55 protein-coding genes (2 of these 55 only partly in view) are annotated in these 56,341 nt (G+C 64.4%); 35 read left to right on the top strand and 20 right to left on the bottom strand.

The annotated features are described in order from the left end of the window. Nucleotides 1–1,292, top strand: partial view of a PHB depolymerase family esterase gene (locus tag MHX66_RS02240; RefSeq protein ID WP_239199186.1) — the 3' portion only. 163 nt of this gene lie to the left of the window's left edge; only the last 1,292 of its 1,455 coding nucleotides appear in the window; the start codon falls outside the window, past its left edge; the stop codon is at nucleotides 1,290–1,292. Between the two features lie 51 nt (nucleotides 1,293–1,343). Here MHX66_RS02240 and MHX66_RS02245 read toward each other — a convergent pair whose 3' ends face one another. Beyond that, nucleotides 1,344–2,552 (bottom strand): DUF4272 domain-containing protein, encoded by a 1,209-nt coding sequence (locus MHX66_RS02245; protein ID WP_239199189.1) that lies wholly within the window; start codon nucleotides 2,550–2,552, stop codon nucleotides 1,344–1,346. A 101-nt stretch (nucleotides 2,553–2,653) separates the two neighbouring features. Between MHX66_RS02245 and MHX66_RS02250 the strand changes: the two genes are divergently transcribed. Further along, on the top strand, nucleotides 2,654–4,447 hold the full coding sequence (locus MHX66_RS02250; RefSeq protein ID WP_239199192.1) for a S9 family peptidase: 1,794 nt from the start codon (nucleotides 2,654–2,656) through the stop codon (nucleotides 4,445–4,447). A gap of 160 nt (nucleotides 4,448–4,607) precedes the next feature. Further along, the gene (locus tag MHX66_RS02255; RefSeq protein ID WP_239199195.1) at nucleotides 4,608–5,885 is read left to right on the top strand and encodes an alpha-hydroxy acid oxidase; all 1,278 of its coding nucleotides are present in this window, start codon (nucleotides 4,608–4,610) and stop codon (nucleotides 5,883–5,885) included. 10 nt (nucleotides 5,886–5,895) lie between these two features. Here MHX66_RS02255 and MHX66_RS02260 read toward each other — a convergent pair whose 3' ends face one another. Further along, nucleotides 5,896–7,179, bottom strand: coding sequence for a trans-acting enoyl reductase family protein (locus MHX66_RS02260; protein ID WP_239199198.1), 1,284 nt, complete (start codon nucleotides 7,177–7,179; stop codon nucleotides 5,896–5,898). Nucleotides 7,180–7,209: 30 nt separating this feature from the next. Here MHX66_RS02260 and MHX66_RS02265 point away from each other — a divergent pair, with 30 nt between their 5' ends. The 4 genes from MHX66_RS02265 (at nucleotide 7,210) to MHX66_RS10590 (ending at nucleotide 9,747) form a co-directional block, all read left to right on the top strand. Continuing rightward, nucleotides 7,210–7,725: a tRNA (cytidine(34)-2'-O)-methyltransferase gene (locus MHX66_RS02265; protein ID WP_239199201.1), complete on the top strand. Its 516-nt coding sequence runs from the start codon at nucleotides 7,210–7,212 to the stop codon at nucleotides 7,723–7,725. A 108-nt stretch (nucleotides 7,726–7,833) separates the two neighbouring features. Beyond that, complete coding sequence (locus MHX66_RS02270) at nucleotides 7,834–8,463, top strand: hypothetical protein (RefSeq protein ID WP_239199204.1); 630 nt, start codon at nucleotides 7,834–7,836, stop codon at nucleotides 8,461–8,463. 74 nt (nucleotides 8,464–8,537) lie between these two features. Then, a complete protein-coding gene (locus MHX66_RS02275; protein WP_239199207.1) occupies nucleotides 8,538–9,395 on the top strand; it encodes a bifunctional methylenetetrahydrofolate dehydrogenase/methenyltetrahydrofolate cyclohydrolase in 858 nt (285 codons plus the stop codon). Further along, nucleotides 9,388–9,747: a DUF3017 domain-containing protein gene (locus MHX66_RS10590; RefSeq protein WP_239199210.1), complete on the top strand. Its 360-nt coding sequence runs from the start codon at nucleotides 9,388–9,390 to the stop codon at nucleotides 9,745–9,747. Before MHX66_RS02275 ends, MHX66_RS10590 begins: the two co-directional genes overlap by 8 nt. Here the strand turns inward: MHX66_RS10590 and MHX66_RS02285 are convergent. From MHX66_RS02285 to MHX66_RS02295, 3 genes are all read right to left on the bottom strand, one after another. After that, entirely contained in the window at nucleotides 9,744–10,931 is a 1,188-nt protein-coding gene (locus MHX66_RS02285) for a homoserine O-acetyltransferase (protein ID WP_239199213.1), read from the bottom strand. The two genes, MHX66_RS10590 and MHX66_RS02285, sit on opposite strands and share 4 nt — an antisense overlap. A 33-nt stretch (nucleotides 10,932–10,964) precedes the next feature. Further along, on the bottom strand, nucleotides 10,965–12,296 hold the full coding sequence (locus tag MHX66_RS02290; protein ID WP_239199216.1) for an O-acetylhomoserine/O-acetylserine sulfhydrylase: 1,332 nt from the start codon (nucleotides 12,294–12,296) through the stop codon (nucleotides 10,965–10,967). Nucleotides 12,297–13,283: 987 nt separating this feature from the next. Further along, nucleotides 13,284–15,512, bottom strand: a complete 2,229-nt coding sequence (locus MHX66_RS02295; protein WP_239199219.1) for an NADP-dependent isocitrate dehydrogenase — start codon at nucleotides 15,510–15,512, stop codon at nucleotides 13,284–13,286. A gap of 261 nt (nucleotides 15,513–15,773) precedes the next feature. Here MHX66_RS02295 and MHX66_RS02300 point away from each other — a divergent pair, with 261 nt between their 5' ends. The 13 genes from MHX66_RS02300 to MHX66_RS02360 all read left to right on the top strand — a co-directional run bounded on the left by MHX66_RS02300 (nucleotide 15,774) and on the right by MHX66_RS02360 (nucleotide 28,660). Next, nucleotides 15,774–17,018, top strand: coding sequence for an MFS transporter (locus MHX66_RS02300; RefSeq protein WP_239199222.1), 1,245 nt, complete (start codon nucleotides 15,774–15,776; stop codon nucleotides 17,016–17,018). A 59-nt stretch (nucleotides 17,019–17,077) separates the two neighbouring features. Beyond that, entirely contained in the window at nucleotides 17,078–18,088 is a 1,011-nt protein-coding gene (locus tag MHX66_RS02305) for an exodeoxyribonuclease III (RefSeq protein WP_239199225.1), read from the top strand. Next, nucleotides 18,082–18,939, top strand: coding sequence for a trimeric intracellular cation channel family protein (locus tag MHX66_RS02310; RefSeq protein ID WP_239199228.1), 858 nt, complete (start codon nucleotides 18,082–18,084; stop codon nucleotides 18,937–18,939). The genes MHX66_RS02305 and MHX66_RS02310 overlap by 7 nt, the downstream gene beginning before the upstream one ends. An 11-nt stretch (nucleotides 18,940–18,950) precedes the next feature. Then, nucleotides 18,951–19,982 carry a tryptophan--tRNA ligase gene (gene trpS, locus MHX66_RS02315; RefSeq protein ID WP_239199231.1) on the top strand — a complete coding sequence of 344 codons (1,032 nt, stop codon included), beginning with the start codon at nucleotides 18,951–18,953 and terminating at the stop codon, nucleotides 19,980–19,982. 115 nt (nucleotides 19,983–20,097) lie between these two features. Beyond that, nucleotides 20,098–21,180 carry a YhjD/YihY/BrkB family envelope integrity protein gene (locus MHX66_RS02320; protein WP_239199234.1) on the top strand — a complete coding sequence of 361 codons (1,083 nt, stop codon included), beginning with the start codon at nucleotides 20,098–20,100 and terminating at the stop codon, nucleotides 21,178–21,180. 47 nt (nucleotides 21,181–21,227) lie between these two features. Next, nucleotides 21,228–22,547 (top strand): adenosine deaminase, encoded by a 1,320-nt coding sequence (locus MHX66_RS02325; protein ID WP_239199236.1) that lies wholly within the window; start codon nucleotides 21,228–21,230, stop codon nucleotides 22,545–22,547. A gap of 63 nt (nucleotides 22,548–22,610) precedes the next feature. Next, complete coding sequence (locus MHX66_RS02330) at nucleotides 22,611–23,636, top strand: sugar ABC transporter substrate-binding protein (RefSeq protein ID WP_370646251.1); 1,026 nt, start codon at nucleotides 22,611–22,613, stop codon at nucleotides 23,634–23,636. After that, the gene (locus tag MHX66_RS02335; protein ID WP_035004401.1) at nucleotides 23,633–24,628 is read left to right on the top strand and encodes an ABC transporter permease; all 996 of its coding nucleotides are present in this window, start codon (nucleotides 23,633–23,635) and stop codon (nucleotides 24,626–24,628) included. The genes MHX66_RS02330 and MHX66_RS02335 overlap by 4 nt, the downstream gene beginning before the upstream one ends. Further along, the gene (locus MHX66_RS02340) at nucleotides 24,629–25,414 is read left to right on the top strand and encodes an ATP-binding cassette domain-containing protein (RefSeq protein WP_239199239.1); all 786 of its coding nucleotides are present in this window, start codon (nucleotides 24,629–24,631) and stop codon (nucleotides 25,412–25,414) included. 49 nt (nucleotides 25,415–25,463) lie between these two features. Beyond that, nucleotides 25,464–26,264 (top strand): hypothetical protein, encoded by an 801-nt coding sequence (locus MHX66_RS02345; protein ID WP_239199242.1) that lies wholly within the window; start codon nucleotides 25,464–25,466, stop codon nucleotides 26,262–26,264. A gap of 15 nt (nucleotides 26,265–26,279) precedes the next feature. Next, nucleotides 26,280–26,930, top strand: a complete 651-nt coding sequence (locus MHX66_RS02350) for a hypothetical protein (protein ID WP_239199245.1) — start codon at nucleotides 26,280–26,282, stop codon at nucleotides 26,928–26,930. Between the two features lie 92 nt (nucleotides 26,931–27,022). Further along, nucleotides 27,023–27,898 (top strand): hypothetical protein, encoded by an 876-nt coding sequence (locus tag MHX66_RS02355; protein WP_239199248.1) that lies wholly within the window; start codon nucleotides 27,023–27,025, stop codon nucleotides 27,896–27,898. 96 nt (nucleotides 27,899–27,994) lie between these two features. After that, a complete protein-coding gene (locus tag MHX66_RS02360; RefSeq protein WP_239199251.1) occupies nucleotides 27,995–28,660 on the top strand; it encodes a hypothetical protein in 666 nt (221 codons plus the stop codon). A gap of 3 nt (nucleotides 28,661–28,663) precedes the next feature. Here the strand turns inward: MHX66_RS02360 and MHX66_RS02365 are convergent, their stop codons facing one another. The 4 genes from MHX66_RS02365 to MHX66_RS02380 are packed head-to-tail and all read right to left on the bottom strand — an operon-like array spanning nucleotide 28,664 to nucleotide 31,402. Continuing rightward, nucleotides 28,664–29,926, bottom strand: a complete 1,263-nt coding sequence (locus tag MHX66_RS02365; protein ID WP_239199254.1) for a hypothetical protein — start codon at nucleotides 29,924–29,926, stop codon at nucleotides 28,664–28,666. Between the two features lie 40 nt (nucleotides 29,927–29,966). Then, nucleotides 29,967–30,137 (bottom strand): hypothetical protein, encoded by a 171-nt coding sequence (locus tag MHX66_RS02370; RefSeq protein ID WP_005291698.1) that lies wholly within the window; start codon nucleotides 30,135–30,137, stop codon nucleotides 29,967–29,969. A gap of 31 nt (nucleotides 30,138–30,168) precedes the next feature. Next, a complete protein-coding gene (locus tag MHX66_RS02375; protein ID WP_239199257.1) occupies nucleotides 30,169–31,089 on the bottom strand; it encodes a C40 family peptidase in 921 nt (306 codons plus the stop codon). A 1-nt stretch (nucleotide 31,090) separates the two neighbouring features. Then, on the bottom strand, nucleotides 31,091–31,402 hold the full coding sequence (locus MHX66_RS02380; RefSeq protein WP_239199260.1) for a hypothetical protein: 312 nt from the start codon (nucleotides 31,400–31,402) through the stop codon (nucleotides 31,091–31,093). A gap of 88 nt (nucleotides 31,403–31,490) precedes the next feature. Between MHX66_RS02380 and upp the strand changes: the two genes are divergently transcribed. Then, the gene (gene upp / locus MHX66_RS02385) at nucleotides 31,491–32,129 is read left to right on the top strand and encodes a uracil phosphoribosyltransferase (RefSeq protein WP_239199263.1); all 639 of its coding nucleotides are present in this window, start codon (nucleotides 31,491–31,493) and stop codon (nucleotides 32,127–32,129) included. Here the strand turns inward: upp and MHX66_RS02390 are convergent. Then, complete coding sequence (locus tag MHX66_RS02390; protein WP_239199265.1) at nucleotides 32,100–33,635, bottom strand: phospho-sugar mutase; 1,536 nt, start codon at nucleotides 33,633–33,635, stop codon at nucleotides 32,100–32,102. The genes upp and MHX66_RS02390 overlap by 30 nt on opposite strands. Continuing rightward, a complete protein-coding gene (locus MHX66_RS02395) occupies nucleotides 33,632–34,444 on the bottom strand; it encodes a purine-nucleoside phosphorylase (protein ID WP_239199268.1) in 813 nt (270 codons plus the stop codon). The genes MHX66_RS02390 and MHX66_RS02395 overlap by 4 nt, the downstream gene beginning before the upstream one ends. A gap of 57 nt (nucleotides 34,445–34,501) precedes the next feature. Between MHX66_RS02395 and MHX66_RS02400 the strand changes: the two genes are divergently transcribed. Further along, a complete protein-coding gene (locus MHX66_RS02400; protein ID WP_239199271.1) occupies nucleotides 34,502–35,734 on the top strand; it encodes an amidohydrolase in 1,233 nt (410 codons plus the stop codon). Here MHX66_RS02400 and MHX66_RS02405 read toward each other — a convergent pair. From MHX66_RS02405 to MHX66_RS02425, 5 genes are read right to left on the bottom strand one after another with little or no spacing between them, the layout of a single operon-like run. Further along, a complete protein-coding gene (locus MHX66_RS02405; RefSeq protein ID WP_239199274.1) occupies nucleotides 35,715–36,296 on the bottom strand; it encodes a DUF1707 domain-containing protein in 582 nt (193 codons plus the stop codon). The genes MHX66_RS02400 and MHX66_RS02405 overlap by 20 nt on opposite strands. A 24-nt stretch (nucleotides 36,297–36,320) precedes the next feature. After that, nucleotides 36,321–37,907, bottom strand: coding sequence for a glycerol kinase GlpK (gene glpK, locus MHX66_RS02410; RefSeq protein ID WP_239199277.1), 1,587 nt, complete (start codon nucleotides 37,905–37,907; stop codon nucleotides 36,321–36,323). Next, entirely contained in the window at nucleotides 37,908–38,486 is a 579-nt protein-coding gene (locus tag MHX66_RS02415) for a hypothetical protein (RefSeq protein ID WP_239199280.1), read from the bottom strand. 22 nt (nucleotides 38,487–38,508) lie between these two features. Then, entirely contained in the window at nucleotides 38,509–40,302 is a 1,794-nt protein-coding gene (locus tag MHX66_RS02420) for an acetyl/propionyl/methylcrotonyl-CoA carboxylase subunit alpha (RefSeq protein WP_239199283.1), read from the bottom strand. A gap of 56 nt (nucleotides 40,303–40,358) precedes the next feature. Beyond that, complete coding sequence (locus MHX66_RS02425) at nucleotides 40,359–41,225, bottom strand: sulfurtransferase (protein WP_239199286.1); 867 nt, start codon at nucleotides 41,223–41,225, stop codon at nucleotides 40,359–40,361. A gap of 152 nt (nucleotides 41,226–41,377) precedes the next feature. Between MHX66_RS02425 and MHX66_RS02430 the strand changes: the two genes are divergently transcribed. The 3 genes from MHX66_RS02430 (at nucleotide 41,378) to MHX66_RS02440 (ending at nucleotide 45,314) form a co-directional block, all read left to right on the top strand. After that, nucleotides 41,378–42,442, top strand: a complete 1,065-nt coding sequence (locus MHX66_RS02430) for a Cj0069 family protein (protein WP_239199289.1) — start codon at nucleotides 41,378–41,380, stop codon at nucleotides 42,440–42,442. A 123-nt stretch (nucleotides 42,443–42,565) separates the two neighbouring features. Next, nucleotides 42,566–44,062, top strand: a complete 1,497-nt coding sequence (prpD, locus tag MHX66_RS02435) for a 2-methylcitrate dehydratase PrpD (RefSeq protein WP_239199292.1) — start codon at nucleotides 42,566–42,568, stop codon at nucleotides 44,060–44,062. 19 nt (nucleotides 44,063–44,081) lie between these two features. Then, nucleotides 44,082–45,314, top strand: coding sequence for a bifunctional 2-methylcitrate synthase/citrate synthase (locus MHX66_RS02440; RefSeq protein ID WP_239199295.1), 1,233 nt, complete (start codon nucleotides 44,082–44,084; stop codon nucleotides 45,312–45,314). On the opposite strand, the gene MHX66_RS02445 is transcribed toward MHX66_RS02440, so the two are convergent. From MHX66_RS02445 to MHX66_RS02455, 3 genes are read right to left on the bottom strand one after another with little or no spacing between them, the layout of a single operon-like run. Beyond that, entirely contained in the window at nucleotides 45,315–45,899 is a 585-nt protein-coding gene (locus MHX66_RS02445; protein ID WP_239199298.1) for a nucleoside triphosphate pyrophosphatase, read from the bottom strand. Between the two features lie 3 nt (nucleotides 45,900–45,902). Further along, the gene (locus tag MHX66_RS02450; RefSeq protein ID WP_239199301.1) at nucleotides 45,903–46,097 is read right to left on the bottom strand and encodes an acyl-CoA carboxylase subunit epsilon; all 195 of its coding nucleotides are present in this window, start codon (nucleotides 46,095–46,097) and stop codon (nucleotides 45,903–45,905) included. Nucleotides 46,098–46,107: 10 nt separating this feature from the next. Then, complete coding sequence (locus tag MHX66_RS02455; protein ID WP_239199304.1) at nucleotides 46,108–47,472, bottom strand: acyl-CoA carboxylase subunit beta; 1,365 nt, start codon at nucleotides 47,470–47,472, stop codon at nucleotides 46,108–46,110. An 85-nt stretch (nucleotides 47,473–47,557) separates the two neighbouring features. Here MHX66_RS02455 and MHX66_RS02460 point away from each other — a divergent pair, with 85 nt between their 5' ends. From MHX66_RS02460 to purE, 4 genes are read left to right on the top strand one after another with little or no spacing between them, the layout of a single operon-like run. Further along, nucleotides 47,558–48,400, top strand: coding sequence for a biotin--[acetyl-CoA-carboxylase] ligase (locus MHX66_RS02460; RefSeq protein WP_239199307.1), 843 nt, complete (start codon nucleotides 47,558–47,560; stop codon nucleotides 48,398–48,400). Beyond that, complete coding sequence (locus tag MHX66_RS02465) at nucleotides 48,397–48,900, top strand: hypothetical protein (RefSeq protein WP_239199310.1); 504 nt, start codon at nucleotides 48,397–48,399, stop codon at nucleotides 48,898–48,900. Before MHX66_RS02460 ends, MHX66_RS02465 begins: the two co-directional genes overlap by 4 nt. Nucleotides 48,901–48,905: 5 nt before the next feature. Next, the gene (locus MHX66_RS02470; protein WP_370646252.1) at nucleotides 48,906–50,141 is read left to right on the top strand and encodes a 5-(carboxyamino)imidazole ribonucleotide synthase; all 1,236 of its coding nucleotides are present in this window, start codon (nucleotides 48,906–48,908) and stop codon (nucleotides 50,139–50,141) included. 3 nt (nucleotides 50,142–50,144) lie between these two features. Then, nucleotides 50,145–50,657: a 5-(carboxyamino)imidazole ribonucleotide mutase gene (purE, locus tag MHX66_RS02475; RefSeq protein ID WP_070487838.1), complete on the top strand. Its 513-nt coding sequence runs from the start codon at nucleotides 50,145–50,147 to the stop codon at nucleotides 50,655–50,657. Nucleotides 50,658–50,691: 34 nt separating this feature from the next. Here purE and MHX66_RS02480 read toward each other — a convergent pair whose 3' ends face one another. After that, the gene (locus MHX66_RS02480) at nucleotides 50,692–51,144 is read right to left on the bottom strand and encodes a hypothetical protein (RefSeq protein ID WP_239199313.1); all 453 of its coding nucleotides are present in this window, start codon (nucleotides 51,142–51,144) and stop codon (nucleotides 50,692–50,694) included. 41 nt (nucleotides 51,145–51,185) lie between these two features. On the opposite strand from MHX66_RS02480, the gene MHX66_RS02485 reads away from it, so the two are divergent. From MHX66_RS02485 to MHX66_RS02510, 6 genes are all read left to right on the top strand, one after another. Beyond that, a complete protein-coding gene (locus MHX66_RS02485) occupies nucleotides 51,186–51,968 on the top strand; it encodes an SDR family oxidoreductase (protein ID WP_239199316.1) in 783 nt (260 codons plus the stop codon). A gap of 15 nt (nucleotides 51,969–51,983) precedes the next feature. Continuing rightward, nucleotides 51,984–53,201 (top strand): sensor histidine kinase, encoded by a 1,218-nt coding sequence (locus MHX66_RS02490; RefSeq protein WP_239199319.1) that lies wholly within the window; start codon nucleotides 51,984–51,986, stop codon nucleotides 53,199–53,201. Then, nucleotides 53,202–53,885: a response regulator transcription factor gene (locus tag MHX66_RS02495; protein ID WP_034984810.1), complete on the top strand. Its 684-nt coding sequence runs from the start codon at nucleotides 53,202–53,204 to the stop codon at nucleotides 53,883–53,885. A 169-nt stretch (nucleotides 53,886–54,054) separates the two neighbouring features. Beyond that, entirely contained in the window at nucleotides 54,055–55,215 is a 1,161-nt protein-coding gene (locus tag MHX66_RS02500; protein WP_255717103.1) for an HNH endonuclease signature motif containing protein, read from the top strand. A 59-nt stretch (nucleotides 55,216–55,274) separates the two neighbouring features. Then, the gene (locus MHX66_RS02505) at nucleotides 55,275–56,210 is read left to right on the top strand and encodes an ABC transporter ATP-binding protein (RefSeq protein WP_239199325.1); all 936 of its coding nucleotides are present in this window, start codon (nucleotides 55,275–55,277) and stop codon (nucleotides 56,208–56,210) included. 35 nt (nucleotides 56,211–56,245) lie between these two features. Continuing rightward, nucleotides 56,246–56,341: the 5' portion of an ABC transporter permease gene (locus MHX66_RS02510; protein WP_239199328.1), read on the top strand. It continues 645 nt past the right edge of the window; 96 of the gene's 741 nt are visible here — the first part of the coding sequence; its start codon is at nucleotides 56,246–56,248; the stop codon falls past the right edge of the window.

A 56,341-nucleotide genomic window follows, 5' to 3' on the forward strand; every position in this document is an offset into this window, starting at 1 on the left:
ATCAACAAAGCTCCCAGGGGAAAAGCCCTCAGGGACAAAGCGCCGAAAACCGCGCGAAGGGCGGGCGGCACCGCGCGGACCGCCGCAACAATGGCTACGCGCCGGAGCGTCCCACCGGCAGCCGCCCCACGGAACAACAGTTCCGCCGCAGGCGCATCGCGGCAACCGTTTTCGCGGCGTTTCTGCTGCTCTGCGCAGCCGGAATGGGCGTGGCAATTCAGAAGATCACCCACGCCACCCGTGACGATCCGCAGGCGCATAACACAGTGAAGGAACCGGCGGATTTCGCCCCGACGGAAGCTGTGGCTATTCCGCCTGCGGGCCCCAACGTGCAGGTTTCTCCCGCGGTGGCGCGCATCCCGCAGCACTTCCACCCGATCCGTGACCTGCCGAAGGCGGGGCAGAACAAGACCCTTGAACTCAAATCCAGCAAGCGCGACCGCCGCTACATCATTAACGTCCCCCGCGGCGCGCAGCCCTACGACAAGAAGCAGCAGGAGGGTGCGAAGAATCAAAAGCCCCTCCCGCTGATCTTCGCGTTCCACGGCTACCGCGAGCAGGCCACCCAGATGGCGCGCTACACCGGTCTAGCAGGCAAAAAAGCGATTGTGGTGTACCCGCAGGGCATCGGCGATGCCTGGGAGGGCGCCCCGTACGCGCGGGTGAAGGCTGGCGAGGACGTCCGCTTCGTCCGCGATGTGATGGATGCGGTGTCTTCTACTTACCAGGTGGACGCGAACCGCATCTACGCGACGGGCATGTCCAACGGCGGGGGCTTCGTAGGCAAGCTGGCCTGCGAGATGCCAGACGAGTTCGCAGCCTTCGCGGCCGTTTCCGCGGCCTACTACTCGGACACGTGGCGCGCCTGTGCGGAGAAGGGCGCGGACCCGAAGAAGCCAGAAGACGTCCGCTTCAAGCGCGGTGAAACCACCCCGTACCTGGATATTCACGGCCGAAAGGATCAGACGATCCAATACGGTGGCGGCGAACGATACGAGGACGAGTACCTGGGGGCCTTCGAGTTCTCGCAGCTATATGCGAGCCGCGCACATTGTGTGGGCGCGCCGATTGCCACTCGCGTGACGGATGCCGTGCAGCGCGTCCAGTGGCCTAACTGCGGCCAACACATGGAGGTCATGCACCTGGCCATTGGCGATGCCGGCCACACGTGGATGGGCGAGCGCACGGGCGAGGCCGGTGCGGGAGCGGTGGATCGTTCGCGCGAGCGCCGCTCGAACGCGATGACCGCGTCGGGCGAAGTCGCCGCGTTCTTTGAAGCACATCACCGGTGACGCTAACCGCTGCGGTCGCGTACACGTAATGGGGGCAGCTTAGTGCGACCTTTAAGTGGAGAGATCTACGTCGTCGTACGCGATAACCGGATCGGTCAGCCAGGCGACGGCGCGGTGACGCTCGACCAGGGTGGAGTGATCCTGGGGCTGGAGGGTGCCGGGACCGGTCTGGCTGGGGGTATCGGACTGCAGTTCCACGGAAACCCAGCGCAAAGAGTAGATGTGCTCCGAAGCATCGCAGATTTCCGAAAGGCTGCGCAGCGGCAGGGCGGACGCATCGCGCCCTTCGCGATCCACGGCGCGCAGTGCATCCCGCAGGTCGGGAAGGTCCACGGGGGCGAACCCGAAGACGTCAATGTCGATCAGGCCGACGGCCCAGGCGAGGAATTCGGCGGCGGTGTAGGCCCAGGCCAGCTGGTACGCATCGTCCTGCAGCTCCTGGTTATAGGCCTGTGCTCCCTGTTCCTCCTGCGCTCTCTGTGCTCCTTGCGCAGCCTCTGCGGCGTCGAGGAAGGACCGCTCAATCGGGGTGAGGTGGTCGAAGGCCCGCCGCGATCCCGCGCGCAGCGAGTCGAAGTCCACGGGTTCGCCGTTCAGCACTGCCACCGCAACGGTCGCCACCACGGACAAGGTCACGGCCCGGTTGAAGACCTCCTCGGCGGGGCGCAGCAGCACCTCGGCTTCGCTACGCACCGGCGGCAGTGTCGTCGCCACCTGGAACCCCTTCCGCCACAGGTCCCCGCGCACGCGGCGCATCCGCTCCACGGAACCAGGGTGCTGAGGCACCGAGTTCGCCTGTGCTCCACTGGACTGGGAACTGCCAACTAGAGCGGGATCCAGCAGATCTGCGCCACCTGCATTGCGTACGGTTCCGTCGGTCAGGAAAAAGACCGCGTTGGCCTCACGCGCCCAGTCGGCGAACTCCCCTAGGTGGGAGAAGTCAAAGTCGTCGGCGCGTTCAAATACGTAGTGGCGCCGCACGCTGTGGACGTGCTGCATCACCGAGTGGATGTAGGAGTTAAAACTGCCGAAACGCTCCTCACCCTGCGTAGCAACGTAGCCCTCGAACCCTGCCAGGTGTTCCAGCAGGTCACGGGTTTGCTGCTCCTCGTCTTCGTTAGAGCCGTTGGCCGCCGTCTTGAGAAACGGCCGGTCCGGCGAGCCGAAGCACAACTCGCGGGATGCAATGGCGGGCTCGCCCGGTCCGCGGAAAGGCACGTCCGCGCGCACAGTGGAGTAAGCGTTTACGTAAATGCTCATGTCTTCACAGCATAGAGTTTCTTCGCTCCACCCGCACCAGTCTGTACCTAAAGGCGAAACTGTTAGGTCAGCCGGTAGGGCTTGGCTAGAATACTGGACTCATGCGCCATACGACCGCCCCCTCGCTAGCCCCCAACGGCACTGCCATCGCCTACATCGTCCGCGATGGCGGGTATCCCTACGCCGTCCAGGCAGCACTCACTGAGGATGGCGTGGGTAAGGAACGCCCCGTGCAGCTGCCCATCGAAGGCCCCGTCACGCGCGTGCTGCACTCCCCGGATGCACAATGGATCGCCTGTGAGGTTTCCCCTAAAGGCTCGGAAAAGCTCGAGACCTTCACAGTATCTACAGACCCTGAGGTCGAAGGGGCGTCACCGCTAAGAAACACCTTCGATGCCCGCACGCATCTGGTCGAATGGGACCGCGACAAGCTGGCGATGGACGCCGTGGCGGCCGACGGCATGACGGAAGCGCGTCTAGTCGACCCAAATACGTCGCGCTACCAGGTGATGGACCGCCGCCTCGACGCGCTGCTCGTCGCCTCGGAGGCCGGGTATAGCCTCATGCGCGTCGGCCCGCGCGGCAACCGCGAACTGCTGCTGGTCAACCCTCAAGGCCGCTGGATGCCATTGCTGCCGCCGGAGCCGGGAGCCACCACGGAGGACGGGCGGATCCTGCCGATCACTGACAGCCGACTGGTGATTCTCGTAGTCACCGATCACGGTGCGGATCGCCGTCGGCTCATGCGCCTGGTGGTGGACATCGAAGGCGAGCGTCCGGTGTGTATCGAGCGCGAGGAGCTGATCAGCAACCCCGAGGCGGACGTCGACGAGTTCGCCATCAGCGAGGACCTATCGACCGCCGCGGTGCTGTGGAACCAGGCGGGCATTTCCAACCTGGAGCTGCTGAGCCTCGGCGATGAGCAGCGCGTGCAAGTCCGCCGCACCGTCGAGCTGCCGGGCATGGTCGCAGCGGGCCTGTCCATCACGGACGATGGCCAGCTGCTGGCGCTGACTGTCGAAGGGCCGAACCTGCCGCCGACGGTGGAGGTACTGCGGCTGGAGGCCGGGCGTGTGGAGCCGCTGGATCCGGACCGCACCGACCGCCTGGACGAGCGCGCCCGGCAGGGCGACGTTCCGGAGCTGGTCTATTACACCGCCCGCGACGGCCTGGAGCTTTCCGGTTGGCTGTATCTGCCGGAGGACCCCGCGCCGGGGCACCCGGTGTACGTCCACCTGCACGGCGGCCCCGAGGGGCAGTCCCGGCCCGCCCACCACGACGTGCTTGCGGACATCGTCGCCGCTGGTTACACCGTGTTTACCCCCAATATTCGCGGCAGCAAGGGCAACGGCCGCGCCTTCATCCACGCCGACGACCGTTACGGTCGCTTCGCCGCGATCGACGACGTGGCGGATACTGTTTCTTTTCTTTGTGACGCCGACTTGTGCACCGCAGGGCGGGTATTCCTGGGAGGCCGCAGTTACGGCGGGTTCCTGGCTGTGCTGGCGGCCGCCCGCTACCCGGACATGTTCCTAGGCGTGGTGGATGCCTGCGGCATGACGAGCTTCGAGACCTACTACGAGTCGACCGAGCCGTGGCTGGCGAGCGCGGCCTCCCCGAAGTACGGGTACCCGATGCACGATGCCGAGCTGCTGTGGGAAATCTCCCCGCTGCACAAGTCGGAGCTGATCACCACCCCGGTGCTGTTTATCCACGGGGCTAACGACTCGAACGTGCCGTTGCAGGAATCCCAGCAGCTGCATGACGCGCTAGTGGAGCTGGGTCGCACCCCGCAGTTCCTGGAAGTGCCGGGGGAGGGCCACCAGTTTGTGAAGCCGAAGTCCCGACAACTGATCGGCGAGCGGATACTGGAGTTCTTCGCGGAGCTGAGCTAGCTGGTTAGCGGGAAAGGGGGTCGCAGCACACCCGCACGGCGAGATTCGGGGAAGCGTCCTATCGTGGAATTGTTGGCCCCCAAACGGCGACCTACAAAAACCACGCTAATTCGCGGAAAAGGAAGCCGCGAAGAAACTCTGTGAGGAGAGCGATTTTCCCATGGCACACCAGAAACGCCAGATCCCGAACCCCGTTGAGATTTTCGACCTGCTGAAGTTTAAAAAGCCCACCCTGGATTTCAAGGCCCGTCGTCTCAACGATGCGCAGACCATCTGGGACCTGCGGGCCATCGCTAAGCGCCGCACTCCGGCCGCTGCATTCGACTACACCGATGGCGCCGCCGACGAAGAAATCTCGATGAACCGCGCACGCCAGGCCTTCCGCGACGTGGAGTTCCACCCGTCGATCCTGAACGACGTATCCAATGTAGACACCACCGCAGAGATTTTCGGCGGGAAGTCCTCCCTGCCGTTCGGCATCGCGCCGACCGGCTTTACCCGCCTGATGCAGACCGAAGGCGAGCTCGCGGGCGCGAGCGCCGCGGGGGCTGCGGGCATTCCATTCTGCCTGTCCACCCTGGGCACCACCAGCATTGAGGATGTGCACAAGGCCAACCCGAACGGTCGCAACTGGTTCCAGCTATACGTGATGAAGGAGCGCGAGATCTCCTACGGCCTGGTGGAGCGCGCGGCCAAGGCCGGCTTCGATACCCTGCTGTTCACTGTGGATACGCCCGTCGCTGGCAACCGCTTGCGCGACGCCCGCAACGGCTTTTCCATCCCCCCGGAGATCTCCCTGGGAACCGTTGTCAACGCTATCCCGCGCCCCTGGTGGTGGTGGGACTTCCTGACCACCCCGCCGCTGGAGTTCGCTTCCCTGACCAGCACCGGCGGAACGGTTGGCGAGCTGTTGGACTCCGCTATGGATCCCTCCATCAAGTTTGAGGACCTGAAGACCATCCGCGAGATGTGGCCCGGCAAGCTGGTCGTCAAGGGCGTGCAGAATCTGCCGGATTCCAAGAAGCTGGCCGACCTGGGCGTCGATGGCATCATCCTCTCCAATCACGGCGGCCGCCAGCTGGATCGCGCACCGGTGCCTTTCCAGCTGCTGCCGGAGGTTGCCCGCGAGGTCGGCAACGACGTGGACGTGGCTATGGATACCGGCATCATGAATGGCGCGGACATCGTCGCTGCGATCGCCAAGGGCGCGAAGTTCACCTTGATCGGTCGCGCATACCTCTACGGCCTGATGGCCGGTGGCGAGGCCGGCGTGGCCCGCGCCATTGAGATCCTGGCCGGCGAGGTGCGCCGCACCATGCGCCTACTGCAGGTTTCCTCGCTGGACGAGCTCACCCCGGAGCACGTCACGCAGCTCAACACCCTGAACCTAAACCAGGTGAACGGCGTGCCCGAGGACGAGCAGAACCTGTTCAGCTAGTCATGTTCTGCTAGTCGCTGAACTTCATGCCCGCGTCGCTCAGGCGGCGCACGTAGGGCATCCCCAGGCCGGTGGCCGGAGTGAGCACTCCGCCGCCGGTTTTCCCTTGGTAGGTGGAGCCTGTCGGCAGTTCGGCGTCACAAAGAACAAGAGTGAGCGCAGCCTCGCTAAGCATCAGGGACGTGCCCTTATACCCCGGGTCGGCGTCCAGGCTGATGGTCTGCTGGTAGGTGGCTCCGCCTGTGCCCACACCGAAATGCGTGGTGTGGAAGAATCCGGCATCGCGTTCGGCCTCGGACGGCCCTTCGCCGGGCTCCGGCACCCAACGGGAGAGGAACGTGCGCAGCTTGTCCTGGTTCAGCGCCGCCACCGCAGTGCCCAGTACCGCGCCCATGGTCAAGGCGCGCATGCGACCCTTCAGCCCCTTGCCGGTGTACTGGTATTCGCTGTAACGCAGCTTATCGCCGTATTCGTAGCCGAGCAGCGCGTTCGAGCGGCGCACCACGCGCGTGTTGGAGCCCGCCATGATGAACGGCCCGGCCCAGACGTCCTCGTTGCTATTGCTGGCGCTTGCACCCCCGATGTCGCTTTCCCGCACCACGCCGAAGTCCGGCTGCTTGCCCAGATCCGGCTCTTTGGCGCGGTCGGGGGAGAGGGTGTACGGGTCGGCCAGCAGCCGCTTCTTCTCCTGGCTGCCTTTGGCAGCGGCGAATTGTTCGCGCATCGAGTCGACCGTGCCGCCGGAGAGCCCACCCTTCATCTTCACGATCATGGTGGCGGACTTGAGGGTGTCTTTATTTTTGGACGCCCTCTGTCCCAGCAGCAGCATTCCCAGGTCACTTGGAACGGAATCGAAGCCGCAGGCGTGGACGATGCGCGCCCCGCTGGCGGTGGCGCGGTCGTGGTAGGAATCAGCGGATTCGCGCATGAAGAGCGCCTCTCCGGCGAGGTCGACGTAGTGCGTTCCGTGGGTGGCGCATTCGCGGACCAGGGGGAAGCCGTGGCGGTAGTAGGGGCCGACGGTGGAGATGACCACGCGGGTGTTGCGGGCCAGCTTCTCCAGGGAGCGATTGTCGCTGGAATCGGCGATGACCAGCGGGAAATCCTTGGCCCGGGGGTGCTTGGCAGCCAGCTGCTCGCGCAGGGCCTCCAGCTTGGTCTGGTTCCGGCCAGCCAGGGCGATGCGCACGTCGGCGGGGGCGTTGGCGGCCAGGTAGCCGGCGGTTAGCGCGCCGACGAAACCGGTGGCACCCATCAGGGTGATGTCGAAGCTGCGGGAGGGGGAGTTGCTCATGGCTACATTTGTACCGGTTAGATTGGGGGAATGACGTCTGAAAACCAGTTTGCGGGTGTGAATCCTCCACTGCACGTAGTGTTCGACCGCCCGGAGATTCCCCCGAACACGGGCAATGCGATCCGCATGTGTGCGGGCACTGGGGCCTCACTGCACCTGGCGGGGCCGCTGGCCTTCAAGTTCGACGACAAGCATGTGCGCCGGGCGGGGCTGGATTATCACGAGCTGGCGGACGTGCATGTCCACGAGGGGATCGATGCGGCGCTGGCTCACGTGACTGATCCGGCACGCGGCTCGGGCCGGGTGTTCGCGTTTACCGCGCAGACGGGTACGTGGTTTACGGAGGTGGACTACCGGCCGGGCGACGTGCTGCTTTTCGGCCCGGAGCCGACTGGCCTGGCCGACGAGGTGTTGGCTGATCCGCGGGTGACGGCGAAGGTGCGCATCCCGATGCTGCCGGGGCGGCGGTCCATGAACCTATCGAATGCGGCGGCGGTGGCGGCCTACGAGGCGTGGCGCCAGTTGGGGTTCGCCGGCGGGGTTTAGGGTGCCAGCGGGGCATAGGCGGGAACATTTCTGCAGCCCAGCTCCTCCCATAACCATGTTCATCTTTTTGCTCAGCCAAAGCTCCCGTCTTCTGACAGGATCGGTGGAATGACGTACCCTCACTACGGCTCGCCTGCCCCCATGCCCGCCTACGGGTATGCCCCGCCGCCTCACACCGGCCAGGACTCTCGCTTCATGCCCCTGCTCATCGGCTGGCTCGCCGCATGCCTAATGCCGATCGTGTACTGCGTCTTGCGCTTCGTGTTCTATGGCAAGGACTGGGTGGGAATACTCCTTGTCGCCGGGGCGATCGGCCCGCTCTTCTTCGGCATCCAGTGCCTCCTCAACTTCGTTGCGCTCGCGATCCCGAAGTGGTGCAAAGATTCTCTCGCTATTTTCTGGGGCGGCATGCTCGTGTGGTGGGGCAGCGTGGCTGCGTTCGCTGTGGTTCCGGGGTGGGAGTTCCGTGAGGAGATCCGGGAGTACGGCGATAAAGCTTGGGTCTCTGGGGGACCTGACGGCCGGGATGTGATGACCACAGAAGATGGGCAGCGCTACCTCGAAATCCTCGATACCTGGCTGGATACCGAAACGACCCTGCAGCACACTCTCACTATCCCCACCCTGGTCGCGCTGGCCGGGATCGCCATCGTCGTCATCGGCGTGGTCGTGGCCGCCATGAACCCTGTTCGTCAGACTGTCGCATATGCGCCGCACTGGCCCGGCAGGCCCTACTAGTTTCTTGTACTGGTTGCTCTTTTAGCCATGACGCCACCTCGATCCCAGCGGGCCCGCGTGGAATAATGGGGCTCATGGCAGCTACTAAATTGGATGGAAAGCTCTACCGCGACGAGATCTTCGCCGACCTGGAACAGCGCGTCGCCGCGCTGAAGGAAAAGGGCGTGACTCCCGGCCTGGCCACCGTGCTGGTGGGCGACGACCCGGCCAGCCACTCCTATGTGCGCATGAAGCACAAGGATTGCGAGCAGATCGGCGTGAACTCCATCCGCAAGGACCTCCCGGCGGACGTCTCCCAGGAAGAGCTCAACGCGGTCATCGACGAGCTGAACGCCGACGACGCCTGCACCGGCTACATTGTGCAGCTGCCGCTGCCGAATCACCTGGATGAAAACGCTGTGCTGGAGCGCATCGACCCGGACAAGGACGCCGACGGCCTGCACCCGGTGAACCTGGGCAAGCTGGTGCTCAACGAGCCCGCCCCGCTGCCCTGCACCCCCAACGGTGCGATCCACCTGCTCCGCCGCTTCGACGTGGAGCTGAACGGTGCGAAGGTTGTAGTCATCGGCCGCGGAGTGACGGTCGGCCGCCCGATCGGCCTGATGCTCACCCGCCGCAGCGAGAACTCCACCGTCACCCTCTGCCACACCGGAACCAAGGACCTGGCGGCGGAGACGAAGGCCGCGGACGTGATCGTCGCCGCCGCCGGCGTGCCGCACATGATCACCGCGGACATGGTCAAGCCGGGCGCGGCGATCCTGGACGTGGGAGTCTCCCGCGGCGAGGACGGCAAGCTGAAGGGCGACGTTCACCCGGACGTGTGGGACGTCGCCGGCGCCGTCTCCCCGAACCCCGGGGGAGTAGGCCCGCTGACCCGCGCCTTCCTGGTGCGCAACGTCGTCGAGCGCGCGGAGAAGCTGCTGCGTGGCTAATCGCTCCCGCCCAGCTCGCATCGGCGACGCTCGCCAGCAGCTCCTCGATAACCCCCACGACCGGAACAACCCGCCCTCCCGGCTCTCCCGCTCCGTCCAATACGCACTGCTGGGGCTGTTCGGGCTGATGCTGCTGGCTGTGCTGGCGCTGTTGTTGGTGGACAGGTGGCGTCGAGCTAGCGTGATGCTGGGCAGCGCGATGATCTACCTGGCCGTGCTTCGCCTACTCCTGGATTCCCGGGTGCTGGGTGTGCTGGCGGTGCGTTCGCGCAAGTTCGATACCGCCTTTACCGCCGTCATCGGCGTGATCATTCTGTGGATCGCCGTGAGTGTTGACCCGCTGACCAGCTAATCCCGCGCAGTATCTTCGGCACCCTCGGTACCTTCGGCGATGATCTCCGCCTTCGCCAGGAACTTAGCCAACACCTGGCCCATCTGGCGCGATTCGATGAGGAACCCATCGTGGCCCGTGGGAGAGGTGATTTTCGACATGCCGATGAAGTCCCCCAAGTTGCGCGACAGGTGCTCCTGCTGGTGCAGCGGGTACAGAATGTCGGTATCCACACCCACTACCATCGTCGGCACCTCACACGAGCCCAGAGCGGCGTTCATGCCACCCCGGCCACGGCCGACGTCGTGCCTGTTTAGCGCGTCGGTGAGCACCACGTAGCTACCCGCGTCGAAGCGCGCAACCAGCTTCTCAGCCTGGCGATCCAGGTAACTCTCCACCGCGAAGCGCTGGTGCGGGTCGCGGTACGGCCCGTAGGGGTTTTCGCCGTTTTGCGGATCCACACCGAAACGCTCATCGACTTCCAGCTCGCCCCGGTACGTCAGGTGCGCGATGCGTCGGGCTTGGCCTAGCCCGTGCGAAGGAACCTCGCCTGTGCCGTAGTAGTCGCCACCGTGCCAGGCCGGATCCGCCTCGATGAAGCGGATCTGGCTGGACTGCAGGCCGATCTGCCACGCAGACGCACGCGCGCTCACCGCGATCGGCAGAGCCGCGTTGACCATCTCCGGGTACATGAGCGACCACTCCAGCACCCGCGCCCCGCCCATAGAGGCGCCAATCAAGGCATGGATCTTTGTGACGCCCACACGCTCCAACAACAACCGTTCCGCCGTAACCATGTCACGGATCGACAGGGCGGGGAATCGCGACCCCCATGCCTTGCCGTCGGGGTGCGGCGAACTCGGGCCGGTGGATCCCTGGCAGCCGCCCAGCACATTCGCGCAGAGCACCAGGTAGCGGGTGGTGTCGATCGGCTTGTTCGGACCCACCATGTCCGCCCACCAGTCGGCAGCATTGCCATCGCCGGTGAGGGCATGCTCGATCAGCACAATCGGCCGCTCCTCTGGGGACAGCCCCGGCTCGGGGCCAGCGGAGAACTCGGCATAGTCCGCGGCGCCATCCGGAGAGTCGTAGAACGCGAAGTAGCGGAGTTCGGCGTCAGAAATAGCTACACCCGCCTCCGTGACCACGTCGCCGATAGAGACCGTGCGCGACGCGCCAGAAGCGGGGAGGAACTCGGGGTTCATGGAATCAGCCTAAAGCCTAGAAACCAACCGGCCTTAAATGGCCGCGAAGCCGCGCTTCAGGTCGTCGATGATGTCGGTGATGTCCTCGATGCCCACAGACAGACGAACCGTAGCGTGGGAGACACCCGCGCGGGCCAGGCCATGCGCATCGGACTGCGAGTGGGTGGTGGTGGCTGGGTGCACCACCAGGGAACGCACATCGCCGACATTCGCCAGGTCAGAGTGCAGCTGTAGAGCATCGATGAAGGCCCAAGCCTTTTCCTTCGCCTCCTCCGAGGTTGGATCGTCGACCTTCAGATCGAAGCTCAAGACAGAGCCGGTGTATTCCAAGCCCAGCTCCTCCTTGACCTTGAACCACGGGGAGGTCGGCAGGCCCGCGTAGTTCACGGTGGCTACCTGCGGCTGCTCGGCCAGGAACTCCGCCACGGCCTTCGCGTTCTCGTTGTGCTTGGCGATGCGCAAGGTCAGGGTATCCAGGCCCTGGGCCACAACCCATGCGTTGAACGGGGAGAGGGTGGCGCCCGTGTCGCGGATAATGCCTGCGCGGAGCTTCATGCCGAAGGCAGCCGGGGCCAGGTCCACGTACTTCAGGCCGTGGTAGGCCGGGTCCGGGTTGACGAAGCCGGGGAAGACCGGCTGGCCGTCGCGCTCGACGGACCAGTCGAAGGAGCCGCCATCGACGATGATGCCGCCCAGTCCCGAGCCGTTGCCCGTGTAGAACTTCGTCAGGGATGCAACCACAATGTCCGCGCCCAACTCCAACGGGCGGACCAGGGCGGCGGTGGCCAGGGTATTGTCTACGATCAGCGGGACCTGGTTTGCGTGGGCGACCTCCGCGACGGCCGGGATGTTCAGTACGTCTGCTTGCGGGTTTGCGAAGGTCTCTGCAAAGAAGGCCTTGGTGTTCGGGCGGACGGCGGCCTGCCAGGACTCCGGGTCGTCGGGGTTTTCCACGAAGGTGGTCTCGATGCCCAGCTTCGGCAGGGTGTGCTGCAACAGGGTCTCGGTGCCGCCGTAGAGGCGCGGGGAGGCGACGATGTGGTCGCCGGTACCGGCCAGGTTGAGGATCGCGGCGGTCTCGGCAGCCATGCCGGAGGCGAAAGCGACTGCGTGTACGCCGCCTTCCAGGGAGTTCAGGCGGTTCTCCAGCGCCTCGACGGTGGGGTTGGTCAGGCGGGAGTAGATGGGGCCCAGGTCTTCCAGGTGGAAGCGCTGCTTGGCGTGCTCTGCGTCGTTGAAGACGTAGCTAGTGGTGAAGTGGATCGGCAGGTTGCGCGCGCCGGTGTCGCCGACGGGCTGGCCCGCGTGGATCTGGCGGGTGGCGAAGCCCCACTGCTCTGCGTTCTCGTTGTTGTACTTCGGCATTGGTGTGGTCCTTTGGGTTTGTTGTTGGTTGGCGCTTTGGTTTGCTGTTTAGCTTTGCTGTGTTACGACGATAGACCCACGTGCGCTAAAAGTAAACCGCTCTGTCTACTTTTTTCTTATTGACGCCATAAAGTCCCAGTTGGGAGAGTATTTGCTGCTTGCGAAAACGCTGTACCGCTTGGTCTAGAACTACTCTGCTTCCGTCTGCTATGTTGCCGCTGAGCTCCGCGGCTTTGCTGCTTTGCTGGTGCATGCGTCTCTCAGACTTGCCGCTCACTCTCCTCTGCAGCTCCGCCGTGCAGCTTTGGTGGCCCTGCTGAGGTGGGGTGCCTCTGCCGGGGTGAAATGTCGGAAAAGTTGCAAAACGTTATTGGTGGTAATATTCATTAGTGTAAATGTGCTGGTCACGGGGCTGCGCGACCGAGCCTCGTTTTTGACCACGAGACGTTTTGCAACTTTTCCGACATTTAAGGCGCTTCGTGCTACCGGTGGCGCCCCTGCCGCCTATGTTCTGCAAGATTTCCGACACCTAAGGCCTCGTTGGTAGGCCAAATGTCGCTAGAACGGGAATGTGTTATCGACGACCGTTTGCAAATATGTAAAACCGCTGGTCAGGAAGTTGGCGCTGAAGCGATGCATTTTTCAGCGGCGGCGTATTCCCGATCTAACGACATTTGGGGCTTCTGGGGTCCGGCTGAGTGGGGCTGGAGGGAGGCGGGTGTGAGGATAGTGGGGATGATGAGGCTAGTGGGCTGGTGAGAATGGCGGGGATGGGTGATGGGGCTGGTGAGCTGGTGGGCAGCTGGCGGGCGCGAGCATAAGAAAACCCCAGCGCCAGTAGTAAAGTGCCAGCGCCGGGGTTATTGCGGGCCGAGAGCCGAGCCGGGCCGAGAACCAGCGGGCTAAAGCCGAGATTCGGCGGGCTCGAGCCGAGAGCCAGCGGGATGGGGCCGCGGCCCAGGGCCCAGAGCCCACCCAGCCCGGCGGCTACTTGTTGGTGTTCAGGCCGTCGATGATCTCATTGAACGTCGAGGACGGGCGCATCACAGCGTTCGTCTTCTCGTCGTTCGGCCAGTAGTAACCGCCCAGGTCCACCTCGTGGCCCTGAATATCCAGCAGCTCCTGGGAGATCTTCTCCTCGTTGGCCTCGAGGGCGTCAGCAACGGGCTTAAAGATCTCCGCCAGCTCAGCATCGCGAGTCTGGTCAGCCAGCTCGCGAGCCCAGAACTTCGCCAAGTAGAAGTGGGAGCCGCGGTTGTCGATCTCGCCGACCTTGCGGGACGGAGACTTCGACTCGTTCAGCACGGACTCGGTGGCGGCGTCCAGAGCATCGCCCAGGATCGGGGTGCGCGGATTGTCGTCCGTCTCCTGCAGCTTGCGCAGAGACTCCGCCAGCGCCAGGAACTCACCCAGGGAATCCCAACGCAGGTGGTTCTCCTCCACCAGCTGGGCCACGTGCTTCGGCGCGGAACCACCCGCACCGGTCTCGAATAGGCCACCGCCGGCGATCAGCGGAACCACGGAAAGCATCTTCGCGGAAGTGCCCAGCTCCATGATCGGGAACAGATCCGTCAGGTAGTCGCGCAGCACGTTGCCGGTGACGGAAATCGTGTCCTCGCCAGCGCGGATGCGGTCGAGGGAGAGCTGCATGGCCTCCTCCGGCGGCAGAATGCGGATGTCCAGACCCTCGGTGTCGTGATCCTTCAGGTAGGTCTCCACCTGCTTCTGCACATTCCGGTCGTGCGCGCGCTCCGGATCCAGCCAGAACACAGCCGGGGCGCCGGTGGCGCGGGCGCGCTTCACGGCCAGCTTCACCCAGTCCTGCAGCGGGATGTCCTTGGCCTGGCACGCACGCCAGATGTCGCCCTCGGCAACCTCGTGCTCCATCAGCACGTCGCCTGCGCCATTCAGCACCTGCACGCGGCCCTCGGACTCGATGCGGAAGGTCTTGTCGTGGGAGCCGTACTCCTCGGCCTTCTGCGCCATCAGGCCAACGTTCGGCACAGTGCCCATCGTGGTCGGGTCGAAGGCGCCGTTCTTGCGGCAGTCGTCGATAACGACCTGGTAGATGCCCGCGTAGGAGGAATCCGGCAGAACTGCCAGCGCATCCTCGGTCTCGTCGTTCTTGTTCCACATCTGGCCGGAGGTGCGGATCATCGCCGGCATGGAAGCATCCACAATCACGTCGGACGGCACGTGCAGGTTAGTGATGCCCTTGTCGGAGTTCACCATCGCCAGGTCCGGGCCGTCGGCCAGGGCCTTGTCGAAGGCCTCGCGGATCTCGGCTGCGTTGTCTACCTTGCCCGCATCCAGTGCGTCCAGGATGGCGCCCAGGCCGTTCTCGCCGTTCAGGCCTGCCGGCAGCAGCTGGTCGCCGTACTGCTCGAACACGTCGTGGAAGTATGCGCGCACCGCGTGGCCGAACATGATCGGGTCGGAGACCTTCATCATCGTGGCCTTCAGGTGTACGGAGAACAGCACGCCCTCCGCCTTCGCGCGAGCCACCTGAGCCCGGAAGAAAGTGCTGAGAGCCTCGGCGCGCATCACCGTGGCGTCAACAATCTCCTTGTCCAGCACTGGTAGCTCTTCCTTCAGCACCTGCGTCTCACCGTTCGGCTTGACCAGCTGGATGCGCAGCGTGTCATCGCCGTCCATAATGACCGACTGCTCGTTGTGGCGGAAGTCGTCGGCCTCCATCGTGGCGACGTTCGTCTTGGAATCCGGCGACCACTTGCCCATGGAGTGCGGGTGCTTGCGGGCGAAGTTCTTCACGGCCTTCGGTGCGCGGCGGTCGGAGTTTCCCTCGCGCAGCACCGGGTTAACGGCGGAGCCCTTCACGGAGTCGTAGCGGGCCTGCGCGTCGCGCTCCTCGTCGGTCTTCGGCTCGGACGGGTAATCCGGCAGGTCGTAGCCCGCCTTCTGCAGCTCCGCGATGGCTGCCTGCAGCTGCGGAATAGACGCAGAAATGTTCGGCAGCTTGATGATGTTCGCATCCGGGGTCTTGGCCAGCTCGCCGAGCTCAGCCAGAGCGTCGTCAACCTTCTGCTCCTCGGGCAGCACGTCGGAGAACGCGGCCAGGATGCGGGCGGCCAGCGAAATATCGCGGGTCTCCACATCCACTCCAGAGGTCGAAGCAAAAGCCTCCACAATCGGCTTCAAAGAATACGTCGCCAAGAGTGGGGCTTCGTCGGTGCGGGTGTAGATGATCTTTGCCATGTGGCGTTCGTCTCCCAGCCTCTAGTTAGTCAGTTGGTCTTTTAGTGGTTTACGATCCAAGAATACGGCAAATAACAAACCTGTGAATGGTACGGGGTTATTGCCCACCGCGTGGCCTGTTCGGTTTTAAAGCTTGAAAATTTTTTTTTTGACGCCTACCCGCCGCGCTTTTGCGACCCACCCGCCGCACTTCCCACAGCCCCGTCAACCTGCCTATCAACCTGCCCTTTTACCCGTCCCAACAACCTATGAAAGCGAGCGATGCCCGTGAGCGAAACGAAACTTACAAAGTTGCCCTCCCGCCGCCCGGTTCCGCGCCAGACGGAGATCTCCACCCGCCACCGTTACATCGCCATGGTGGCGATGGCCCTGGGCGGTTTCGGCATCGGCACCACGGAGTTCGTGGCGATGGGGTTGCTGAACCTCATTGCGGAGGACTTTTCCATCTCGGAGGACCAGGCCGGCCACGTGATTTCCGCTTACGCGCTGGGCGTGGTCGTCGGCGCCCCGCTGATCACCATGCTCACGGGTTCGATCCCGCGCCGGCGCTTGGCGCTGCTGCTGATGGGAGCCTTCGTGATCGGCAACGGCCTGAGTGTTTTCGCGCATTCCTATGGGATCCTGATGCTCTCCCGTTTCATCGCGGGCTTCCCGCACGGCGCGTACTTCTCCGTCACGGCGCTGATCGCCGCGTCCATGGCCCCGAACGGTAAACGCGGTAAGGCCGTGGCGCTGACGGGCATGGGGCTTTCCATCGCGACCGTCATCGGTGTGCCGATCGCGCAGTGGCTGGGCTCCACCTTCGGGTGGAACGCGGCCTTCGCGATGGTCGCGGCCATCGGCGTGGTCACCTTCGTCGCCCTGTGGTTCACCGTGCCGCACATGACGTTGATGCCGCGCACGAAGCCGCTGACGGAGCTCGGCGCGCTGGTGAACTCGCAGGTACTTATGACCCTCGCCATCGGCACCGTCGGCTTCGGCGGCATGTTCGCGGTTTACACCTATATCTCTTGGACGCTCACGGAGAACGCGGGCTTCAACGCCAACCTCATCTGGATTCCCCTGATGGTCTACGGCATCGGCATGGTCATCGGCACGTATATCGGCGGTGTGCTGGCCGACCGGAACTTGGAGTACGCGATCCTCGGCACCCTGCTGTCCCTGATCGTCGTCCTTTCCGCCTTTTACTTCCTGTCCCACAACGCGGTGGCGGGCATCATCAACTTCGGTGTGATCGGCCTGTTGGGCTCCACCCTGGTACCGAACCTGCAGACCCGTTTGATGGATGTTGCGGGCGATGCGCAGACCCTCGCCGCGGCGCTGAACCACTCTGCGTTGAACATGGCCAATGCGGCGGGAGCGGCGGTCGGCGGTGCCGTCATCGCCGCTGGTTATGGTTATTCCACCCCTGCGCTCGCCGGTGCGGCTATGGCCGCCTGTGGCGCGCTGCTGTGGATTCCTGCCTACTATTTGCGACGCCGTCAGCTTGCAGCCGCCCGGGCGTAGGTTCTAAAGCTTTAAGGAAAAGTAAGGGTTAGTAGTCCGGGTTAGTAGGGTAGGGACTCATGAAGTCACTGACTATTGCAACGGTCAACGTCAATGGAATTCGGGCGGCAGCGAAGGTGCGCCATGAGGACAACCGGGGGATCCTGCCGTGGCTGGAGGCCACGCCAGCGGACGTAGTGCTGATGCAGGAGGTGCGCGCGGACGAGAAGCAGACGCGCGCTGCCCTGGAGCCCGTTCTGGACGAGTGGCACCTGGCCCAGGCTCCGGCCGCCGCCAAGGGGCGCGCCGGGGTGGCCATCCTGTCGCGTTTGCCCCTGCGGGACGTGCAGATCGGCTTCGGTGACGGTCCAGGAAGCGAGGAATTTGCCGATTCCGGCCGCTACATCGAGGCCACGGTGGATGCCGGGGACCTGCCGGTGCGCGTGGCCTCCCTGTACCTGCCCAGCGGCTCGGCGGGGACGGAGAAGCAGGACGAGAAGTACCGCTTCCTGGATTCCTTCGGCGAGTACCTGCACAACCGGGCGGCACAGGCCGAGCAGGCTGGACACCCCGAGCTGGTAGTCGGTGGAGACTGGAATATCTGCCACCGCCGCGAGGACCTGAAAAATTGGAAGACCAACCGCAAGAAGTCCGGCTTCCTGCCCGACGAGCGGGCATTCATGGATTCCCTATTAGGCACCTTCCCGGACGATGCCACCCAGGTGGCGGACGCCGAAGATTCCGGCCGCAACGGCAACCCCGCAGGCGTGGCCGGGGACTTCTTCGGGGCAGTGGACTACGCGCCGGGGGATCTTGCCAGCGCCCGCCTGGCCGCCGGCGCGGTGGAAGATCCGCAGTACTTCGACGTGATGCGCCGGGTGCTGCCCGACCAAGCCGGGCCTTACTCCTGGTGGACCTATCGCGGCCAGGCCTTCGATACCGACGCGGGATGGCGCATCGACCTACAGGTGGCCACCCGCGGCATGCTGGAACGCGCGCTGACCGCCAACAATGTGTGGGTGGATAAGGCCGCGGCCTACGACCAGCGCTGGTCCGACCACTCGCCGGTGCTGGTGGAGTACGCATGCTGACCGTCCTCTACGTCCTGGGGCTAACCGCCGAATCAATGACGGCGGCCTTGGCAGCGGGGCGTCAGCGGATGGACATGTTCGGCGTCATGCTCATCGCCTCCGTGACCGCCTTCGGCGGCGGCACGGTGCGCGATCTGCTGTTCGGCCACTACCCGCTGCGCTGGGTGGACGAGCCGATCTTCCTAGCCATCGTGCTGGGCGCCGCGCTGGTGACGGTGCTCGCCAGCTTCTTGATGGATTACTTCCGCACCATCTTCCTGGTGCTCGACGCAGTGGGCCTTTCCACCTTCGCCTTGCTGGGTGCCCAGGTGGCACTGGAGCTGGGCTACCACCCCCTGATCGTCGTCGTATCCTCCGTGGTGACCGGCGTGTTCGGTGGCGTGCTGCGCGATGTTTTGTGCGACCGGGTGCCGCTGGTGTTTAGCGAGGAGCTATACGCCTCCATCGCCATCCTCGTGGCGGTTATGTATATGGGCATGCTGCACTTCAACCTGGACGAGACCATTGGCACCCAGCTGGTCATCGTCATTTGCCTGATCTTCGCCTTCGGCCTTCGCCTCCTGGCGATCTTCTACCGCATTTCCCTGCCAGTCTTCGAGTACCAGGAGCGCGAATACGTCCGCGACCCCGCCGGGCGGCTGACCATGTGGGCGCTCAACAAAGCCGGGGTGCAGCGCCGCGAGATGCGCCGGCGCAGCGTCGGCGCCCCGAAAGCGCCGAAGGACAAATCCGGGCAGAAGAAGCGCAAGAGGAAAAACCGGTTCGAACTGGTCGATCGGGGAGAGTACGAATACGGGGACGAGGGGGCGTCACAAAACCCGCCCGAAGAACCCCGAAACAGCGACGAGTAAGGTTACATAATATGAACCAACCTGCGAAGAAACAGCGCGTCGTCTCCGGCCTGCAGCCGACCAGCGATTCCTACCACCTGGGCAACTACTTGGGAGCAGTCAAGCAGTTTATCCAGTTGCAGGAAGACTACGAGACCTTTTACTTCATCCCTGACCAGCACGCCATCACCGTGCCCGGCTACAGCCCCAAAGACCTGCGCAAGCGCACCCTCGCGGGCGTGGCACAGCTGCTGGCACTTGGCATCGACCCGGAGCGCTCCACCCTGTACGTGCAGTCCCACGTGCCGGAGCATGCGCAGCTGGCATGGGTGCTGATGTGCATCACCGGCGACGGCGAGGCGCGCCGCATGACGCAGTTTAAGGACAAGTCCGCCAAGCAGGGCGGCGACAACACCACCTCCGGCCTGTACGCCTACCCGATGCTCATGGCCGCGGACATTCTGCTGTACCGCCCACACCTGGTGCCGGTCGGCGAAGACCAGCGTCAGCACCTAGAGCTCACCCGCAACCTGGCGGAGCGCTTCAACTCCCGTTACAAGAAGACCTTCGTGGTGCCCGAGGGCTTCATCCCCGAGGGCGCGGCCAAGATCTACGACCTGCAGAACCCGACGGCCAAGATGTCGAAGTCCACGGACAACCCCAAGGGTCTGATTAACCTGCTGGACGACCCGAAGGTCTCGGCCAAGCGCATTCGTTCGGCAGTGACCGACAACGACGGCGAGATCCGCTACGACAAGGAAAACAAGCAGGGCGTATCGAACCTGCTGGTCATCCAGTCCGCGCTGGGGGATAAGAGCATCGACGAATTGGTGGAGGGCTACCAGCAGGCCGGCTCTGGCTACGGCGACCTGAAGAAGGACACGGCCGAGGTACTGGAGTCGTTCTGCACCCCACTGCGCCAGCGCTTCGACGAGTACATGGCCGACCCCGCCGAGCTGAACCGCATCCTCGCCGGTGGTGCGGAGCGCGCCCGCGAGATCGCTTCGAAGACCATCGAACAGGTCTACGAGCGCGTGGGCTTCCTGGCGGAAGTAAAGCAGTAGCGAAGCAATAACGCGGAACAACTATCGCGAAACAGTAAAGCACGGCAGCCCCCGCCGTGCTTTACTAATGTGAAGAACTTTCAAGACGAGACGACCGGAAGGAAGGGCCGTCCCCTTGGCGACCACCGATCCTGATAAGAGCAAGCTGGATAACTACGGCGTGGAGCGATCCCGCAAGGACGATCCAGGTCCGCTGGATAAGTACCGCGACAAGTGGCCGTGGCTGGACCACGTGCTGCGGATGCAGGATCGGTACTCCGAGCAGGGCGGTAACCAGTTCGCCGCCGGCATCACCTACTTCTCGGTGATGACGATCTTCCCGCTGATGATGCTGACCCTGGCCGTGCTGGCCATGGTCCTGGCGGGCAACGAGCGGCTGCTGAACGACGTCATGGACAGGGTCGCCAACATGGGCGACGGCAGCATGGGAGATGTGCTGCAGACCATCATCGAGCAGTCCATCGAACAGAGGAAGTCCGTGTTCTCCATCGGTCTGCTGCTGGCCCTGTGGACCGGACTGGGCTGGATCGCCCACCTGCGCCTGGGCGTTTCCGCGATGTGGAAGGTCGACGGCACGCCTTCTGGTTTCGTCTCCGGTAAGGTCAAGGACCTGATTGGCCTGGTTGGCCTGCTGGTCTCCCTGATCGCCGCCTTCGCCATTACCACCATCGGCAACTCCGGCCTGACCACCCAGCTGCTGGGTGCGGTTGGCCTGGACCACGTGCCGGGCATCCGCTACATCACCTTCGGTGTGGCTCTGCTGGTAGCGCTGATCGCCAACTTCTGCGTGTTCTTCTGGATGATCCTCTACTTGCCACGCACCAAGGTGCCCCGTAGGTCCGCAGTGAAGGCCGCCGTCATCGGCGCGATCCTGTTCGAGATCTTCAAGCAGTTCGCCACCATCTTCTTCTCCAACGCGCTATCCAACCCCGCTGGTGCCGCCTTCGGTCCGGTGATCGGTGTGATGGTGCTGATGTACTTCATTTGGCGCATCCTGCTGTACTGCTCCGCGTGGGCTGCGACTACGCCGGAATCCCTGGCTAACCTGCGCCCGGATGCGCCGCCGGCCGCCGTTATTCGCGTGCGCCAGGAGGTGCGTGCGGGTAGCACCGACGCCAACCGTGCCGGCCTGCTTGGCATCGGCGCGGCCGCGGGCGTGGTCGTTGGCGGATTGGTCACCAAGATCTTCAAGCGCTAGCGGCCAGCTGCGAGCGTGGGACGCGGATGCAGCTAGGATCTTTAGACATGATTGACTCTGACATCATCGCGTCCCTTCCCAAAGTAGAGCTCCACGACCACCTCGACGGTGGCGTCCGTCCCGCCACCCTGGTCGAGCTTGCCGAGAAGATCGGCTACGAGCTGCCCACCACCGACCCGGTAGAGCTGGAGAAGTGGTTCTACGAGGCGGCGAACTCCGGCGACCTGCCGACCTACCTCACTACCTTCGATCACACCACCGCCGTCATGCAGACCGCCGAGGGGCTGGTGCGCATTACCCGCGAGGCCGTCGAGGATCTGGCCGCCGACAACGTCTGCTACGCCGAGCTGCGCTATGCCCCGGAGCAGCACCAGGCCGATGGCCTTTCCCTGCAGCAGGTCGTCGAAGCCACCGTGCAGGGTGTGAAGGAGGGCGAGCGCCTGGTCGCCGAGCGCAGCGGGCGCATCCACGTGCGCCTGATCCTGTGCGCCATGCGCCACGCGGACCGCTCCGAGGAGATCGCTCAGCTCACGGTGGACAACTACGGTGAGCACACCCCGGGCGAAGGTTACGTGGTGGGCTTCGACATCGCCGGCGCCGAGGATGGCTTCCCGCCGTCAAAGCACGCCGCCGCGTTCGACCTGTTGCGTAAGAACCTCGTTCCTTTCACCATTCACGCTGGTGAGGCCGCCGGTGTGGACTCTCTTCGTGACGCCCTAGCGCAGGGCGCCCGACGCATCGGCCACGGCGTGCGTGTGTACGAGGACTTTAATGCCACCATGAGCGGTATCGAGCTGGGTCCGGTCGCCCGCTTCATGCGCGACCAGCGCATTGCCCTGGAGATCTGCCCGACCTCTAATACGCAGACGGGTATCTGCGACGACGTGGCGGAACATCCGTTTGGCCTGCTGTACGAGATGGGCTTCTTTTGCACCGTGAACACGGATAACCGCCTGGTTTCCGGCACCACGATGTCCCGCGAGTTCGAGCTGCTGGCCGAGCACTGCGACCTGGAGCTGTGGCAGCTGCTGGAGCTTACGAGCAACGCACTGCAGGTGGCGTACTGCGACGAGGGGCTGCGCGAGGACCTCGAGCGCAACGTGATCTATCCGGCCTACGCCGAGGTCGGCAACAGCCTGCCAGATGAGGCCCTGGACGCAGGCGACGCGGAGGGCACCGAGTTTTCCAACGGCATGCAGCGCCTGCATGGCCACGGCCAGCCGCACGGCGCGGGTGTTGCAGCGGGCGCGGGCCAGCAGGATATTGAGCTTTCTATGGAGAACCTCAAGGCCGAGCTGGAGGAGCTGGGCCTCAGTCTGGACGATGACGAAAGCGACGGCGAAGCGGGCGGCCAAACCTCCAGCTAGACGCATCTGAATGCTTTAAGTTAGCCCGCTTAGGGTTGGGTTTTGCCCCTGTGAACTGGCAAAATGCTCTGTATGGCGAATTCTTGGGGAATTAAGTTCAACCTCCGCCGCGCAGTGGCGATGCTGGTGGTTATGTGCACTGGCGCGGCGCTTGCCGCGTGCTCGGAGACCGGTGGTCGACCGCGCGGTAGTGCGTCCGGCGACGGCGGCGGGGGAGTGGATACGCCGCGCTACACCGTGGCGATGGTGAGCCACGGCGCGCCGGGCGATACCTTCTGGGACCTCGTCCGCGCAGGCGCGGAGGATGCCGCCAAGAAGAACAACCTGGAGCTCCGCTACAGCTCCTCCCCGCAGGCACCTGACCAGGCGAACCTGGTGCAGAATGCCATCGATTCCAACGTCGACGGCCTGGCCCTGACCATGCCCACCCCGGAGGCTCTGGGGCCGGTGGCGAAGCGCGCGGCGAAGGCTGACATCCCCGTGGTGGGGCTGAACTCCGGCATGGAGCACTACAAGAAGTACGACGTCAGCGCTTTCTTCGGCCAGGACGAGTCCGTCGCCGGCGAGCGCGCCGGCGAGCGCCTGTCGAAGGACGGCGTCAAGAAGGTGCTGTGCGTCATTCACGAGCAGGGCAACCCCAGCCAGGAGTCCCGGTGCGCGGGCATCAAGAAGGGCCTCGGCGGCGGTTCTGTGGAGAACCTCTACGTCAACGGCATGGATCTGACCAGCGTGCAGTCCACAGTGCAGGCCAAGCTGGCGCAGCAGAAGGATATCGACTGGGTCATGGGTCTGGTCGCCCCCGTCGCGCTGACGGCCGTGCAGGCCAAGGAGCAGGCCGGTTCCAAGGCGAAGATCTCCACCTTCGACACCAACGCGGAGCTCGTCGCCGCGATCAAGAAGGGCACCATCGAGTGGGCTGTGGACCAGCAGCCCTACCTGCAGGGCTACATGGCCATCGACGCGCTCTGGCTGGCCAAGCGCAACGGCTCCACCGTGGGTGGCGGCCAGCCAGTCCTCACCGGCCCGTCGTTCGTTGACAAAACCAACGTGGACACTATCGCGGACGCGGCCAAGGAAGGATTGCGATGAAAGCGATGAGTATCCTTAAGCGTCCCGAGTTCACCTCGGTTCTCGGCGCGGTCCTGATCTTTACACTGTTCATGATCGTCGCGCCGTCGTTCCGCTCCCTCGATGCGTTCTCCACGGTGCTGTACGCCAGCTCCACGATGGGCATCATCTCCCTGGCCGTCGGCTTGCTGATGATCGGCGACGAGTTCGACCTCTCCTCCGGCGTGGCCGTCACCACCGCCGCCCTGGCCGCCACAATGCTGAACTACAACTTCTGGCTGAACTCCTGGGTGGGCGTATTCCTCTCCCTGCTGATCGCCCTGGCCATCGGCGCCTTCAACGGAATGATGGTGATGCGCACGGGCATTCCGTCGTTCCTCATCACCCTGGCCGCGTTCCTGATGCTGCAGGGCATCAACCTGGCTGTTACGAAGCTGGTCACCGGCCAGGTCGCCACCCCGTCGATCGCCGACATGGAGGGCTTCGAATCCGCCAAGGCCGTCTTCGCCTCCTCGATCAACATCTTCGGCGTGGAGGTCAAGACCATCGTCTTCTGGTGGCTCCTCTTCGTGGCCCTGGCCAGCGTGCTGCTGTTCAAGACGCGCTTCGGCAACTGGATCTTCGCCGTCGGCGGTGATGCCGAGGCCGCCCGTGCTACCGGTGTGCCCGTCCGCCGAGTGAAGGTGATCCTGTTCATGTTCGTCGGCTTCGCCGCCTGGTTCGTGGGCATGCACAACCTCTTCGCCTTCGATTCCATCCAGGCCGGCCAGGGTGTGGGCAACGAGTTTCTCTATATCATCGCCGCGGTCATCGGCGGCTGTGCCCTCACGGGTGGGCGCGGCACCGCCATCGGCACGGCCATCGGTGCGCTGATCTTTGGCATGACGAACCAGGGCATCGTCTACGCAGGTTGGAACCCGGATTGGTTCAAGTTCTTCCTGGGGGCCATGCTGCTGTTTGCGGTGCTCACCAACAACTCTGTCTCCAAGTTCACTTCGGGAGGTCGCAGCTAAATGTCTTCGTCTATTGACGCCACCCCGATTATCAGCCTCCGCAATGTGGACAAGGACTATGGCGATGTCCACGTGCTGAAGGACATTGACCTGGATATCTATCCGGGCAAGGTGACCTGCATCCTGGGTGACAACGGTGCGGGCAAGTCCACCCTGATCAAGATCCTCGCCGGCCGGCACAAGCACACCAGTGGCGAAGTGCTGGTCGACGGCGAGGAGGTCCACTTCAACGGCCCGAAGGATGCCCTGGATAAGGGCATCGCCACCGTCTACCAGGATTTGGCCGTGGTCGGACAGATGTCCGTGTGGCGCAATTTCTTCTTGGGTCAAGAGCTCACCGGGCGCTTCGGCTTGCTGCGTGCCGATGAGATGCGCCGCATCGCGGCCGAGGAGTTGGAGAAGATGGGAGTGCACCTGGACGATGTCGAGGTGCCCATCGCCAACCTTTCCGGTGGCCAGAGGCAGGTCGTGGCCATTGCGCGGGCTGTGTACTTCGGTGCGCGAGTGATCATTCTGGACGAGCCAACCGCAGCGTTGGGCGTCAAACAATCCGGCATGGTGCTGCGCTTCATCAAGTCCGCCGCCGAAGGTGGGGTAGGTGTGGTGCTGATTACCCACAACCCCCACCATGCGCATCTGGTGGGCAGCCATTTTGTGCTGCTGAACATGGGCGAGCAGACCCTGGACGCGGACTACTCTGAGGTCACTCTGGAGCAGTTGACGCTGGAGATGGCCGGCGGGGGCGAATTGGATTCTCTCAACCACGAGCTGCGGGATTTAAGTTGAGCTAAATGCCTGTATAACGACATTTTAAGGATGGGAGCTGACCGAAGCCGTGGCGCATTACAACCTGTACGAGTCGCTTGGGATTGACCGGGGCACAAGTACTCAGGACATCGCAGAGGATATCGATAAGCGCCTGAGCACGGGTAACACCTCCAACCCGGGAGGGGAGGACGAGCTGCAGGTGGCGCGTCAGGTGATTGCGGATCCGACGAAGCGCGGCATGTACGATGCCCGCCTGGACGATCCGAATGCCCCCGAGATCGACATTGCCGCGCTGCGTGACCTGGGTGAGATGCAGGTGCCGGCGCAGGGGCAGCAGCCACAACAAGCGCAGCAACCACAGCAGCCCAAGCAGCCGTCCAAGCTGAAGCGCGAGTTCGCCCGTTCCTCGAAGCTGGCGCTGACCGTGGCGGCTATTGTCCCCCTCCTGGCAGTCCTGGTTCTGTTCGGTGCCTACAAGGGTGTGAGCTGGTTCTTCGGCGACGAGCGCGAGGTAAAAAACCTTTCCCAGGAGTTTCTGGATCTGCGCAAGAAGGGCGAGACCCAGATGTGGATGGACGATCACGTCGGCAAGGAATTCATGTCCGACGCCTCGGATTACTTCGACCTGGACGACGGCGGATACGAGGGCATGAATAAGGAGTTTGACGCCCTCGCTCTCCAGCCCAGAGAAGTCACCAAGAGCAACGATTTCGCCCGGTTTGTCCTGACTGAGGAGAGCGTTGACCGCTACGAGGACTTCTACCTCGTCTCCGTGGAGGACAACAACGGCAAGTTGAAGGGCCTACTGTTCTTCGGCGTGGGCAATAGCGGCCCGAAGCTGTTGAACATGAATATTCTCGACCGCTAAGGGTCGGAACATCGCATGAGTAATAACAACTGGAATAACTGGAACCCCAACTATCCTGCGCAGCAGGCCCCGCAGCCGCAGCAGAATAAGACCTCTCCCTGGGTGTATTCCATCGTCGCAATCTCCGTGGTGGCGCTGCTGGTCGCCGGCGTGCTGACGGCCACGGCAGTTATGGGGAAGGACGGCGGTGACGGTGAGGAATCGCCGGTAGCGACGGAGACGGTGGCGTCCAAAAAGAGCAGCGAGAGCCCCGCCAAGACCACCGAGCGTGAAAAGACTAGCGAAGCGGAGCCAACCTCGGAGGAGCCGCGAGGCAGTGGATCTTCCAGTCCAGAATATAGGTTGAGCAGCTATGGCTGGGAGGGCAGCCCCGCGCACTGCAATGCTGACGACCAGTGGCTGTACGCAGCCTATGGCGACGGCGATTATGTCGTGGTGTGCAAGGTCGGGGAGCACGGCGACTATTACTACCGAAGCTATGTCGGTGGCCACTCGATCGAGAAGGACGTGGACATGTCCTACGCAGACCCGAGCCGCGGCAGCTACAGTGTGCCGGTCGGGGGTGGAACGCGCATCGAGATCAATCAGAAGGACCTAAAGGTCTACGAACACGGCGAGGTGGCCAGCAACGTGACGTTCGACCAATTCTTCGTTGTTGATCGATAATGCCATTCCGGTCGCTTAATCAGTAGCAAGCTGTAATAATTAGGCGAATCCTAGATAGGAATTATTCGCAGAAAAGATTGAGAGCATTCGCCATGAGCAACCAGAATCCTTATGGTCAGCCGGGACCGAACCCAGGTGGCCAGAATCCGTACTCGCAGCAGCCTAACCAGCCGCAGCCGCAACAGCAGAACCAGTTTGGCCAGCCGGGTCAGCCTGGCCAGCCAAACCAGCCGGGTCAGCCGGGGCAGGCCGGTCAGGCAATGAAGCAGGGGCTGCAGTCGCTGGCGTGGAACCAGCTGGCTGCAGGCGTGGCTGGCATCGCAGCGCTGCTGGTGCTGTTCTTCAGCTTCTTCAAGTGGGTCGGTTTAACAACCACTCTCGGTGAGGATAAGTACACCGCTGGCGTGAATGGCTGGGGCGTGCTTTCGGTGAGCGACAATGCCGATAAGCAGGATTTCGCCGAGGATTTCGGTAACACCGGCCTGGGCGTGCTCTTTATGCTCTTGACCTTGGGCCTGCTGATCGCCGCGGCCGTGATGCTGTGGCTGAAGATCCAGCCGCGCGTGGCCGTCTACCTCGGCATCGCCGGTGGCGCGGTGCATCTGATTTGGGCGATCTGGACGATCGTTGATTTCAACGGCCCCTACAAGGAGGCAAAGGACGAGCTGGAGGCAGCTCAGTCCGCCAGCAGTAATTACGGGTTCGCATCTGGCATCACCTTGGACGGCGGCCCGAAGTTCGCGGTCTTCCTGGCAATCATCATCGCCCTGACGATCATCGCGCTCGGCGTGCTGGCGATCGTGAAGTTCGGCCCGCAGCTGAATGTTCCGGGGAACAACCAGCCGAACCAGTTCGGCCAGCCGGGTAACCCGCAGGGCCAGTTCGGCCAGCCACAGAACCAGCCGAATCAGCAGGGTCAGTTCGGCCAGCCAGGTAACCAGAACCCGTTTAACCAGCCGGGGCAGTAAGGACCTTTTTCTACATCGCAAGAGAGCTCGTCATGGTAAGTCCAGACGAGCTCTTTTGTTAGTAGCTGCCCGTGAATGACCGGAAGTGATTGATCCATGAACAATCCCAATCCCTACGGCGCGATGGGTGGAAACCCTCAGTTTGGATACGGATACCGTCCGCAACCAAACCCGTCGTATGGCTCCCGTCCCAGCACATGGATGCTGCTCGTCTCCGGCGGCGCCACAGCTTTAGCCTTGCTTATGTTCACTGCGAGCTTTCTCGAATGGACGGAGCTGACGTTTAATTACGATGAAGGGATTATGAGGCTAAATGTGAACGGCTGGGGCAGGGTGGTCGTCACAGGCGCTCCGGAGGGTGCTGACGTTGTTGATTCGAAGTTCAGCAGTGCCGGAGTCGGCGTACCAGCCAATGTCGCAGCCCTGTCGCTACTGATTGTGGGTGCCGTCATGTTGTGGCAGGCGGTGAAGCCGCGTGTGGCCTCTTCCATGTTTATCGGCGCGGGTCTGGTGGGTCTAGGCTGGGCGATCTGGTCGATCATGAAGATCCAGCGAGCATTGAAGGCCATGGAGAGGGAAGAGGGTGCTCGACTGCGGGAAGAAGGCCTGGTTTTCGAGGAGGTCTTCCAAGGGAGTGCAGAAATCGGCGTTTATTTTGCAATCGCCCTTTCGTTGGCGGCCGTCTCTCTTGGTGTATTTGCGCTTTTCAAATACAACAGCCAGGCGAAGATGCCCTGGGGCTGGCCAGGGCCAGCCATCTAATTTCTAGAAGCGCGTGAAGCGCTTAATCAGGCCATCTTCCAGGGCCTTCCAGCCCTTCGCCTCCTCGTCGAAGGGGGCGGACGGCTGTGCGTCCGACGGGGAGCCCAGCATGTAGGCCAGGTAGTTCTGCAGCTTCGGGTAGCTCAGCAGGATCTTGTTCACGCCGTCGTCGCCCGCCCAGTCCGCGGCGTCCGCCAGCAGCTCGTAGGCGCGCCCCAGCTGGTCGGTATCCACGGCATCGAGGGATTCCGAAATGTCGTCGTGCAGGCCAGCGAAGGAGTACTGGTTCGAGTCGTGCACCGTGACCTCCAGCTCACCGGCGTTGGCGGCGCTGACCAGGTCGCCCCAAGTATCCAGCTCTTCGAGGTCGTGATCGTGGGCGTCAATAATCCAGCGCACGAGGGCACGAGAGTTCGGGAAGGTGTTGATCTCCCCGTGGCGGCCGAGGAAGCGCGGCTTGTCGCCGACGTAGCAGCGCAAGGTGTAGACGTACTGGCCGTTCAGGCTGATGCGGATCGGATCGATGCCGGCGTCAGCCCAGATGGTCTTGTCATAAGGATCGACGTCCTTGCCCTCGGTGGCTTTGGCCGCAGCCGCCGCCTCGGCCTCCTTTTCTTTTTGACGCTTCTCGCGGGCCTCCTGGGCTTCGTCGATGCGCTTCTGTGCGTCCTTCACCTTCGCTTCGTCGACCTCTGGCTCGGTCAGGTGCACCTCGACGTCATCGAGCATGCCCTTCCACCGATCCAGCACGGTGCGGCCAACGCCCGACCACTCTTCCAGGCCGTTCTGCGACTGGTAGTGGTCTGGGCCGCGGCGCACGTTATCCAGGATGGAATAGGAGTGGAACCAATTGTTCACGCTCTTTAGCCCCAGCACGTTGCCCATGGAACGCAGCAGATCGAAACCGCGGGCGACCGCGGAGGTGGATTCATAGCCCGGGCGCTGGGCCAGCTTGCGAGGCACCTCGATCAGGCTGATCTTTCCGGTGCGGGTGGGCACCACGTTGGTGACCAAGTCGGATTTGAACTGCGCCCACTTGGGGTGCTCGGCCAGCTCGTTGCGGCCGCCGTCCTCGAGGAAAGCCAGGAGCTTGGCGGGGGAGTCGAAGACGAAAAGATCGTCGTCATCGCCCAGGAACCCCTGCCAGCGCTCACCCTTGACCAGCCAGTTCGGGGCCCACAGGGTGTACCAGGTGCCGCTGGTGATCTCTAACTCCACGGCGACGATGCCGTTGCCGAATGTCCTCAAGCCATTTTCTGCTGCCATGGCTAGGCATTCTACTAGGTCGGTCTGGTTACGTCGGTGTTTAGTCCTGCGTCTGGTCGGCCCGCCGGTTGCGCAGCTCCGCCGTGAGCACCGCGGGTACGGTTTCCGGCATTTCGCCCAGGAACTGCGCGGCCAGATACTCGCGCGGCGGGGGAGTGCTCACGATGCGCGCCAACCCGCTGCCGTGGGATCGTCCGTTGATGAGTGGCATGTTTTCTCCTCTAAGTCCTTTGCCTATTTACCTACGCCGCCGTCGGCCGGTAGAAGCCCTTGAACGGCATTCCGATATTGTCTTGCCTGATGGGGCTGATCTGCACCGGATCGCCGGCCTCGATCATGTTCCCGCCGTCGACGATCATCGCCACGTGCCCGTCCCACACGGCCAGGTCGCCCGCCTGCACTTCCGCGCGCGGAATCTGCGGCCCGACCGCCTGCGCGCTCGCCGTGCGCGGCAGATCCACCCCGGCCTGCTGGTAGGCCCACTGCACCAGCCCACTGCAGTCCAGCCCCTTGCCCGGCACCGTCCCGCCCCACTGATACGGAGTTCCCAGGGCCGTCTTCGCCGCGGCTACCGCCTTGTGTGCCTGGCCCGTCGGTGCGCCCGGCGCGCTGTTGCTATCTGGTGACGCCGGCACCGCAACCTCTGCCGTATCCGGATTCCGGGCGGGCAACCGCTCGGGAATCTGCTCCTTCTTCACCTGCTGCACGTCCAAGGCCAACCCGCGTAGCTCCTCCTCTAGAGTGTGCACGCGATCTTCCGCCCGCCCGAAGTGTCGCAACACTACCGGCATCGCCGCGCCGAGGCCATTAACCAAGCCCAGCGGGCCGGCCATGCCGCTGGTAGCCACCGCCTGGCCGACTTCGCGCACGCAGTCGTCGAAGATGACGCTCAAATCCCCGATTGCCCGCTCTACGGCCTGGGCTGCCTGCCCCGCCAACTTGTCCAGTGCACCGCCTGCACCTAAGGCCTGGGAAACGACCTTGGCCACCGAGTCCAGGGAACCGTGGACGTTATCGCCCGCCCGTCCCTGCAGGGCGGAGGCCGCCAGATCCCCCAGATCCTGCAGGCCCCTTACCCCAGAGACGCTGGCGCTGAGGCCCGGACTAAAGGGCGAGGGGATCGCCGCGGCCAGTGGGGCCACGAGGCTCGCTATGTCTAGCACCTCAGACCTCCCTCAACCCGCTGAAGGCGTGGGAGTATTCGCCCTCGTGTCCGTCTAGTCCGCGGTGAACGCTCCCCAGCGCAAACGTGGCGTCATTAAAGTAGCTTTCCGCATCCCGCAACAACCCATCGTGGGCGTCCCGCGCCGTCGACAGCGCCCGCAAAAAATCCTTAAGCGCCGGCGGCGCCACCATGCCCACGGCGCCGTGCAGTGGCGCGACCTTTCCCTGCAGCGCGGTACTCACATCCTGCGTGCGCCCCTTTAGCCGCTCCACCAGTTCCGAATCGGCCGTTAACGCATCCCCTGAAAGCATGAAACCCTCCCCAAAAACACTCTGCAGCTTCTTTAGACTCCGCCTCGGCGCAAAAGGTTCAATTGCGGATCAACTAGAGTGGGGAACCATGGAAATTCAGGTGGTTAATCATCCGCTCGTCGCCTCCCGGCTCAGCATCATGCGCGACAAGAACAGCGACAACGCACAGTTCCGCGCCGCTTTGTCCGACCTGGGGGCCATGCTGATCTACGAGGCCTCGGCGGACCTGGCGGTCGAACACTTCGAGCTCGAAACCCCCGTCGCCACCACCACGGGCACGCGGCTGGAAAAGCCCCCGATCATCGTGCCCGTCATCCGCGCAGGCCTGGGCATGATCGATCCGGCGCTGTCCATGGTCCCCGACGCACAAGTCGGCTTCATCGGCATGGCCCGCGACGAAACCACCCACGAGCCCGTGCCCTACCTGGAGGCACTGCCGGACGACCTCAGCGACCAGCCGGTGTTCCTGGTCGACCCGATGCTGGCCACCGGCGGCTCGCTGCTGCACGCCATCCGCCTGCTGGAGGATCGCGGCGCCAACGACATCACCTGCGTGTGCATGGTCTCCGCCCAGCCGGGTGTAGATGCGCTGGTGGAGGCCAACGTAAGCGTGCACCGGCTCTTCACGGCCACCATCGACCCCAGCCTGAACGAGGAGGCGTACATCGTCCCCGGCCTGGGCGATGCCGGCGACCGCCTATACGGCCCCCGAAACATCGACCTTTAGGCGCTCCAGCAGCGCCTCCACAGCCTGCGCATCCGCCCCTGGCTCCGCGCTGACCTCCAGGTAGAACTTCGCCTTCGGCTCGGTGCCGGACGCGCGGGCGACCACGCGCAGTCCCATGTCCCCGGAAGTGCCCACCAGTCGCACGCCGTCGGTGCGGTTGCCCGCGGAATCCTCGATCGGCCCGGCCTGCATGGCCGCACCCGCGAGCTCAGCCGGAGGGTTATCCGCCCAGCGCGCGATCAGCTCCTGCGCTTCTGCCGCACTGTCGAAACGGGCGCTGACCTGCGCGGTCCTGAACACCCCATAGGTGGCCTCGATGTCATCCAGTTCGGCGGCCAGATCCGTCTCGGCCGCCCACGCCGCCGCGATCAGTGCTGTCGCAATGCCATCCTTATCCGCCACAATGTGCGGCGCGGGCGCGGTGCCGATCGCCTCCTCGTAGGCAAAGGCCAGCTCGCCGGGCCGCCCGTCGGCAGCGCGCGCCAGGTTCTTAAACCCAGTCAGCGTCTCCACGTAGTTCCAACCCTCGGCGCGCGCCATGCGCCCCAGCAGCTGCGAACTGACCACCGTTGTCGCCACTACAGGCTTGTTCTTTGTGGACGCCCCCACGCCCGCCAGCACCCGGCGCGCCAGCAAGGGGCCGGCCTCGTCCCCGCGCAGCATGTGGTATTCGCCATCCGCGCGCTTCAACCCCAGCATGCAGCGGTCCGCATCCGGGTCCAGCGCGATCAGCAGGTCCGCGTCGATGGCGCGGGCTTCCTCCAGCAGCGCGTCGGTGGCACCCGGCTCCTCCGGATTGGGGAAGTCCACCGTCGGGAAGGTCGGATCCGGCCAGCGCTGCGAGGCCACCGCGTGCACGTTGCCGAAGCCGTTCTCGCGCAAGGCCCACTCCAGGGCGTTGCCGCCCACGCCGTGCATGGGGGTGTAGAGGATCTTCAGCTTCCGCCGCGGCGCCAGCTCCGCCTGGCGGCCGGTGGCCACCAGGGTGCCCAGCTCGGTGACGTAGCCGGAGACCACGGACAGGTCTACAGACTTCGCCTCGGAACGGGGGATCTTCGCCGCGTCAGTTGGCTGGGAGGCAATGTGCTCCTCGATCTGCCGGTCGGCGGGGGAGACCAGCTGTGCTCCGCCGTCCAGGTACAGCTTGTAGCCGTTGTCCTGCGCCGGATTGTGCGAGGCGGTGATCTGCACGCCCACGTCCATGCGCCGGGAGCGCACCAGCCACGCCAACACCGGGGTGGGGGAGGGTTCCGCGATGAGGGTCACGTCGAAGCCTGCGCCGGCGAAGGTTTCCGCCGTCGCGCGAGCTAGGGCGTGGGAGGCGTAGCGGGCGTCATATCCCACAGCCGCACGAAAAACCCCGTCGGCGCGCAAGGGGCGCTTCCGTTCCTTGAGCCACGCAGCCACGCCGGCCGTGGCGCGGGTGGCGGTGCCGACGTTCATCTCGTCTGGCCCGGGACCGATCTTGGCGCGCAGGCCGGCGGTGCCGAATTTCAACTGGCTCATAGGTTGTTCACCAGCTCGCCGAGCAGCTTGCCCATGTCGTTGGCGGCTTCCTTGCCCGCCTGCAGAACCTCCTCATGGTTCAGAGCCTCGCCGGTAACCCCCGCCGCCAGGTTCGTGACCAGCGAGATTCCCAGCACATCCAGGTCCGCCTCGCGCGCGGCGATCGTCTCGTAGACCGTGGACATGCCCACCAGGCCCGCGCCCAGGGTGCGCAGCATGTGGATCTCCGCCGGAGTTTCGTACTGCGGCCCGGGCATCATTGCGTACACGGCCTCGCGCATGCCGGGGCGCAGCTTCTGCACCTTGGCGCGCAGCTCGGGGCTGTAGGCATCCACCAGGTTCACGAAGTTCGCGCCCGTCAGGGGTGTCTTGGCGGTGAAGTTAATGTGATCGGCGATCAGCACCGGCTCGCCGACAGTCATGCCCTCGGTCAGGCCACCCGCGGCGTTGGTCAGCACGATTGTCTGCACGCCCGCGGCCGCGGCGGTGCGGACCGCATGGGCGGTGCGCCACAGCTCGTGGCCCTCGTAGGCGTGGGTGCGGCCCAGCAGCACCAGCACGTTGCGGCCGCCGATGCGGGCGCTGCGCACCGTGCCGCCGTGGCCCTGCGCGGTGGGAGCCAGGAAGCCCGGCAGCTCCGACATCGGGAACTCCTGCAGGTCTTCCGCGCCTTCGCAGAGCACGTCGGCGGCGGGGCGCCACCCCGAGCCGAGCACCACGGCACAGTCGTAGGAATCGAGGCCCGTGCGCTCCTTCAGCGCCGCCGCGGCCTCTGCGGCCAATTCATAGGGATTTGGGGAAGCAGTCATGCCAACCAAGAATACCGCAGGCGCTAGACTAGACAGGTCAGTAAAAGTGAGAGGGACGTGAGTATTCAAGTGCAAGACGGCACACAGGAACGCGCGCAGGAAAGCAGCACCCATTCCGTCGCCCAGTTTGTGCAGAACTGGACGCGGGACAACGCACAGCGGGTCATCGACTGGCGCCGTCACCTGCACCGCAACCCCGAGCTGTCGCACATGGAGACGGAGACCACCCGCTTCCTCGCCGCCGAACTCGAGCGCGCCGGACTGCAGCCCGTGGCCCTGCCCTCCACGGGTCTGATCGCCGACATCGGCCCCGTCGGCGCGCCCCGCATCGCCTTCCGCGGTGACATCGACGCGCTGCCGTTGCAGGAGGTCACGGGCCTGGACTACGCCTCCGAGGCACCGGGGGTCATGCACGCCTGCGGTCACGACATCCACACCACGATCGTGCTGGGGCTGGCCGTCGCCCTTGCCGATTTTGTTGATGCCCACGGGGAGAATGCCCTGGGGGTTCAGGTTCGCTTTATCTTCCAGCCCGCCGAGGAAGTCATGGACGGCGGCGCGGTGGACGTCATCGAAGCCGGCGCACTTCATGGCGTATCCCGCATCTTCGCCGTCCACTGCGAGCCGAAGCTGCGTACCGGCGAGATCGGCGTGCGCACCGGTGCGATCACCTCCGCCAGCGACGTGGTGGAGATCATCCTGCGCGGCCATGGCGGCCACACCTCCCGTCCGCACCTGGCGGCGGATCTGGTGTACACCGCAGGCCTCATCGCCTCGCAGCTGCCGGGCCTGCTGTCCCGCACCGTGGATCCGCGCACCGGCACGGTGCTGACCTTCGGCGCGATCAACGGCGGCTCCACGTTCAACGCAATTCCGCAGGAGGTCCGCCTGCTCGGTACGTTCCGCACCGCGGAGGTTGGAGTGTGGCGTCGTGGCGAAGAAACCTTGCGAGAACTCCTAGAGCACCTGGTGGCACCCACCGGGGCCGAGCTCGAGCTGCGCTACACCAAGGGTGTGCCACCGGTGATGAATGACGACGTCTCCACCGCCGCGCTCGCGCAGGCCGTCAAGGACGTGGATCCGAACGCGCTGAAGGAGGCCCCGCAATCCACCGGCGGCGAGGACTTCAGCTGGTACCTGGAGCACGTGCCGGGCTCCATGGCGCGCCTGGGCGCGTGGACTGGCAAGGGGGAGCGGCCCGACCTGCACCAGCCGGACATCGTTTTCGACGAGCGCGCCCTCGGTATCGGCATCCGCCTGTTCGCCGGGGTTATTGACCAGTTCCGTTAAGGCGCTTCTGCGCGAACTTCATCGCGCTGCTGGTCAGCTGGTGGGTGCGCTGCTTGCGCTCGAACTTCCACTGCGCCTGCTGGGCGCGCTGCTGCATCTTCAGCTCCCGGAAGCGCTGGCGCTCCAACTGTGCCGGGCTGGGCTCGTACCAGGTCCTAGGGCCGACCTTCATGATGTAGAGCAGCACGAAGACCAGTGGGATCATTAGCAAGAGGATGGGGGAGTTCGCCCACACGCCATTGAAGAGCATGGCCAGGGCGCTGCTGCCGATCACGGTGCTGAGCAGCAAGCCCAGACGCACGTTCCTGCCGCTGCGGTATTGGCGATCGACCTCGTGGGCGGAGTAGTAGGGAACGAGCTCGCGCGAAGCCTCCAGCGGTGGGAGGTCGGTGAATAACTGCGCGAGCTCGCGCTCGGAGCGGGACGTGGTGGCCTGCTGCACGCGCTCCTCGTACTCGGACATGGTGAGCCGACCGTCGGCGAAGTGCTCACCGAGCGCGCTGATAGCGTCGCTACGGTCGACATCGGAGATGCGGATTTCACGGCGGGACGGTTCGTTCATACCTCTAAAGGTAGCACCCGGAGCCTAATCCTCGGTCCAGTTGAACGTCCGCTCCACGGCGCGCTTCCACTTGTCGTAGGCGATCCTGCGCTCCTCCGGGTCGCCCTTGGGGAAGTAGGTCTTTTCCTCCTGCCAGAGGGAAACCAGCTCGTCGAGGTCCCGGTAGAAACCCACGGCCAGGCCGGCGGCGTAGGCCGCTCCGAGGGCGGTGGTCTCCGAGACCTCCGGCACCGTCACCGGAACCTCCAGCTGGTCGGCCTGGAACTGCATCAGCAACGAGTTGACCACCATGCCACCGTCGACGCGCAGGTTCTTCAGATCCACCTGCGAGTCCGCGTTCATGGCCTCGACGACCTCGCGGGTCTGGAAGGCCGTGGCCTCCAGTGCGGCCCGGGCGATGTGCGCCTTCGTCACGTAGCGGGTCAGCCCCGCGATGATGCCACGCGCCTCGGGGCGCCAGTGCGGCGCCAGCAGCCCGCTGAAGGCCGGCACGATGTAGCAACCGCCGTTATCGTCCACGCTGCGAGCCAGCGGCTCGATGTCGTCGGCGGTGTCGAAGAACCCCAGGTTGTCGCGCAGCCACTGCACTAGGGAGCCGGTGACGGCGATGGAGCCCTCCAGTGCGTACACGGCGGGCTGATTGCCCAGCCGGTAGGCGACGGTGGTGATCAGCCCGTGTTCGGACCACTGCGGCTCGGTGCCGGTGTTCATCAGCAGGAAGTTGCCAGTGCCGTAGGTGTTCTTCGCCTCGCCCTGGTTAAAGCACACCTGGCCGAAGGCTGCGGCCTGCTGGTCGCCCAGGATGCCCGCGATCGGCACGCCTTGCACCGGCCCGCTGCGGCGGACCTTCCCGACGACCTCGGAGGAGCTGACGATCTCCGGCAGCATGGATTCAGGCACGCCGAACAGCTCGCACAGCTCCGGGTCCCACGTCTGCGTTCGCAGATCCATCAGCATGGTGCGCGAGGCATTGGTGACGTCCGTGACGTGCCGGGCATGGTCGCTGCGGCCCGCCTTGGACTTCTTGTGCGAGCGGCGGGTGAGTTCCCAGATCAGCCACGAGTCGATGGTGCCGAAGGCCAGCTCCCCGCGCTCCGCCTTCTCGCGGGCGCCGTCGACGTTGTCCAGGATCCACTGGATTTTCGGTCCGGCGAAGTAGGTGGAGGCGTTCAGGCCGGTGCGCTCGAAGATCATGGTCTTCTGCTCCTCGCTCAAGGAGCTCACGATCTTGTCGGTGCGTGTGTCCTGCCACACGATGGCGTTGTAGATGGGCTTGCCGGTGACGCGGTCCCACACGACGGTGGTTTCGCGCTGGTTGGTGATGCCCACCGCTGCGAACTCTTCCACCGGGATGTCGCGGGAGGCCGCCGCGTCCGCCATCACGCGCCGGGTGTTGCGCCGGATCTCCTCCGGGTCGTGTTCCACCCAGCCGGGGCGGGGGAAGATCTGCTGGTGCTCCATGTGGCTGGAGCTGATGATCTTGCCGTGCGCATCAAAAATGATGCAGCGGGTAGACGTGGTCCCCTGGTCAAGCGCCAATACGTAGCCCCGCTTGGAGCTTTTCCACTTAGCCAAGGTCCCGGTCAGCTGGTTCGTAAGGTTTTCTACCACTCAGTCCTCTGTGTCCTCTGTGTCCTCTGCGTCCGCTGTGTCGTCTGCATCATCAGCGCCCCGCTTACGCTGGTTCGCAAACGCCGCCAGAATCAGAATCGCCACGCCTGCAGCGCCGCACAGCATCGTCACCCACCGCAGTGCCTGCAGGGTGCCGGAGGAGTATTTGGAGATGTAGATGCTGCCCTGGTCGCAGGTGTACTTGGCGCCCTCGATGTCCTCGGTGAACTTGATCGAGGTGTACACGCCCTTGTTCTTCGTCAGCGGCAGGGAGACATCGGAGATCTCCAGGTCATCCTGGCTGAACTTCAGATCCGCGGCCTCGATGCGGTCGACGAGCTGCTTGCCCTCGCTGTCCACTAGGGCGCATTCCTTCGCGGTCAGGGCGTCTTCATCGGCCAGCAGGTAGTACTCCTTGCCGGCCTGTACGTCGTAGCCCTTGCCGAAGTCCTTCACACCCACCAGCGAAACGATAGCGGTGATCACGGCGACGATCAGCAGCCCAAGGCCGAGGAAGATCATGCCCTTCGGCGTCTTCCTTTCGAAGCTGTTGGCCTGCTCGGTGGTGGTTTCAGTCATGGGGGTGTGTTTCCTGTTTTGTCTATTCGTTCCCAGCGGAGCTGTCGTCCTTCAGCTCCATAAGTGCCTGGTTCTTTGTGACGCCATCGCCGCCTCCGACGCTCAAGGACTGCACCACACCGGACTTGTGCGCCTTGACGGCGTTCTCCATCTTCATCGCCTCCAGCACCAGCAGCACGTCGCCCTCGGCCACTTCGTCGCCTTCCGCGACCTCCACCTTGATCACGGTGCCCTGCATCGGGGCGGCTACCGTGTCGCCGGTGATGGCGATGTCCGCGGCATTCGCGCGGCGCTTCTTTGCGCGGCTCACCGAGCCACGGCCTGCCAGGATCTCGCCCGGCACCAGCACCTCCACGCGGCGCCCGTCGACCTCCACGACCAGCTTCTCCTTCGGCAGTTCGCCCTCGGCGGCGGCCGCGAGCGGCTCCTCGTAGGCGGGCAGCTGGTTGTCCCATTCCTCTTCGATCCACCGGGTGTACACGCGGTAGTTGCCGTCCTCGGCTACGAATGCCGGGTCGTTTAGCGCGGCCTGGTGGAAGGGGATAACGGTCGGGATGCCCTCGACCTCGTACTCTTCCAGTGCTCGCAGGGAACGCTGGATCGCCTCGGTGCGGTCGGCGCCGGTGACGATGAGCTTGGCCAGCATGGAGTCAAACTGCCCGCCGACCACTGCGCCGGTTTCGATGCCGGAGTCCATGCGCACGCCGGGGCCGGCGGGCTCACGGTAGGTCTGGATGCGTCCCGGGGCCGGCATGAAGTTGTTCGTCGGGTCCTCGCCGTTGATGCGGAACTCGATGGAGTGGCCGACGATCTCCGGGTCCTCGGTGCGGGACAGCTCCTCGCCGCGGGCGATGCGAAACTGCTCGCGCACCAGGTCCCAGCCGGTGACCTGCTCGGTGACGGGGTGCTCCACCTGCAGGCGAGTATTGACCTCTAGGAAGCTGATCAGCCCGTCGGAGCCCACCAGGTACTCCACCGTGCCCGCGCCGTAGTAGCCGGCCTCGCGGCAGATGGCCTTGGCGGAGGAGTAGATGCGCTCGTTCTGCTCGTCGCTCAAGAACGGCGCGGGGGCCTCCTCGATGAGCTTCTGGAAGCGCCGCTGGGCGGAGCAATCGCGGGTGGAGGCGACCACAACGTTGCCGTGCTTATCGGCCACGACCTGCGCCTCGACGTGGCGGGCGCGGTCCAGGTAGCGCTCCACGAAGCACTCGCCGCGGCCGAAGGCGGTGATGGCCTCGCGGGTTGCGGACTCAAAGAGGTCCGGAATTTCGTCCATCGTGTAGGCGACCTTCATGCCGCGCCCGCCACCGCCGAAGGCGGCCTTGATGGCGATCGGAAGTCCGTGGCGCTCCGCAAAGGCGGTGACCTCTGCAGCATCCGCGACAGGCTCCTTAGTGCCCGGAGTCATAGGGGCGTCAACACTAAGAGCAATGTTTCGCGCAGTGACCTTATCGCCGAGTTTGCGAATGGCCTCCGGCGGCGGGCCGATCCAGTTCAGTCCCGCATCCACGACGGCCTGGGCGAAGTCCGCGTTCTCAGACAGGAAGCCGTAGCCCGGGTGGATCGCGTCGGCGCCGGACTTGCGCGCAGCACCGATGATTTTCTCGATGTCCAGGTAGGTCTCCGCCGAGGTCTGGCCACCGAGGGCCAGCGCTTCGTCAGCCATGCGCACGAAGGGTGCCTCTGCATCCGGGTCCGCGTACACGGCGACGGTAGCGATGCCCTCGTCGCGCGCAGCCCGGATGACGCGCACTGCGATCTCGCCACGGTTGGCGATCAGTACCTTCGTCAGGTCAGCGGCGGTGCTGGAAGTCACGGGCAATCCTTTCGGGTTATTAGTTAGGGGTTAGTTAATGAGGCTACACGCCCCGGTTAGGCGCGTTCGATGGGCACGCGCATCATGTTTCCCCATTCAATCCACGAGCCATCGTAAACCCGCACGTTTTCCCACCCCAGGAGGAAGCGCAGCACGAACCACTCGAGCGCGGCCCGGGCACCGTTGTTGCAATAAACAACGGTCTCGCGGTGAGGGTCCAACTCCAGTTCGGCATGAATGGCCTCGATGGCTTCGGCGGGGCGGAAGCGCGAGTTGGCCAGCAGTGAGGAGTCGGCGCGCAGGTTCTTGGCCCCCGGCACGTGCCCGTTGCGGCGGATAGGGTAGCCGGGCAGGGTTACTTCGCCGGTGTACTCCTCGGCATTGCGCAGGTCGATCACCTGGGTGCCGTCGAACTTCGTGCGCAGCTCGTCGACGAAGATGCGGTGGGTGTGGTCGTTTCGGTGGGAGGGCACCGAGTAGGTGGGGCGCGGAGAAACGTCATCAACGGCATAGGAAATCTCGCGTTCCTCTTGCATCCAGGCGTCTCGCCCGCCGTCCAGGATCCGCACATCCGGGTGGCCGAAAAGCTCGAAGACCCATAGCGCGTACACGGCCCACAGGTTGGCGTGGTCGCCGTAGAACACCACCGTGTCCTCCCGGGAGATGCCCAGGCGCCCCATGAGTTCCTCGAACTCCTTTGGCCCGATAAGGTCGCGCCACACCGGATCCGAGAGGTCTTCGTACCACTTCAGGCGTACGGCAGAGGGAATGTGACCAATATCGTATAAAAGCGAATCTGCGTCCACCTCGACGACCTTGAGGCCGGGAGTCCCCAGTTTTGCGCCGAGCCAAGCGTTCGTGACCAGCTTGTTTGGTTGTGCGTACTGCTTGAGCTGAGGGCTGGGGTCGAATTCGATTCCCATGAAACACCTGCCTTTCGATCGATTGAGAGTCTAGCGCCTTCTTGCCAGCCTTTCTCACACTGCCGCCCGGGCTGGCTGGCCATAGAATTAAAGGTGTTGGCTAAACGTGGCCACATGCACTGCATTTTTTACTTCCAGAGCTAGGGGAAACCGTGCACAAGAACATTGTTGTCTTTGAGGTTCAGGGCGGAAACGACAAGGGTGAGGACGGCCACCGCCGCGACACCATGCCCATCGTCGAGGCCATCCGCGAGAAGGGCTGGGGCGCCGAGGTTGTCTACTTCGACCCGGAGAAGGCCAGCGAGATCTACGAAGACGTTGCCGCTAAGTACGACGCTTACATCTCCCGCGTCAACCCGGGCCACATCCCCGGCGGCGAAAAGGGCTACTTCGACATGCTGACCAAGCTGACCGAGGAGGCCGGCCTGGTGGGCATGTCCACTCCGGCTGAGATGATGGCCTACGGCGCGAAGGATGCGCTGGTGAAGCTGAACGACACCGACCTGGTGCCGGACGACACTGCCGCCTACTACGACGTCGACTCCTTCCACAAGACCTTCCCCACCTCCCTGTCCTACGGTGAGCGCGTGCTGAAGCAGAACCGCGGCTCCACCGGCTCCGGTATTTGGCGCGTGCAGCTGGAAGATAAGCAGCTGGCCGAGTCCATCGAGCCGGGCACGGCTCTGCCCCTGGATGCGAAGTTGAAGTGCACCGAGGCAGTCGACAACCACACGGAGGTCCGCGAGCTGGGCGAGTTCATGGACTTCTGCGACCAGTACATCGTCGGCGACAACGGCATGCTGGTGGACATGCGCTTCATGCCGCGCATTGTCGAGGGTGAGATTCGCATTCTGCTGGTCGGCCCGCACCCGGTGTTCGTGGTTCACAAGAAGCCGGCCGATGGCGGCGACGCGTTCTCCGCAACCCTGTTCTCCGGTGCGAAGTACACCTACCAGAAGCCGGAGGAGTGGCAGGACCTGGTGGACATGTTCGCCGAGGCCCGCCCAGTCATCGCCGAGAAGCTGGGTGGCGACAACATCCCGCTGATCTGGACCGCCGACTTCATGCTGGCCGATGACGACGAGACGGGCGAGGACACCTACGTCCTGGGTGAGATCAACTGCTCCTGCGTGGGCTTCACCTCTGAGCTGGATATGGGCATCCAGCAGCTGGTTGCCGAGGAGGCCATTAAGCGTGTGGAGGAAAAGCACGATTAAGCGCACTAGCGCAACACTGCCGTTTCGGCGTCAAAAAATATTTGTTTAACTACATAACCCGTCGCGGGGCGTTAGAGTGAGGCGCATCACAGCCTCAATTCCCGAAAGGATCTAACCCCCGCGATGATTACCCACGACGTTCGCGTCCACCCCTCGGCCGACGACTTTCCGCAGGAAGAGCACCTCGCATGGAAGGTCGCGCAGGTCGCCGCCGACCCGGTCGAGGTGCCGCAAGACACCGCGGACATGGTGGTCAACCGCATTATTGACAACGCGGCCGTCGCTGCCGCTTCCATCCTGCGCCGTCCCGTCACTTCGGCGCGCACCCAGGCGCTGTGCCACGCCGGCCCCAGCGCCGTTTTTGGTACTGACGCCACCGTCTCCCCCGAATGGGCCGCCTGGGCCAACGGTGTAGCGGTGCGCGAGCTGGATTTTCACGATACTTTCCTGGCCACCGAGTATTCCCACCCCGGCGATAACATCCCGCCGATACTGGCTGTGGCGCAGGCGCGCGGGCTGGGCGGGCGCGACCTGATTCGCGGCATCGCCACCGGCTACGAGATCCAGGTGGACCTGGTCAAGGGAATCTCCCTGCACAAGCACAAGATCGACCACGTTGCACACTTGGGGCCGTCTGCGGCCGCGGGTATCGGCACGCTGCTGCGCTTGGACCCGCAGGTGATCTACCAGGCCGTCGGCCAGGCGCTGCACACCACCACGGCCACGCGCCAGTCCCGCAAGGGGCTCATCAGCTCCTGGAAGGCCCATGCCCCCGCCTTCGCCGGGAAGATGGCGGTGGAGGCCGTGGACCGCGCCATGCGCGGCGAGGGCGCCCCGGCCCCGATCTGGGAGGGCGAGGATGGCGTGATCGCCTGGCTGCTGGACGGCCCGGACGCCCACTACGTCGTACCCCTGCCGGAGGCGGGGGAGCCGAAGCGGGCGATCCTGGATACCTACACCAAGGAGCACTCCGCGGAGTACCAGTCCCAGGCGCCGATCGACCTGGCTCGCCGCATGCGGGACAAGATCGGGGACCTCAGCCAGGTGGAAAGCATCGTGCTGCACACCAGCCACCACACCCACTATGTGATCGGCACCGGCTCGAACGATCCGCAGAAGTTCGATCCAAAGGCTTCGCGCGAGACGCTGGACCACTCCGTGATGTACATCTTCGCCGTCGCCCTCGAAGACGGCGAGTGGCACCACGAGCGCTCCTACGCCCCCGAGCGCGCCCAGCGCCCGGAGACCGTGGAGCTGTGGCACAAGATCTCCACCGTGGAGGATCCGGAGTGGACCCGCCGCTACCACTCCACCGACCCGGCCGAGAAGGCCTTCGGCTGCAAGGCAGTAGTCACCCTGCGCGACGGCACCGAGATCGTTGACGAGCTGGCCGTGGCCGACGCCCACCCGCTGGGCGCCCGCCCCTTCGGCCGCGCCGATTACATCAACAAGTTCCGCACCCTGACCGAGGGCGTGGTAGACGAGGCTGAACAGGATCGCTTCCTCGCCGTCGCCGAGGCCACCGCGGACCTGGCCCCCGGCGAGCTCGGCCAGCTGAACCTCGTGGTCAGCGACGACGTGCTGGCCCGCGCACCACAGATCCCCGGCGGCATCTTCTAACCCGAAAGGACCACTCACCATGACTAAGCCGATCAAGGTCTCCAACGCACCCTTCGACCGCGGGCGCACCAACTTCACCACGCCCCGCGCCCAGTCCGGCAAGACCTCCAACGTCACCGGCACTGACAAGAACATCAACAAGGGCCTCAACGGCTTGGTGGTGGACACGTCCGGTGTCTCGAAGGTGAACCCGGAGACCAACTCCCTGACCTACCGGGGCTACCCCGTCCAGGAGCTGGCCGAGCACTGCACCTTCGAGGACGTGGCCTACCTGCTGTGGAACGGCGAACTGCCGGACTTCCGCGAGCTGGAGCAGTTCCGCCAGCGCGAGCGCGCCCTGCGCCCCATCGACCGCAGCATGCTGGACCTCATCAACTCCCTGCCCAAGACCGCCCATCCCATGGACGTGCTGCGCACTGCGGTGAGCGTGTTCGGCACGGAGGACCTCAACGCGGACGATCGCAGCCCCGATGCAGTGCGCCGCACCGGGCTGACGCTGCTGGCCAAGCTGCCGACGATCATCGCCTACGACTTGCGCCGCCGCAAGAACCTGGACTACATCCCGCCGTCCCGCGACCGCGACATCGCCGAGAACTTCCTCTACATGTGCTTCGGCGACAAGGAGGGCAGCCCTGCCAACAACCGCGACGACGTCGAGGCCTTCGACCAGTCCCTCACCCTGTACGCGGAGCACGGCTTCAATGCCTCCACCTTCACCGGTCGCGTAATCAGCTCCACCATGAGCGACGTCTACTCCGCCGTCACCGGCGCCATCGGCGCCCTCAAGGGCCCGCTGCACGGCGGCGCGAACGAGGCCGTGATGCACAACTTCCTGGCCGTCGAGGACCCGGCAGCCGCCGAGCAGTGGGTGCTGGACCAGTGCGACGCGAAGAACAAGATCATGGGCTTCGGCCACCGCGTGTACAAGAAGGGCGATTCGCGCGTGCCCACCATGGAGGCCGCCATGCGCCGCACCGCCGCCAACCACGACGGCCAGCGCTGGGTGGAGATGTACGACAACATGCAGAAGGCCATGGACCAGCGCACCGGCATCCAGCCGAACCTGGATTTCCCGGCGGGTCCGACCTACTACATGCTGGGCATCGACATCCCGTTCTTCACCCCGATCTTCGTCATGGCCCGCGTCGTCGGCTGGACCGCCCACATCGTGGAGCAAAACGAGGACAACGCCCTGATCCGCCCGCTATCCAGCTACGTCGGCCCGGAGCAGCGCTCCGTTAAGGCTGACTAACTAGTCCCAGAGGTCGCAGAAGTCGTAGCCGAAGTGGGCCAGTCCCCGCCGTAGGGCGGGGAGCGACAGGCCGATCACGGCCGACGGGTGCCCGTCGATGCTCTCGATGAACCACCCGCCGAGCGCCTCCAGGGTGAAGGCCCCGGCACATTCCAGCGGCTCGCCGGTGGCGGCGTATGCCTCGATCGCCCGATCGGAGACATCGGCGAACTGGATCTGTGTGGCCACTGCTTCCTCGTAGATCTGGCCCGTGGCGGCGTCAAAAAGCGCATGTCCGGTGACTAGCTCTGCGCGCTTCCCGCGCTGCTGGCGCCACCGCCGCACCGTCTCCTCGCGCGTGTGCGGCTTGCCCTGCAGCTCGCCGTCGATCAGCAGCATGCTGTCGCCGCCCAGCACCAGTTCGCCGTCTACCGCCCGCGCCTTCGCAGTGGCCAGGTGCTGCACGTATTGCGCCGGGGTGGGGTTCACCAGCTCTGCGACGGCGGCCTCCTCGTCCACGCCGGGGGAGACCTTGCGCGGGAACACCCCGGCGGCGTTCAGCACCTTCTCGCGCGCCGGCGAGGTGCTGGCCAATGTCAGCTGCATGCCCTAGTCCCGCGGCATCCGCGGGTTGCGGAACGCGCCAGGGTTACTGTGGCGCAGCTCGCGGCCGTAGTGCCCGCGCGTATCCGGCTTCGCGTTGCGCAGCGCCTCGGCCTCCTTGGCCAGGTCGTCGACGATGAGCTGCAGCGCCCGGGTCTCTACCTCGTCCGGGTTGCCCTTGATCACCTGAAAGTCAGTCACGCGCTTCCTCCTAGAACGGCAGGTTGTCGTGCTTGCGCGGGTAGCCGTCCTCGGCCTTGCGCTCCACCAGTCGCAGACCGTCGACGATGCGTGCGCGGGTCTCACGCGGCGGGATCACCGCGTCCACCAGGCCTCGCTCCGCGGCGGAGTAAGGCTCCGCCTGGTAGCTGTCGTCCTGCGCGATCTGCGCTGTCGGCCATGCGTACACCAGATCGGTGCCCAGGCGCTTCGCACCCAGGGAAAGGTAGGCGTCGCCGAAGGCCTTGCGGGTGACCACGGCGATCTTGCCGACACTCGCTGCGGCCGTCACGCCGATCAGCTTTGCGGTGCGGCGGAACAGCACGTCCGGTGCGTAGCCGGCCGAGTCCACGAAGGTCACCAGTGGCACGTTGAAGGCGTCGCAGAAGCGGATGAAGCGCGCTGCCTTCTCAGCCGCCGCGTCATCGATCGCCCCTGCCTGTTGTTCGGGCTGGTTCGCGATGACGCCCACACTCCGGCCGCCCACGCGCGCCAGCGCCGTGATCAGGTTCGGCGCGTGGAACTTCTGGAGTTCCAGTACAGTGCCGGCGTCCAGCACGCGGTCCAGCACCTCGTGCATGTCGTAGGCCTGCGCGTCCGCGTCGGGGATCAGGCCGTCCAGCTCGTCTGTCTCCGCCTCTGCCTCCGTCTCGTCCCCGCGCAGGGGGAGTGCCCGGTTGTTGCTGGGCAGGTAGCCGAGGATGTCTGCGACGAGTCCCAGCGCGGAAGCGTCGTCTTCGGCGACGACGTGGGCGGTGCCGTCTGTGGCGTCATCTACCAGTTCGCCGGCACTCTTGACCGCAACGACAACGTCGGACAGAACCACCGAGTGCACCAACGCGCCGCTGGTGGGGCCGGCGACCAGGGCGATCTGCGGAACTACGCCGGAGAGCTTCGTCTGCAGGCTCTGGATGCGGGAGAAGAACTCCAGGGCCGCGATGCCCTCGTTTGGGCGAGCGCCGGCGCCTTCGTAAATGCCGATCAGCGGGGTGCCGGACTTCACGGCCAGCTCCATGACCTTCAGGATCTTCTCGCCCGCGGTCTCGCCGATTTGGCCGTCGAAGAGGGTGGCGTCCTGCGAGAACACGCATACCGGGCGGTCGTCGATGGTGCCGTAGCCGGCGACAATGCCGTCGGTGACTGGGCGGAACTTGTCTGCCTTGAAGGCGGTGGAGCGGTGGCGGGCCAGCGCGTCGGTCTCCACGAAGCTACCGGCATCCAGCAGTGCGTCCACGCGGCGACGAGCGCGCGGGATCTCGTCTCCCTGCGGCTTGTGGGTCTCCGCCAGGCGATCGCGGAGGTCGGCGATCTTCCCGGCAGTTGTCGATGTGTCGGTGGTAGAGCTCATGGTCGCCATAATACGGTGTAAAAACTTCAGCGCCGTGATTGGTGGGGCTAGAGTGTCTGGGGGAAGGCATGTGAAGAGAAAGGACAGTACTCCCATGCGCACGCCGCTAGACCCCCGCCGCCTGGCCGAGCGCCTGGCTCCGCTGGGCTACCGTCACGTCGAGGTGTTGGAAACCACCGGCTCCACCAGCACCGATTTGGCCGACCGCGTGCGCTGCGGGGAGGACCTGCCCGACATGTCCCTACTCATGGCCGAGGAGCAGACCGCCGGGCGCGGCCGCAAGGGGCGCTCCTTCGAGGCCCCGGCCCGCAGCCAGCTGATCTGTTCCGTGCTGCTGCGCCTGCCGGACGTGCCGGTGGACCGCATCAGCTTGCTGCCGCTGCTCACCGGCCTGTCGATCGTGGAGGGCATCCGCGCCTCCGCGGATATCCCCATCCAGCTGAAGTGGCCCAACGACTGCGTGCTGGACGGCCGCAAGCTGGTAGGCATTCTGGTGGAGGCTGTGCACCTGGACCCGCACCCGGCGATCATCCTGGGCTTCGGCATCAATTACGACCTGCAGACCGACGAGCTGCCCGTCGCCCACGCCAGCTCCATCGATCTGGAGTGCGCCCGCCTGGGGCTAACCTGCCCAAGCCGCGAGGACGTTGCGGTGGCCGTGTTCGCGGAGCTGGCGGCGAATCTGGAGAGGTGGCGTCGACTAGGAGGGGCGGCCCAGACCGTACTACCGCGCTACCGCCAGGCTTCCGCGACTATCGGCACCTCCGTGCGCGCTTTCCTGCCCGGCGATGAGGTCGTCGAGGGGACGGCCACCGACATCGACGACGACGGCGAGCTGCTGGTCCGCACCAGCGAGGGCACGCGCGTGATCCGCGCCGGGGAGATCGTGCACCTGCGCGCCGACGGCACGGGCGACTACGGAGGGCGCTACGCATGAGCAAAATCACCTTCGACCCCGGCGAGCAGGTCCTAGCGGAGTTGAGCCCCGCGCGCCGCTCCATGTTCTTCCCGGTGCTGCGCCTGATGCTATGGACGGGGCTGTTCTGGATGGGCATCGGCGCTCTGGACCAGTACTTGGCCACCAATGCTTTGGACGCCCCCACCGTGGAAGCCTTCCTCTGGCTCCGCCGGGGGCTGCTGATTGCGTGGCTGTGGGTCTGCTGGAGGCGCTGCGTGCGCCACCTGATCTTCCGCGCGCGCTCCCGCATGCTGCTGACCGACAGGCGGCTGATCACCGCGACCGGCCATCTGCGCAGCCGGATCGGGCAGATCCCGCTGGCCAACGTGGTGGATTGCCGCTCCCATCGGGGAGACGTAGCGGTATATGTGGCGGGCGCCCGGGTGCCGCTGGTGCTGCATTCGGTTCCCTATACCCGCAAGTTCGAGAGGCTGCTGAAGAGCCAGCTTAGGCGTGTCGGGCCGGGGAACTATAGTTAGAAGGCGTGAGTGAGAACAACGGGAAAAACACAGCCGACTGGTCACTAGCCCGCGAGACCGCGCACGCGCCGGGCGCGCCGCTGGTGACGATCATCGGTGACGGGCAGCTGGCGCGGATGACACAACAGGCGGCGATCGAGCTGGGCCTTAGCTGCCGCGTGCTGGCCGGGGCGCCGGATTCCTCGGCCGCGCAGGTGACCGCCGACGTGGTGCTGGGGGACTACGCGCTGGAGGAGCACGTCCGCGAGGTCTCCCGCGACTCCGACGCGGTGACCTTCGACCACGAGCACGTGCCCAATCGCTTTCTGGATGCCCTCATCGACGAGGGTGTGAACGTGCAGCCGCAGCCGTCGGCGCTGATTCACGCGCAGGACAAGCTGGTGATGCGCAAGAAGCTGCGCGAGCTGGGCGCCCCGGTGCCGGCGTTTGCCGCCATCGAATCCGCCGATGATATTGCCGGGTTCTTCGAGGCTGTGGGCGGCCAGGTGTGCCTGAAGGCCCGCCGCGGCGGCTACGACGGCAAGGGCGTGTGGTTCCCCGCCACGGTGGACGAGGCCCGCGAGCTGGTGGAGAAGCTGCTGGACAAGGAGATCCCCCTGATGGCGGAGAAGAAGGTCGCGCTGGTGCGCGAGCTGTCCGCCATGGTGGCCCGCACCCCGTCCGGCGAGGTGCAGGCGTGGCCGGCAGTGGAATCCCTGCAGGAAGACGGAATCTGCGTGGAGGCCGTGGCGCCCGCCCCTAACTCCACGCCTGAAATCCTGGCCGCCGCCGAGCAGCTGTCCCGTGACGTCGCCACCGAGCTGGGGGTCACGGGTGTGCTGGCGGTGGAGCTATTCGAGACCACCGACGAGAACGGCCAGCCGGAGATCATCGTCAACGAGTTGGCGATGCGTCCGCACAACACCGGTCACTGGACTCAAGATGGTTGCATCACCAGCCAGTTCGAGCAGCACGTCCGCGCGGTATTAGACCGCCCGCTAGGCTCCACCGAGCCGACTGCGCCGGTGGTGGTGATGGCAAACGTGCTGGGAGCGGCCGAGGATCCGGCGATGCCGATGCACGAGCGCATGGACGCGGTGTGGCGTCGCTTCCCGAACGCAAAGATTCACATGTACGGCAAGGATTGGCGCCCGCGCCGCAAGATCGGCCACGTCAATATGCTGGGGGAGGATCCGGCGCGCACGCGCGAGCAGGCGCGCCTGGCCGCGAAGTTCCTGGAAACCGCCGAATGGGAGGACTAACCGATGACTGAGAACGCACGCACCCCGCTGGTCGGCCTGGTGATGGGCTCCGACTCCGACTGGCCCACCGTCGAGCCGGCAGCTGAGGTCCTGGCCGAGTTCGGCATCCCCTTCGAGGTCGGAGTGGTCTCCGCGCACCGCACCCCGGAGCGCATGCTCGACTACGCCCGCACCGCGCACACCCGCGGCGTGAAGGTGATCATCGCCTGCGCCGGCGGTGCCGCCCACCTGCCCGGCATGGTCGCCGCGGCCACCCCACTGCCGGTGATCGGCATTCCGCGTGCCCTGGGCAATCTGGATGGCTTGGATTCCCTGCTCTCCATCGTGCAGATGCCCGGCGGCGTGCCGACCGCCACCGTCTCCATCGACGGTGCGAAGAACGCCGGACTGCTGGCCGTACGCACCCTCGCGGTGGCTGACAAGGCTCTGATGGACAAGATGGTCGAGTACCAGGAGAACATGCGCGACGCGGTGCTGGAAAAGGATCGCGCCCTGCAGCAGAAGCTGATGGGGTGAAGCGTTCTAACTGGGTAGTTCTCGGCGGGGCTGCCTACTCATCGACTTTGTGGAGAACGGGGAAAACTCCTTGAGGCCTGTCGGCAGCAGAAAAACCATCTTGCAAAGTTCTTATAAAACCATCTTCGCAGAGGATTAAACTATCTGGTTTCGTGTCGTCTAGTTTCGCGGCCTGAACTCGGTATTTATCCCCTAAATGCGTCAGGGTTACATCATCTATATGGTCAATACTGCCAATTTTGTGAAGTCGAGTTCCTTTCTCGACGCTTATCTCTTGAATATTTGTGGAATAGGATGATCTATCCTTGCTTCCTTGGTAGAGGTCGACAATTCCGGGAAGAAAATCAACTTCATAGTCCTCGTCGGGCGTGGTTATCCTCAGGAAGCTGACGGTAAGGACCTGCCCTGTGTCTGGATTGGATACAACATCTCCATCATTCGGGCGACTTAATGGGTTCCCGGATTGGTCGATGATTAAATAGGCCATAATCTACCTCCTGTACTCTGACTACTGTAATAGTTAGGTGTATGAAATCAATACTCGTTACCGGCGCAGCCCAAGGCTTCGGGCGCGCAATCGCTGAGTCCTTCGCCGAGGCCGGCTGGACCGTCGGCGCCTACGATCTCGACGGAGACAAGGTCCGCGGCTGGGCCCAACATCCGAACATTATCCCCGGCACCCTCGACGTCACCGACCCCGACCAGTGGTCCGCCACTGTTACCGACTTCGCGGCCCGCGCCGGGGGAATCAATGCACTCATCAACAACGCGGGCGTTCTCTACGGCGGCGACTTCATCGACCGCGGGAGCTTCCAGCAGGATTCCGCCCTCGTTGACGTCAACGTCAAGGGCGTGATCTACGGCTGCCGCGCGGCCTTCGAACACCTCAAAGCGGCCGGCGATGGGGTGGTCGTCAACGTCTGCAGCGCCTCCTCCATCTACGGCACCCCGGATATGGCCACCTACTCCGCCACCAAGTTCGCCGTCCGCGGCATCTCCGAGGCGCTGGATTTCGAGTGGGATAAGCACAACATTCGAGTCCGCACCGTCTTGCCCCTGTACTCGCGGACGGCGCTTATTGCCGATGTGGAGACGGCGGGTATGCGGCGGCTGGGGGCGTCCACAACCCCACAAGATGTGGCCGCAGAGGTAGTAAGGGCCGTGACCGCGCCGCGCCGCAGCCCAACAAAAGTGCACTTCCCGGTCGGTTGGAAGACGAAGTTGCTGGAGGCCACCAGCCACTTCTCGCCGCCGTTCCTCACCCGTTTCGTTAATGGCCTGCTTGTTTACGGCGATAAGGTGCGCCTGTAACTAGACTCTTCATACATGTCTTATCAAGCAGTGCCTCGCCCGGTGTGGTGGCGGGATGCCTCCTGGTGGGTGTTCGTATCCATCGCGGGCTTCCTATACCTCTTCCTCGGTGCGGGCGCGACATTCGGCAGTGGGATGGAGAACTCCACGTGGCAGGTCGCGCTTGCCGTCACGGGGCTGGTCATCAGCTTTATCGGCCTGCTTCTGCAGAGGTTTCGGCCCGAGCCGGGCGTGGCAGTCACGGCGCTAGGTCTGTTCGCCTATGCGGCGTCCGCGATGCTGGTGTGGCCGCTTGGATACTGGGTCGTGGCTTATGAGGCTTACTTCATCTCCGCGAAGCTGATGCTGCGCCGCAAGCTGTGGCTGGCTTTACTGCTGCTCGGCTCATTCTTCGCGATGGCGTGGGGGACTTTCTACAACGCGCGCAGGGGAGGAGATGGTGATTTTGCGTGGGGCGGTGAGGATTTTCGGACCGCTGAGTTTTGGGTGTTCTGGGGAGTAATCGCCCTGCTCACCGCTGTGACCGTTGCCCTGATGTGGCTGACGGGCCGCTATTCGCTGCGCCGCGACCAGGCAGTCGAGGCGCTGGCCGCCCGCGCTGAGCTCGCCACCGTCAGCGAGCGCAACCGTATCGCCCGCGAGCTGCACGACATCGTCGCGCATTCCCTCACCGTCGTCATCGCGCAGGCCGATGGGGGGCGCTACGCAGGGCGCAAGGATCCGGACAGGGCCATCGAAGCCCTCGACACGATCGCCGCGCGCGGTCGCTCGGCTCTGACCCAGATGCGGGAGCTGCTCTCTGTTCTTCACGAGGACGCCCCCTCGCCGCGTTCTACCACCGTCACCCCTGGGGTGGCCGGCGTTCCCGACCTGGTGGCGGATGCAAAGCGCAGTGGGGTGCAGGTGGAGCTGCACGTCACGGGCGAGCCGCGCCAGTTGGACGAGGTCCGCGACCTAAGCGTGTACCGCATCGTGCAGGAATCCCTGACCAACGTGCTGAAGCACGCGGGTTCTGTGCCTGCCCAGGTGCGGCTGGAGTGGGAGCCTGCCCGGGTGACCATTAGCGTGGATAACGCGCCGGGCGATGAGCAGATAGAGGGCTCCGGCCGCGGCCTGACCGGCATCCGCCAGCGCGTGGCGATCCACGGCGGCGAGGCCAAGTGGGGTGCTTCCGCGGTGTACCCCGGCGGGTGGAACGTGACCGCGACGGTGCCTTTTGCGAAGGAGGATTAAGTGATTAGCGTAGGTTTGGCCGACGATCAGCAGCTGGTGCGTGCCGGCTTTGGATTGGTGTTGGATTCGCAGGATGACATCACCGTCCGGTGGCAGGCTGCCGATGGCCAAGAGGCCTGCGAGCTGGCCGAATCGCAGCCCGTGGACATCATCCTCATGGACGTGCAGATGCCCCGCATGGATGGCATCGAGGCGACCCGCCGGGTGGTTTCCGGTGATTCCGGGGCGCGCGTGATCGTGCTGACTACCTTCGATAACGACAACTACGTCCTCGGTGCGGTGGAGGCCGGGGCCAGCGGCTTTCTGCTCAAGGACACCGACCCCGAGGACCTCATCTCCGCCGTCCGCACCGTCGGTGATTCGGCGGCCGTGATCAGCCCGAAGGCCACCGCGCGCCTGCTGCGCAGCATCCGCATGGAGCAGACCCCGCAGCGTCGCGAGCCCGTGGAGCTGGATCTTCCCGATCCGCTCACCCCGCGCGAGCTGGAGATTCTGAAGCTTATTGCGCTGGGCTTCAGCAACCAGGAGATCGCCGACAAGCTCTACATTTCGCTGCCCACTGTGAAGACGCACGTTGGCAGGGTGCTCACGAAAACCCAGTCGCGCGATCGGGTGCACGCGGTGCTGTTTGCCTTTAAGTATCACCTCGTCAACTCCGAGGATTTACTCGAACAGACTTTCTAAAAGCTCTACTTTAGCTTTACGGACATTCTCGCTGTTGAGGCTGGTGGCGTCAATAAAAAAGAAAAAAGTTTTGGTGGGGGTATTGACTTGGTTTGATGGTGTGTTCTATTATTTGGTTAGGAAGTTTGGCGGGGGCACCACAACCTCGCCGCTGGATTAGGGGAACTCCATGACTACCTCACCACCATCGTTTCGAATAGCCAGTTCGCAGGACCCGCTGACTGTCGCGGCGCGGCAGCTAAATCAACAACAATTCCAATTGATAATGGCATGCGCCCCGGACGGGGAGGATCTGGTGCCCGATTTTTGCACCCGCCTCGCCGTGCGTCTGGGTGTTTCCGCCGGGGTCGCGGAGGCCTGGGCAGAGGCCGCTTTCGTGTTGCGCGACTTTCCGCGGCTCGTCGAGCTGTTTGACCAGGGGTGTTACACCGCCCGCCACGTGCTGCGGGTGGCGCAGGATTTGCTGCCGGTGTCGCCCGACGATCGGGAGAGGGTTGAGGGCAAGGTTCTTGAGGTATTGACGCCTTCACGTCCCGACCAGCACGTGTTTTCACCGCGGACTATCCACAATCGTATCTCGAAGATTTTGCGGGAGACCGATCGGAACGTCGTACCTAAGGATGAGGTCGCCGCGGCCGAGCCAAGCTTCAACGTGGATTGTCGCGACCCGGAGTACACCACCTTCACGTTGCGGGTCCCGCGGATGGAGGGTATCGAGATCGACAAGATCGTGCGGGCCACCGCCAAGAAGTACGAGTGCTCGCAGCCGGAGGCGGTGCTGCGGCTGATCACCGACAAGGCCGAGGTTTCGGTGACTCTGAACCTGTACCACGACCCGGCGAGTGATGGTGCCGTGCTGGGGGAGGACCACTGGCTGAACCGCTCCGCCGCCAAGACCTGGCTGCAGCGGGTGACCCACTTGTCCGCGCCGGGCTACGCGGAATGTGAGGGCTACGCGCCGACGGAGAGCATCAAGGCAGCCGTCGCGGGGCGCGACCTGCACTGTCGCTTCCCGGGCTGTGAGGTTCCTGCCTACAAGTGCCAGTACGACCACGTGCGGCGCTACGGCAGCGGACCGACGTCCACGGCAAACCTGCACTTACTCTGCTCGAAGCACCACAACCTCAAGACCGCCGGCAGCTGGGACGTTGCCCTGCACCCCGACGGGCACGAGGTGTGGACCTCCCACGGCGACGGGCATAGCGTGATCACCGAGGCCGAGGGACCGCTGGGGCGGGAGACCTTCGCCCAGCGCAACGTTCGCAAAACCAAGGCGCTGGCCGAGTACCACCAGGCGATCGAAGAACAGGGAGGCGGGCCGTCATACTGAGGTAGGACACGCAAGATCAACCCCTCGTCCGATGTGGGAGCACCACCCCGGGCGGCAGCATGGGAACCATGATCATCGTAGAAAACCTCACCAAGAGGTACGGCAAGAAAACAGTAGTCAACGACCTTTCATTCACCGTCCCGGACGGGCAGGTGACCGGCTTCCTCGGGCCCAACGGCGCGGGCAAGTCCACCACCATGCGCTGCATGCTCGGCCTCGATAAGCCGAGCGCCGGCAAGGTGACCTTCAGCGGCAAGGGGTACGCCGGCGATTTCGCAGGCCTGGATAACAAATCCAGCATCGCCGGCGCGGTTCTGGACGCCGCCTGGTTCACCCCTGCCCGCAGTGGCCGCAACCACCTGCGTGTCATCGCGAAGGGTGCGGGCATCTCCGACAAGCGCGTGGACGAATGCCTCGACATGGTGGGCCTCACCAGCGCGGGCAAGAAGAAGGTCGGCGGCTACTCCCTCGGCATGAAGCAGCGCCTCGGCCTGGCCGCCGCCCTCCTTGGCAACCCGCAGCACCTGATCCTCGACGAGCCGGTCAACGGCCTTGACCCGGAGGGTGTGTCTTGGATGCGTCGCACCATCCGCCAACTCGCCGACGACGGTCGTGGCCTGCTGGTCAGCTCCCACCTGCTCAGCGAGATGCAGCAAACCGCCGACCGCCTCGTACTGATCGGCCAGGGCAAGCTCATCGGCGAGCAAACCCTAGACGAGTTCCTCGCCGGCGGCGCCCATGTGGAAGTCGAGTGCAAGGAAGCGGTCCTGCTGGCAGACAGCCTGCGCAGCCGCGGCTTCCAGGTCGATCTGGATCGCGAGCGGACGCTGCGTGTGGGCGTCAACAACATTCCAGAACACGAGGTGCGCGCAGCGATCGCGGCAACGGCGCTGGAGGAAAAGTTCGCGGTGACCAAGCTCGCGACTACCGCAGACAACCTGGAACAGCGCTTCCTCGCCGCGACGGCGGGGCAGCAGGAATACCGCAGCAACTAGGCCTGCACCGACCTCACACAGAAAAGAGAACAACCATGCTCAAAGCAATCTCCTCCGAAGTTACGAAGCTGCTGAGCCTCCGCAGCACCTGGATCTACGTGATCCTGTTTACGGGTTCGATCTACGGCCCG

Origin of the sequence: Corynebacterium sp. ACRPH (assembly GCF_022347285.1) — a bacterium.
Lineage (GTDB): Bacteria > Actinomycetota > Actinomycetes > Mycobacteriales > Mycobacteriaceae > Corynebacterium.

Bases quoted from the DNA above. Each gene is read 5' to 3' on its own strand.
- MHX66_RS02245 (WP_239199189.1), bottom strand. From the start codon at position 2,552: ATGAGCATTTACGTAAACGCTTACTCCACTGTGCGCGCGGACGTGCCT.
- MHX66_RS02250 (WP_239199192.1), top strand. From the start codon at position 2,654: ATGCGCCATACGACCGCCCCCTCGCTAGCCCCCAACGGCACTGCCATC.
- MHX66_RS02255 (WP_239199195.1), top strand. From the start codon at position 4,608: ATGGCACACCAGAAACGCCAGATCCCGAACCCCGTTGAGATTTTCGAC.
- MHX66_RS02260 (WP_239199198.1), bottom strand. From the start codon at position 7,179: ATGAGCAACTCCCCCTCCCGCAGCTTCGACATCACCCTGATGGGTGCC.
- MHX66_RS02265 (WP_239199201.1), top strand. From the start codon at position 7,210: ATGACGTCTGAAAACCAGTTTGCGGGTGTGAATCCTCCACTGCACGTA.
- MHX66_RS02270 (WP_239199204.1), top strand. From the start codon at position 7,834: ATGACGTACCCTCACTACGGCTCGCCTGCCCCCATGCCCGCCTACGGG.
- MHX66_RS02275 (WP_239199207.1), top strand. From the start codon at position 8,538: ATGGCAGCTACTAAATTGGATGGAAAGCTCTACCGCGACGAGATCTTC.
- MHX66_RS02285 (WP_239199213.1), bottom strand. From the start codon at position 10,931: ATGAACCCCGAGTTCCTCCCCGCTTCTGGCGCGTCGCGCACGGTCTCT.
- MHX66_RS02290 (WP_239199216.1), bottom strand. From the start codon at position 12,296: ATGCCGAAGTACAACAACGAGAACGCAGAGCAGTGGGGCTTCGCCACC.
- MHX66_RS02295 (WP_239199219.1), bottom strand. From the start codon at position 15,512: ATGGCAAAGATCATCTACACCCGCACCGACGAAGCCCCACTCTTGGCG.
- MHX66_RS02300 (WP_239199222.1), top strand. From the start codon at position 15,774: ATGCCCGTGAGCGAAACGAAACTTACAAAGTTGCCCTCCCGCCGCCCG.
- MHX66_RS02305 (WP_239199225.1), top strand. From the start codon at position 17,078: ATGAAGTCACTGACTATTGCAACGGTCAACGTCAATGGAATTCGGGCG.
- MHX66_RS02310 (WP_239199228.1), top strand. From the start codon at position 18,082: ATGCTGACCGTCCTCTACGTCCTGGGGCTAACCGCCGAATCAATGACG.
- trpS (WP_239199231.1), top strand. From the start codon at position 18,951: ATGAACCAACCTGCGAAGAAACAGCGCGTCGTCTCCGGCCTGCAGCCG.
- MHX66_RS02325 (WP_239199236.1), top strand. From the start codon at position 21,228: ATGATTGACTCTGACATCATCGCGTCCCTTCCCAAAGTAGAGCTCCAC.
- MHX66_RS02330 (WP_370646251.1), top strand. From the start codon at position 22,611: ATGCTCTGTATGGCGAATTCTTGGGGAATTAAGTTCAACCTCCGCCGC.
- MHX66_RS02335 (WP_035004401.1), top strand. From the start codon at position 23,633: ATGAAAGCGATGAGTATCCTTAAGCGTCCCGAGTTCACCTCGGTTCTC.
- MHX66_RS02340 (WP_239199239.1), top strand. From the start codon at position 24,629: ATGTCTTCGTCTATTGACGCCACCCCGATTATCAGCCTCCGCAATGTG.
- MHX66_RS02350 (WP_239199245.1), top strand. From the start codon at position 26,280: ATGAGTAATAACAACTGGAATAACTGGAACCCCAACTATCCTGCGCAG.
- MHX66_RS02355 (WP_239199248.1), top strand. From the start codon at position 27,023: ATGAGCAACCAGAATCCTTATGGTCAGCCGGGACCGAACCCAGGTGGC.
- MHX66_RS02360 (WP_239199251.1), top strand. From the start codon at position 27,995: ATGAACAATCCCAATCCCTACGGCGCGATGGGTGGAAACCCTCAGTTT.
- MHX66_RS02365 (WP_239199254.1), bottom strand. From the start codon at position 29,926: ATGGCAGCAGAAAATGGCTTGAGGACATTCGGCAACGGCATCGTCGCC.
- MHX66_RS02370 (WP_005291698.1), bottom strand. From the start codon at position 30,137: ATGCCACTCATCAACGGACGATCCCACGGCAGCGGGTTGGCGCGCATC.
- MHX66_RS02380 (WP_239199260.1), bottom strand. From the start codon at position 31,402: ATGCTTTCAGGGGATGCGTTAACGGCCGATTCGGAACTGGTGGAGCGG.
- upp (WP_239199263.1), top strand. From the start codon at position 31,491: ATGGAAATTCAGGTGGTTAATCATCCGCTCGTCGCCTCCCGGCTCAGC.
- MHX66_RS02390 (WP_239199265.1), bottom strand. From the start codon at position 33,635: ATGAGCCAGTTGAAATTCGGCACCGCCGGCCTGCGCGCCAAGATCGGT.
- MHX66_RS02395 (WP_239199268.1), bottom strand. From the start codon at position 34,444: ATGACTGCTTCCCCAAATCCCTATGAATTGGCCGCAGAGGCCGCGGCG.
- MHX66_RS02405 (WP_239199274.1), bottom strand. From the start codon at position 36,296: ATGAACGAACCGTCCCGCCGTGAAATCCGCATCTCCGATGTCGACCGT.
- MHX66_RS02415 (WP_239199280.1), bottom strand. From the start codon at position 38,486: ATGACTGAAACCACCACCGAGCAGGCCAACAGCTTCGAAAGGAAGACG.
- MHX66_RS02425 (WP_239199286.1), bottom strand. From the start codon at position 41,225: ATGGGAATCGAATTCGACCCCAGCCCTCAGCTCAAGCAGTACGCACAA.
- prpD (WP_239199292.1), top strand. From the start codon at position 42,566: ATGATTACCCACGACGTTCGCGTCCACCCCTCGGCCGACGACTTTCCG.
- MHX66_RS02440 (WP_239199295.1), top strand. From the start codon at position 44,082: ATGACTAAGCCGATCAAGGTCTCCAACGCACCCTTCGACCGCGGGCGC.
- MHX66_RS02445 (WP_239199298.1), bottom strand. From the start codon at position 45,899: ATGCAGCTGACATTGGCCAGCACCTCGCCGGCGCGCGAGAAGGTGCTG.
- MHX66_RS02455 (WP_239199304.1), bottom strand. From the start codon at position 47,472: ATGGCGACCATGAGCTCTACCACCGACACATCGACAACTGCCGGGAAG.
- MHX66_RS02460 (WP_239199307.1), top strand. From the start codon at position 47,558: ATGCGCACGCCGCTAGACCCCCGCCGCCTGGCCGAGCGCCTGGCTCCG.
- MHX66_RS02465 (WP_239199310.1), top strand. From the start codon at position 48,397: ATGAGCAAAATCACCTTCGACCCCGGCGAGCAGGTCCTAGCGGAGTTG.
- purE (WP_070487838.1), top strand. From the start codon at position 50,145: ATGACTGAGAACGCACGCACCCCGCTGGTCGGCCTGGTGATGGGCTCC.
- MHX66_RS02480 (WP_239199313.1), bottom strand. From the start codon at position 51,144: ATGGCCTATTTAATCATCGACCAATCCGGGAACCCATTAAGTCGCCCG.
- MHX66_RS02485 (WP_239199316.1), top strand. From the start codon at position 51,186: ATGAAATCAATACTCGTTACCGGCGCAGCCCAAGGCTTCGGGCGCGCA.
- MHX66_RS02490 (WP_239199319.1), top strand. From the start codon at position 51,984: ATGTCTTATCAAGCAGTGCCTCGCCCGGTGTGGTGGCGGGATGCCTCC.
- MHX66_RS02500 (WP_255717103.1), top strand. From the start codon at position 54,055: ATGACTACCTCACCACCATCGTTTCGAATAGCCAGTTCGCAGGACCCG.
- MHX66_RS02505 (WP_239199325.1), top strand. From the start codon at position 55,275: ATGGGAACCATGATCATCGTAGAAAACCTCACCAAGAGGTACGGCAAG.